The organism is Nostoc sp. (genome assembly GCF_036917975.1).
Taxonomy (GTDB): Bacteria; Cyanobacteriota; Cyanobacteriia; order Cyanobacteriales; family Nostocaceae; genus Nostoc.
The window spans coordinates 115344-156347 of sequence record NZ_JBALEJ010000100.1; the positions used below are offsets into that span (position 1 = coordinate 115344).

A 41004-nucleotide genomic window follows, 5' to 3' on the forward strand; every position below is an offset into this window, starting at 1 on the left:
CAATTAAAATCGGTGGCAAATCCTTTTTTTGCCCTCTAGTTTGGGAGGGTAAGTTTAATATCAAGTTATTACAAGCTTTGCCTCGAACTTCAAAGGTGTGGATTTCCACACTCCCCCATTGAGAAAATTGCTGGCGGATGTATTCTTGGACAAAAAAATGTCCAGCCGTTGCCATGTAAGGATCGCGTTCTCGCGCGATCGCACTCAGGGAAGTTTGTAATCGCTCTGTTAAATTCAAATTTTTCAGATAGTTGCAATAATTATGAGAGTTTTCAGGTACTCAAAAAAGCAGAGCAAGCATTATTGAGGTGAATTTACCAACTTGCGGATATTGTAAATAGAATTAGGCGGATAACAAGAATTGAGGCTGCTTGGGCACACCAACCATCTCAATGCTATTCTAGTCTTGCAACTATCTCCTCTAGCTGCACATCTTAGCTTACTGCTTTAATGATGACTATCATACCATTGAGGTGTTTTTATCTTGTAGCACAAAGCTAGAAGTAGTTCCGCCCAATCATAATAAATATATAAAGACACTTTAGGAGAAGAGTAACGCATGGGCAAGGTAGTCGGCATCGACTTGGGTACAACCAACTCAGTAGTCGCCGTTATGGAGGGTGGCAAGCCGGTGGTGATTGCCAATGCAGAAGGAATGCGAACAACCCCCTCCGTAGTTGGCTTCAGCAAAGAAGGCGAAAGAGTAGTTGGGCAAATGGCACGGCGACAAACTGTCCTCAATCCCCAAAATACCTTTTTTGCAGTTAAACGCTTCATAGGGCGGAAGTATGGTGAACTGAATGCAGATTCTAAGCGTGTACCCTACACGATCCGCAAAGACGATGTAGGTAATATTAAAATTGCCTGTCCCCGTCTGAATAAAGATTTTGCCCCAGAAGAAATTTCGGCAATGGTGCTGAAGAAATTGGCAGACGATGCTAGTCGCTATTTGGGTGAACCAGTTACCGGGGCAGTGATTACAGTACCCGCCTATTTTAATGACTCTCAACGGCAGGCAACCCGTGATGCTGGCAGAATTGCCGGTTTAGAAGTGCTGCGGATTCTCAATGAACCGACGGCGGCATCTTTGGCTTATGGATTAGATCGGGGTGACACGGAAACTATCTTAGTCTTTGACTTGGGTGGTGGCACTTTTGACGTGTCGATTTTAGAAGTTGGTGACGGGATATTTGAAGTCAAGGCTACCAGTGGAGATACACAACTTGGTGGGAACGACTTTGACAAAATAATCGTAGATTGGTTAGCAGAGCAATTTCTGGAAACAGAAGAGGTAGATTTAAGACGCGATCGCCAAGCTTTGCAACGTCTGATGGAAGCGGCGGAAAAAGCCAAAATTGAGCTTTCTGCTGTCAGCGTCACCGATATTAACTTACCCTTCATCACCGCCACTGAAGATGGCCCCAAACATCTGGAAACTACTCTTACTCGTTCCCAGTTTGAAGGTTTGTGTGGTGATTTAGTGGGACGATTGCGGATACCAGTAAAACGCGCCCTCAAAGACGCCGGACTTTCACCTAGAGATATTGAAGAAGTTGTGTTAGTTGGCGGTTCTACACGGATGCCAATGGTGAAGCAGCTGGTGCGAGACTTGATTGGCACAGAACCTAACGAAAACGTCAACCCCGATGAAGTCGTGGGAGTAGGTGCAGCAATTCAAGCCGGAATTCTCGCAGGTGAACTTAAAGATGTGCTGCTTTTGGATGTTACACCCCTTTCTATGGGATTGGAAACCATCGGCGGCGTGATGAAAAAACTCATTCCCCGCAATACCACCATCCCAGTTCGCCGTTCCGACATTTTTTCTACGTCTGAAAATAACCAAAATACTGTAGAAATTCACGTAGTTCAGGGCGAACGGGAAATGGCGGCAAACAACAAGTCATTAGGACGGTTCAAGCTGTATGGTATCCCGCCAGCGCCACGAGGAATTCCTCAAATTCAGGTGTCATTTGATATCGATGCTAACGGGATTTTACAGGTGACAGCCTTAGATAGAACCACTGGGCGAGAACAGAGTATCACCATTCAAGGCGCTTCTACCTTGAACGAGTCGGAAGTGAATCGGATGATTCAGGACGCGCAAAAATATGCTGATGTCGATCGCGAACGTAAAGAAAGAGTAGAAAAGCGGACTCGTTCTGAGGCGTTGATTTTCCAAGCAGAACGGCAACTCCGAGAAGTAGCGCTGGAATTTGGTATGCAGTTTGCCCGAAACCGCCGCCAAAGAATTGATAATATTTGCCGACAACTAAAAGAGAGTCTAAAGGAAAATAGCGATCGCGGTATCGATCAAGCCTACGCTGACTTGCAAGATGCTCTCTATGAGCTAAATCGCGAAGTCCGGGAGACTTATGCTGAAGATGAAGACGACGACTTGTTTGGTACTATCCGTGACATCTTTACTGGCGGCGATAAAGATAAAGAACGCGAATCTCCCAGAGATACATACCGAGAACGCGACTCATACAGCCAAGGCTATGGCAAAGATTACGGTAAAGACTATGGCAGAGATTATAGCCGGGATAGCCGGGATAGCCGGGATAGCCGGGATAATCGTTCTTCCTCTTATGAAAGCCGTCCTCCACGCAAATCTCGTCCTAGCTACCAAGATAACTGGGATGACGAAGAAGACAATGATTGGTTGTAAGAAAAGTTAGGAGTTAGAAGTGAGGAGTTAAAAATTAAATCTTCAACTCTTTAACTCTTAACTCCTAACTCATAATTAATCTAAAATCTAAAATTTAAACAACTAACTATGCAAAATTTGCCGAACTTTCGCGATTATTACGAGATTTTAGGAGTATCTAAAGATGCCTCTGGTGAGGAAATTAAAAAGGTTTATCGGCGGTTAGCGAGGCAATATCACCCCGATCTCAATCCGGGTAATAAAGAATCTGAGGAAAAATTTAAGGATATCGGCGAGGCTTATGAAGTTCTTTCAGATCCAGCCAAACGATCGCAATACGACCAGTTTAGCCGCTACTGGAAGCAAAAAGGCTTTGCAGGCAACAAACAAGCGCCAAAGGCGAAAACTTGGCAAAGTAGTGCTAGCGATCGCAATGGCAATCAGGATGTAGATCCCAGCCAATTCTCCGACTTTGAAAGCTTTATTAATCAAGTTATCGGCGTTAAAAATAAGAGTGGGACAAATAATTCTAGTGATGGCAATACTAGCGATCCGTTTCGTTCCCCTAGAACAAAAGTTGCCTACACAGTTAATCCCCAACCTCGGACAACCCGGCGGGATATAGAAGCCAGATTAACACTTCCACTAGAAAAAGCTTATCAAGGTGGTAATGAACGTATTCGTTTGGAAGATGGGCGATCGCTAGAAGTTAACATGCCACCAGGGATGGTATCAGGTCAAACCATCCGTTTACGAAACCAAGGCGTTGGTGGTGGTGACTTATACTTAAAAATTACCGTTGAGCCTCATCCATTATTTAAGCTAGAAGGTTCAAATATTCTCTGCCAAGTTCCAGTTACTCCCAGCGAGGCAGTTTTAGGGGGACAGGTAGAAGCACCAACTCTTGATGGGCCTGTGAAAATGACCACCCCTCCCGGAGTTAGGTCTGGTCAAAAATTTCGACTAGGGAATAAAGGCTATCCCAGTGATGACGGTAAACGTGGCGATCAATTAGTAGAAATCCAAATAGTTACCCCAAAAAATATTAGTCAAGAAGAACGGGAACTTTACGAAAAGTTACGGCAAGTTGAAACCTTTAAACCCCGTGCTGATTTAATCCGTTAGGGACTTGCAAATAAAAAAATATTCAATTAACTCTTGTGGGGTGGGCGACACGATAGCCCAGTTCATAGGGCGGGCAAGATCATTGGTGTTAACTTAACGTGAAAACTAGCGTAGTAAAAGCTTTTAGATATTGTCTCGTTCCCAGTCTCCGACTGGGAATGCCATCCTAGAGGCTCCGCCTCGCTTGCTGGCGGCAGAGCCACCAGGAGCAGCATTTCCAGCCGGAGGCTGGAAACGAGGTTTTAACTCTTGTGGGGTGGGCGACACCATAGCCCACTTCATAGGGCGGGCAAGATGCCCACCCCACAATATTGGATAATTTATTTCTTGGAGTTCCCTTAGAGATAAAGTATGAATCTAGGACTTACGCACTGTACAAATTTGTCGTGATGTGTATTAACGAAAATGGGTTGTTTCAGGCTTTTCTAAATTATCCTTATGATTGCCAATAGACCACGCTGTAGGGGCAATTCATGAATCATTGGTGTCAACTTAACGTGAAACCGCTTGTCCGCCGGGAATTGAAATTCCTAGTTTAGCCCATTCTGACTGGAGGCGGAGCATCTCCGGCTCCGCTCCTGAATTCTGACTTCTGAATTCTGACTCCTGAATTCTGACTCCTGAATTCTGACTCCTGAATTCTTCTTCAACTACAATGACGCTTTCATCAGCCTTTTAGGGAACACTAAACCACAGTGTAACAAAACGGTAGTGACAAAACGCTACTGATATCGTTTGTTTAAACCTTTTAGATTCATTTTTCGACAAGCTAGACAGAGCCGTTTTTGTAAACAGAATATTGGGCGATCGCTCCCCGTTGCCATTGGCATTATCATTTCAATTGTAGTTTTGTTGCTCTGGCAGAGTTTACTAATATATCAGCACACTGAGATTACCCATTTAATTGCTCAGGAGGCGACGGCTGTCAAAACTGGGTTAAGCAGCCGACTTGACGGCCGCATTCTTGCCTTAGAACGGATGGCGAAGCGGTGGGAAGCCAGTGGAGGTACTCTTCGGCCAGTATGGGAAGTTGATGCAGCCTCTTATTTGAAGGATATTAAAGGATATCAGGTGATCGAGTGGGTTGATTCCACTGCTCATGTCCGTTGGATTGCTCCTCTAAAAGGGAATGAATCGGCGCTCAATCTAGACTTGAGCCAGAGTGCCCAAACACGAACTGCACTCTTAACCGCTCGCAATATAAAGCAAACAACCTTGACTCGCACCCTAGAACTGACACAAGGTGGCAAGGGCTTTTTGGTATGTGTTCCTTTGTATGTTGGGGAACGTTTCGATGGCTACCTTGTTGGAGTTTTCCAAATACAATCACTCCTTGATCGCATCCTACCAAAACAACTTACCCAAAATTATGAGATTGCAATTTTTGATGAGGATGAACTCATCTACAAGCATGGATCTGCGTCTCTAGCAGCTTCGACTTGGGCACAGAAGGTAACTATTAATCTGCATGGCATTAATTGGCAAGTTCAGATTATCCCTAGTTCAGCTTTCTTACAACAAAAGCGATCGCTACTTCCGAGCCTTGTCCTGATTGGAGGTCTTTTTATCGCCTGGACTTTAGCCTTGACTCTGTATTTTGCTCAAGCTGTGAGATCCCATAGTCGCCGTATTGAGTTCATCAACCAGGAACTCGATCTGAAAATATCTGAACTTCAGCAAAGCGAAGCAGCCATAAGATCGTTGCATGAAATTACATCTGCCCACTATCTTAATTTTGAGTTGCGCCTTCAAAAGCTACTCACGATGGGATGCCAAGTATTTAATCTGGAGTTTGGCATTTTGGCGCGGGTAGAAAATAGCCGCTATGAAGTGATGGCTGCTCAATCGCCCAATAATACCCTGAAGAAAGGCGATATTTTTGATATTAAACAGACTCTATGCTGTGAAGTTTTAAATACAAATGAACCTCTGACGATTGAACATACAGGAGCTTCTAGATGGCGTAACCATGAGGCTTACACTGCATTTGGCATGGAGTCTTACATTGGAACGCGAGTTTTAGTCGGAGATCAAGTTTATAGTACCCTCAGTTTCTCTAGCTATGCTCCTCGTACAGAACAATTCAAATCTGGTCATAAAGAACTGCTCAAGCTAATGGCGCAGTGGATTAGGAGCGAAATCGAGCGCCAGCAGGCAGAGGAGATATTACAAAAGGAACGAGAGTTCCTGAAAGTTTTGCTGGACAATGTAGGAGCAGGGATCGTGGCTTCTAATGCTGATGGCATTTTGACGCTTTCCAACCGAACCTTACAGGAGTGGCACAATTTACCAGAACAACTCATCTCAGCAGAAGAATGGGTGCAGCGCTACAATCTTTATTTGGCTGATGGTAAAACTCCGATGCCAAAGGAGGATAGTCCACTATTTCGAGCTTTGCAAGGAGAGCGAGTCCACGATCTAGAAATGGTGATGATTCCAAAGTATGGGTCAGCACGGACGTTAATCGCAGGTGGACAAGCCATTATCGATGCTCAGGGGCGACAATTAGGTGCAATTTGTGTCTTAAATGATATTAGCGATCGCAAAGCCCTTAAGCAAGAACTAGCCCAAAAACAACAGCTACTAGACGCATTTATTGCTAGTGCGCCTGTTGGCATCACGCTGCTTGATAGCCAATTCCGTTTTCTGGTGATCAATGAAGGATTGGCAGAAATTAATGGAGTCTCCGCAGCCGAGCATTTCGGCAAAACACTGTGGGAAATTGTCCCTAATTTGGCACCCCAGCAGGAGAAAATATTCCAGCACGTTTTGACCACCGGGGAATCTGTTCTCGATTTTGAACTTAGTGGAAAAACTGCCAAATTTCCAGGTGTAGAGCGAACTTGGTTAGCTTCTTACTTTCCGATTCAATCTGGGACAAGCCAGCCGATGGGAATTGGAATTGTTGTTGTGGAAATTACCGATCGCAAACGAGCCGAGTCAGCCCTACGGGAAAGTGAAGAACGCTGGAAATATGCTCTCGAAGGAAATGGTGACGGGATTTGGGACTGGAATGCCCAAACTAATAAAGTATTTTTCTCTCGACGCTGGAAGGAAATGTTGGGATTTGCCGACGATGAAATTGGCAATGATTTAAGCGAGTGGGACAAGCGAGTTCATCCTGAAGATAAAGCCAGGGTATACATCGAGATTGAAAAGCATTTTCGAGGGGAAGTTCCACAGTATGTTACTGAACACCGCCTTTTGTGTAAGGACGGTACATACAAGTGGATTTTGGATCGCGGCTTGGTGATGAAGCGTAATGAAGATGGTAGTCCTTTGCGAATACTGGGAACTCATACTGATATCAGCGATCGCAAACGATCCGAAGCGGAATTGCAGCAAATGAGTACTGCCCTGGAAAACGCAGTCGCAGGGATGTCAAGAATTGATGCACAGGGACGTTACATCGCTGTTAACCGAGTCTACGCTACCATTGCAGGCTATCAACCTGAAGAGATGTTAGGGATGAAGTGGCAACAAACCGTTTATCCTGACGATATTGAACATATGATAGATGCCTATCATCAAATGCTCAAGGATGGCAGAGTAGAAGCTGAAGCCAGAGGAATTAAAAAAGACGGGACTATTTTTTATAAGCAGGTTGTGATGATCTCTGCTTACGATGAACAGCAGCAATTTGTTGGGCAACACTTCTTCATGAAAGATATCAGCGATCGCAAGCAGACTCAAGAAGCGTTAAAACAGCAGCTTCGACAAACCGTTCTGCTCAAACAAATCACTCAGCAAATTCGTCAAAGCCTTGACACCAAAAAAATCTTTCAGACGGCTGCCATTCAAATTGGACAAGCATTTCAAGTAGATCGCTGTCTAATTCACTCTTACATTAGCGACCCCAGTCCGCGAATTCCCGTAGTGGCCGAGTATGTTGTTCCTAGTTACAGTTCCATGCTGAAATTTGAGCTTCCCATCGCTGGCAATCTTCATGCCGAGAAAATCATCGCCCAGGATGAGGCGATCGCTTCAAATGATGTGTACGCCGACCCTATACTCCAAGGAATGCAAACAATTTGTCGAAACCTGGACTTAAAGTCCATGTTAATAGTCCGCACCTCCTATCAAGGAAAAACAAATGGGATCATCGGAATCCAACAGTGTAGCCATTTTCGCCAATGGACTCTAGAAGAAATTGAATTATTGGAAGCAGTTGCAGCGCAAGTGGGTATCGCTTTGGCACAGGCGTACTTGTTAGAGCAAGAAACTATGCAACTAGAAGAACTCACCTGGAAAAACTGGGCCTTGAAGCAGGCAAAACTGGAAGCAGAAGCTGCAAATCGGGCCAAAAGTGAATTTTTGGCGATGATGAGCCACGAAATTCGTACTCCAATGAATGCCATTATCGGGATGACAGGGCTGCTGCTGGATATGGGACTCACTCCCGAACAACACGATTTTGTAGAAATTATCCGCAGTAGCAGTGATTCCTTGCTGACTATCATCAATGATATTTTGGACTTCTCGAAGATTGAGTCCGGTAAATTAGATTTAGAGGAACATCCTTTCAACCTCCGCTATTGCATAGAAGAAGCTTTAGATTTATTAGCTCCTCAAGCTGCGGCAAAAAATCTAAATTTAGCTTACCTAATTGATGCCCAAACCCCAAGCACCATTGTCAAAGATGTGACGCGAGTCCGACAAATTCTAGTCAATTTGATCGGTAATGCCATCAAATTCACCGCAGTTGGGGAAATTGTCATTTCTGTAACCGTCAAACAAGTAATCAGCAAAGACGAATACGAAATTCAATTTGCTGTTAAAGATACAGGCATTGGCATACCCCAAGAACGGATGGAGCGACTATTTAAGCCTTTTAGCCAAGTCGATGCCTCAATGACTCGCCAATATGGCGGTACTGGATTGGGTTTAGCAATTAGTAAGCGCTTATGTGAAATGATGGGTGGCAGCGTGTGGGTTGAGAGTTCTGTGGGAGTTGGCTCAACATTTTATTTCACACTACTAGCTCACTCAACTTCTAGTAGCGAAAACATTGACCTTGGGGTTGTTCTATCACCAACGAAATCATTTCCACCAGCATTTCATTCTCAGTTGAGTCAAAAGCTGCCATTACGGATTCTCTTAGTGGAAGATGTTTCTTTAAATCAGAAGGTAGCGCTACTCATGTTAGAGCGCATAGGCTATCGTGCTGATACTGCCAATAATGGATTAGAAGTGCTGTTAGCTTTACGCCAACAATCCTATGATTTAGTCTTCATGGATGTGCAAATGCCAGAAATGGACGGGTTGGAAGCTACTCGGAGAATTTGCCAGGAATGGCCAGACAACAGCCGACCTTGGATTATTGCCATGACTGCTCATGCCATGCAAGGCGATAGAGAAGAATGTCTTAGTGCCGGGATGAATGATTACATTAGCAAACCTATCCGTATGGAAGCTCTCGTCCAAGCTTTCAAAAACTATCAAATTTTGCAGCCATCAGCTAATGAAAATCAAGACTTAGAGGTTTTTGTTAAAAAGGATGAGCAAGGTTCTCAATCTGAAATAGAACAACAAGTAATCCTAGCTCCCGCAATCGATGCCGAAACCTTTCAAGCTTTAAAAGATATGGTAGGTGATACTGAAATTTTGGCGGAGTTTATTGATAACTATTTAGAAGATGCGCCACAAAGGTTATTGGCTATTCATAACGCAATTGACAAAAAAGATGCTACTGAGCTTCGTAGTGTTGCTCATTCTCTGAAATCTTTGAGTGTGACTATCGGCGCTATGCCTTTTGCCGAACTGTGCCAAGAATTAGAAACGATGGGTCGTACTGGTACTACACTCAGTGCTTCTACTCTAGTTGCAGAACTTGAAACAGAGTATCAAAGGGTAGAAGCTGCTTTAGTATTACAACATCCCAATAGGTAAAATGATTAATTACGATTTTCAAAATAACCCACCTTTAGTTCTTGTTGTCGATGATGAGAGAGGCTTGCGATTAGTGCTGCATCGAGCTATGGAGAAAGAAGGATATCAAGTTACCGAAGCGTCTAACGGTCAACATTGTTTAGATATTTGTCAACAGCAAGTGCCAGATCTAATTTTGTTAGATGCGATGATGCCAGGCTTGGACGGCTTCAGTTGTTGTGCTCAGATGCAAACGCTTCTAGGTGATAATTGTCCTCCGATTTTAATGATTACTTCTCTCGACGATCAAGAATCTGTTGACCGAGCTTTTGAAGCTGGTGCCACAGACTACATTACAAAACCAATCGATTGGAGTCTACTTAGTCAGCGAGTCAATCGCTTGCTGACATCAAGATGGGCGATGGCAGAACTGCAACAAAAGATTCAACGAGAATGCTTACTGACAGCACAGATGGAAGTTGCAAATCGCGATTTGCAACGCCTCACTTCTATAGATAGCGTAACTAAAATTGCTAATCGTTACTACTTTGATGAATATTTAGAACGCGAATGGAAGCGCTTGCAAAAGTATAAATTATCTCTTTCTTTGATTTTGATGTGTGTTCACTTTCCCAAGGCTAATGATGAGTATCAAGCTAGAGATGGATATATGCGCCAAATTGCTGACACTCTAAGTAAATCCAAGCGACGGGGAGCGGATTTCATCGCCAGTTTTGATGTTGACAAATTCGCTATAGTTTTGCCAAATACTCAAGCTGAAGAAGCTTTGCAGATTGCAGACAATATTCTGTCTGCTGTAAAATTTATTAACATAGCCAATGATAATTCCAAAACCGACGAATTTATCAACTTCAGTATAGGTGTGACAAGTGTTATTCCTAGCTTGGAACTATCTCTAAATAAAGTAATTGCCATAGCAGAAAAAGCTCTTTTACAAGCAAAATTAGCTTCCAGGCAATCACATTGTTATTTTAAACCCACATTCCGCACTTCAATTTGAAGTACAAAGAAATGTTGGAAAGCTTTCTGGCAGAGTATCAAAAAGTGTGTCAGCAGCTTTTAAATTATTTGGGGCATCTCCAATTCATAAAGGATTTAAAATATAAAAAATATCTTTGAGCAAAGTGACTCAAACAGCCGTGAATCAAAACGGGGGAATGCCACAAAGCAGCGAACCAACTTATTACTCCCTGCTAGGACTGCATCCCTGGGCATCGGTAATTGACATTCGTCGTGCTTATCGGCAACTGAGCAAACTCTATCATCCTGATACTACAGACTTGCCGACTGCGATCGCCACTGCCAAATTCCAGCAAATCAACGAAGCCTACGCCACCCTTAGCCATCCAGAACGGCGCTTAAGCTACGATTTAAAAATTGGCTATTCCCGCTTTGGAGTGATTCAACCACCCCCTGATTTAAATCATCCCGTCTCGCATTCATATAACTGGTCAAAATCAGCTTACCTCGATGCGAGCGATCGCCCCTTATCATCTGGCGAAATTTTTGCTTTATTTATACTGGTGTTAACATTTGTAGGCTGCCTACTTTTAGCAGTTGCCATTGGCTTAACTCGTGGCCAGGCTGCTTTTCAAACCCATCAGCTGCAATCACTTGTATCCATACAACAGCAGATTACTTATATCTCGCAACTAATTACCCATCTGAAATAATTAAAAAATTCCCCAATCCAAAATCCAAAATCCAAAATCTAAAATTCCTATGCCTCTTCTTCCCTCTGATACCCCCCTATATAATCATCCCCTGCCACAAATTGAGCAGTGGCTAAAAGACCAAGGTTGTCAACAAGACGAAACACAGAGGCATTGCTGGCGCGTGCAGCGGCCTAGTTGGCAAGCGGAATTATGGCTTGATGTTGAGCAAATTGTCGTGCGATATGTCCAATCTGGGGAAAATGGACAAGATATCCAACGTTCATTTAAGTATTCTCTGAGTCGGGATGATGTAGAACAAGCGGTTTTTTCAGGCCCATAGGGGGGTGCTAAGGGACTTCCAAATAAAAAAATATTCAATTAACTCTTGTGGGGTGGGCATCTTGCCCGCCATATTAAATGGGCGGGCAAGATGCCCACCCCACAATATTGGATAATTTATTTCTTGGAGTTTCCTAAGTATAATTCATCGTAAATTTAGACGAAAGTCGATGGCGATCGCATTTCGATAAATTGTAAAATCTGTTTGGTATAAAATGCCTGACATCAACAATCATAGCTTTACCCGTCGATAAAGGAAGGGTGAGATGAGCGATACCTACGGTGGTAAACTACGCACGTTTGGGCACAAGAAAGCAGGTACATCAAATTTTTCAAATCCGTCCCTTGTCTCACCAACAACTCCGACGCTGGCAAATCCAGTGCGAGACTTTGGTTTACCAACGAATAATATAATCCAAACAGCAACGGAGGAATCAACCAACCTTCAAGAAACCCAGTCTGCTGACGAGCAATCCTTATTATCACAAGCCATTCAGCAACAGTCGTTTGGTCACGACATTAGACGTATGGCGTTGCGTCGTCCCCAGGCAAAACTGACGGTGGGAGAACCAGACGACAAGTACGAGCAAGAAGCGGATCGGGTGGCAAATCAGGTGATGCGGATGGCTTCTCCCGCAACCCCCAACTTTCAGCGCCAGGTAACGAAAGAAGAAGTAGAAGAGATCCAGACGAAGCCACTGGTGCAGCAAACGGGGATGGTGCAACACAAACTTGATGATGAATCACAAACCCAGAAATTTGGTCAACCTGTAACTACTCCAAAAACGGATCAATTTGGCATAGAGCCAGATGGAGCAAATTCAGCAGAGGCTAAAAATCATTCAACAGGGGGGGCTGGAAGTGAGGCAATCCCTCCAGTAGATACCAAACAAGAAGCCTTATCGACTCAGCCAAGTTTACCTGCACCTACTCAAGCTAATTCAGAAGCGGCTTACCCTAGCAACTCCATACCAGAGAAAAGCGGTAATGCAGTCCTTGACAAATCAGCGACAGCTGAACTTGCCAGCGTTCCTCAGCCTGGAGGAATAGCCAATGAAGTGGTATCTCCTCAGACCAATGCACCGCAAACTGAAGTGGCTGAATCGCAGCAATCTCTTCCTAACCCTGCTGGACAGTTACCGCAATTAGATAAAGCAATTGACCCCTCAGCAATGGCGATCGCGGAGGCTGAACAACCACAGGAATTGCCTGAGATTCCCCAGCCAACCATACCGGAATCGCCAGAGCTTGCTCAGGCTGCTCAACAAATTATCCAAACAAAGGAGATAGAGAAAGCTGCCCTGACTCAAACAATTGAAGCTCAACAGAATTTTTTGCAACAACAAACAGAGATACAGGTCGAAGCAATTCAGGCAGCAACTCAAGGGAAAATTCAAGGCATTACGTCAGATATTGCCGCCAAGAAAGCTGAGGTTCAACAAACTTTCAGTACAACTAAAGCTAATCTGAAAGGGCAAATTGAGAACCACAAGACAAATATCCAAGCTGAAACTACTCGTGGGTTGAATTCATTACAGCAGGAAGTAGAAAATAAGCGCAAAGGGGCTAACACTACAGCTGAGAATGAAGCTAAACAGGTGGAGCAGACAGGACAAACTGAAGCTACCCGTGCTACCACTTCAACAGCAGAATCGGCTACGGCAGTGAATGCAATTGCGAAACAACAGGGCGATCGCTACGGCAGTAAACCAGAGGAAAAAACTGCTGCACGCCAAGGTACAGGACAAGCTTCTGCTCAAGTAGTAGGCAAGCTAACCTCACGCGGGCAATCTTTAGCTAAAGATGCCAGAGAAGCTGCACAAAAAGCCGCACAAGAATTTCGAGCAGCTGGGCAGAAATTAGCGGCTGGTGTGGGGAGTAATACCGCCCAAGTTGAAAAAGCTATCCGAGATAATGCCAATACTATAACTTCTCAATTCATTAGCCAAATTACTCAACAACTGCAAAAGATAGATACGTTGCAGACAAAAGCCCTTGCATCTTTAGAAAATTTAAAGTCAAGTTCTATCTCAGGCATTAAGCAAGCTGGTAATTCAGCCGCCGCCGCAGCCAAAATATCTGGGAAGACTGCTGCAACCCAAGTTAGCCAATTTAAAGTTGCTAGTCTCAACCAACTTGACAAAGGGGCACATCAAGTTGTTGAAAAACTGAATCAAGTTCCTAATAATAAGAAAATTAATAAAAAAGCAGTTGATAAATTTATTCAAGAGACAAAAGAACCATTCCAACAAACGCGATTACAGTTGGAAACAGCACTTTCTTCCCAGGTTAGTGGCGCTCATAATAGTTTGAATCAGCTAGGAAGTGCTGTTTCTGGTCACTTGGATGGATTACAGCAGAAAGTGACAGGTGAAGCAGATAAGGCTACAAACTCTTTGAGTACTGGTTTAGCTCAAGTTCCAGAGCAGGCAGCACAACAAGTACAACAATCAGTCACAAGTAATAAAAACGCTAACGAACAGTTGATTAGTCAATTTGGTGGAGGAATTCAGCAGAAAATTGATGAAGCCAACCAGGGATGGGTTCAACAGCAGCAGAAAGTTAATAATGATATTCGTAGCAAAGTTGATGAAGGTATTAAATCGAATAAAGATGTAGAAAGTAAAGCTCCAAGTGACTTTGCCCAAGTAGCTCAGTCAGCAGCCGAAAAAGCTGCCGATCCTGGATGGCTTCAGGTTCTTAAGGGAATTGGGGAAGGGATCTTAAAAGTTTTAGTCGGATTGGCAATTTTTGTCGCTGTTGTCGCTTTAGTGATTTTTCTACTTCCAGAAGAAATAGTAGCAGCGATCGGGATTGCAGGAGTTGCTGCGATCGTTGGTTTGGGCTTCCTAATCTATGGCTTTATTAACGCCATGATTAAGCGCTCGGATGATTTCTGGAAGACCTATGGAACAGACATTCCTTGGTATGAGAAAGTCCTGGGCTTCTTTGGAGTATTTGCTGCTGCCCTTGGAGATGCTGTCGGGATCACAGCAATCATTGAAGGAATTGTTGGCAAAGAAGCTTTTACTGGAAAAGAATTTACTCCTGAGGAACGAGCGGAAAAAATTACCGAAGGGGTACTCACACTTGCCCTCATGTTCATCATGGGCAGAGTTTTGAAGGGTCTTGGAAAACCTGGTGAATTAAAATCTCCAATTCCTGACCCAATTAAAGACCCAGTTGATCCAAGTAAAGGTAAAGACCCGATTGATCCTACTAATCCACCTAAGTACAACCCTAAAACAAGAACTGATGCAGAGCTTCAACTCGACAAAGATCCTACCCCTCGCCCTGGAGAGACTCCCCAAGAAGCTACCGAACGGGCTAGGATGGCGGAGGAGGAGCATGTTCAGCGAGTCATGGATCGTTACAATGGGTTAGGTGAAGAACCTAACCACGTCGATATGGCTGCAAATGATGCGGCTCATGCAGATGCTCATACAGGACAACGCCACGGTTCAAACATTCCAGAAGAGAGGACTCTTGATGCAAATGGTCAACCCGATGGTACTAGAACAATTGAAGGCCGAATTTACGGCGATCCACCCTGGAATCAACCAGGTGAGGGGGGAAGACAAAACTTTTCGGCTAAATGGCTCACCCAAGATATTCTCAACCAAACTATTAACCGCTATTTGAGAAACAATTGGGAACAGATCCGCTCAGACTTGGCTATTGAAGGTGAGCATAGCAATAGCTTTGATGCTGGTAAAATAGTCGGTAAAGGCTACTTCAACAGAAATTTTGGTCAGCCTGGAGGTCCAGTAGCTCAGGGACCTACAGTTACTCCGATGGTATTTATCGCTATTAAGTTTGTACCAGGAAATCCACCAAGTTTTTATGTAATTACGACTTACCCTACCCTGCGAGGATTTTAATCGGGAGATAAATATTGTGGACATACCAGAAATTATAAAAAATAAGCTGAATACAACCTCGAAACCATCTCTTGAAGAGGCAAGGCAGTTTTTGCGGCGTTATTGGGGTGATGAGACTATGTTAGATGAAATTCGTATTCAAATGGAGAATACAGTCTCGTTTAGTCCTAGTTCAGTTATACGAGGTCTAGAAGCTATCGAAGCTGTACTAGTCACCCCTCTACCAGATGGAACCTTGTTGGATATGGTTCTTTGGGATGCTAACTATCCCTTGGACGATCCAAGCGAGGGATCAGCAAAAGCATGGCTAAAAGATATTTCTGAGTTTGTTCGTAATGTTTTAGGAGATAGACAACCTCCTAGAAAAACATCCCCATTAAGTAGGTCGGCAGAATAAAACCAGACTATGTTAACAAAAATGAACGAGGGTGAAACTCTCTTTCCTCCTGCCGACGCTCTCTACGAGACGCTAAAAGCGTAGACGCGTAGCGGTGAGGGGGTCGCAGTCTTGGCGGTTCCCGTCGATTGCGAACCCCCGAACCCGAAGGGCTTGTCGATAGACATCGCTTACAATTAAAGTTACTCCTACTCCGACAAAAATCCATGCAAATCGTTCTGCCACCTGAAGTAGAAGCCCTAGTTCAACGCCAACTCACTAGCGGTAAGTATCAGAACGCGATCGCAGTTATTCTTGCAGGCATCAAACTTCTGGAACAACAAGAAGACATCTATCAAGGACGGCTGCAAGACCTGCAACAAGAAGCGCGTACTGGGTGGGAAGCGTCCGAGCGGCGGGGCGAAGTTGTTGATGGTTCGGCTGCAATGGCTCAAATTCTTGCCAATGTGCGTAGTTTACCGCCGCAGGCATCGCGCTGCGGTGTTTCAGACGAAGCATGACCCGCAAGAATGTGGGGAGATGAGGGAGACAAGGGAGAATTATTGAACAAGTCTCTCCCTTGTCTCCCCCCTCTTCCTTGTCTCCCTTGTCTCTTCTTCATGCCCAATGCCCCTTCCTTACACTTTCCCAAATCGCCGCTCTCGTTGCTGATAGGCACACAAGGCGCGGTGAAACTCCGCCCGGTTAAAATCTGGCCAGAGAGCATCGGTAATATAAATTTCCCCATAAGCCATTTGCCAGAGCAGGAAATTTGAGAGGCGCATTTCTCCACTGGTGCGAATTAATAAATCTGGGTCACTAATTCCGGCTGTGTACAAGTGGCTCTCAAACACCTGCTCATTAATTTCATCAGGTTGTAATAGACCTTGCTGCACAAGTTTTGCGATCGCCTGACAAGCTTGTAAAATTTCCTGCCGTCCGCCATAATTAGTTGCTACCGAAAACCGTATACCGCGATTATTCTTAGTTTCTTCCATAGAACGCGATATCTCTTGTTGGAGCGATCGCGGCAGGTCTTGCAAATTCCCCACAAACTTAATTTGCACATTCTCTTCGACCATTTCCCGCAGTTCTTGCCGCAAAACTCTTTGAAATAGAGTCATCAAAAAATCTACTTCTTCCTGCGGTCTTTTCCAATTCTCCGTGGAAAAAGCATAAGCTGTCAATGCTTGAATCCCCCAATCCTGACAACAGCGAAGTAAATCCTTAAGAGCATCTACTCCTCGCTTATGACCCATAAATCTAGGTAGACCCTGACGTTTAGCCCATCGACCATTACCATCCATAATTACCGCAACATGTTGCGGCAATAGTTCTCGTTTTAAGTCTGTAGGCAAATCTTGCAGTTTAGTTTGTTGTGCTGTCATTTTTTATCTCGAGAAGCGGTCGATGGTAATCCGAGTAAACGTGAAACCAGTGCTAGTGTCTTCCCACCTATCCGACGAACAAAACTCAACAGACCAGGAGCAACAGCTTCCCTATCCACGGTTGGAGACAAAAGAGCCTCTAATGACTCTTTCAGCTTCCTAATCGTCAGCGGTCTATTTAGGGTTCCCCTTTCCGCTAAGGAAATAGAACCAGTTTCTTCAGATACGACGACACAAATGCAATTTTCGACCCGCTCAGTAATTCCCATTGCCGCCCGGTGGCGTGTTCCCAACTGGCGCGAGGCTGTGCGTCCCGAAAGTGGTAAAATTATACCTGATGACACGATCCGTGAGCCACGAATCAATGTCGCTCCATCGTGTAACAAAGTTTTCGGCTGGAAAATTGTCTGGATCAATTCTTTAGAAACCTCCGCATTTAGCTTTACTCCTGGCACAGAAAAATCTCGCTCATCAATTGGCCCTGTGGTTTCCACAATTAGTAAAGCTCCAATGCGATTTTTTGACAATTCTTTAACAGCCTCAACAATTTCATCAATTACACTATCAGATTTCGGGATTGCCAGACGGTCGGGTTGAAGTAGCTGACGAAACTCGCCACGCCCCAATTGCTCCAAAAACCGCCGAAATTCCGACTGTAAAGCAACTGCCATCGCTACAGCACAACCAATCACTAACTTTTCTAGTACAAAACTGAGTAGAGGTAGTCCGAATCTGCCACTTAGTGCTGAGGCTAGCATTAAAAGAATGAATCCCCGCACCATCCACAGTGTTCGGCGCTCACTAATGATAACTAGTATCATATATGTCAGCACCAGCACTAACACAATATCCAGAGTCCCAAGTAGCAAGGACTGTGACCACCCCAGGTTTGCCAGCCATTGCTTCCACCAATCTCTCATGACATCTGGATTACACTTTTGCCTCTAATTACGGTTGGTCATTAGTCATTTGTCCTTTGTCATTTGTCCTTTGTCATTTGCAAATGACTAATGACCAATGACTAATGACTAATGACTAATGACTAATGACTATTTCTTTAATCTTTCTGGTAGGCGATCTTGTCGAATTAAATCTTTATAAGTTTCACGTTGCAAAATTAAATTTGCTTCGCCATTCGCCACTACGACTGCTGCCGGTCGGGGCAAGCGGTTGTAGTTAGATGCCATACTGTAATTGTACGCACCAGTTCCCATAACTACGAGAATATCCCCTGATTCAGTCTTTGGAAGTAGTGCGTTTTTAATCAGAATATCTCCTGATTCGCAATGTTTACCAGCAATTGTGACTGTTTCAGTTAAAGGAAAAGACATTTTATTGGCAACAACTGCCCGATAAACTGATTGGTAAGTAATCGGGCGGGGATTGTCAGACATTCCTCCATCAATTGCCACGTAAGTACGAATTCCTGGGATAACTTTCGATGAACCAATAGTATAGGCAGTAACACAAGCTGTCGCAATTAGCGATCGCCCCGGTTCACTCAGTAATTTCGGCAAAGGCAGATTTTCGGCTGCACAAGCTTCTTGGATTACTTGACAAATTGCCTTCACCCACTCTTCAATGCTAGGGGGATCGTCTGATTCTGTATATTTAATCCCTAAACCGCCACCAACATTTAACTCTGTAATATTTAAACCAAACTTCGCAGCATCTCGCAGCCACTGCACCATCACAGCAGCTAAATCTTGATGTGGTTGGCGCTCAAAAATTTGCGAACCAATATGAGCGTGTACTCCTACGCAATTCAGGGCAGATTGTTGGCTGACAAAGGTAAAAACTTCATCTAAATCGTTGGGATCAAAGCCAAATTTGCTATCTAAGTGTCCCGTGCGAATGTATTCATGTGTGTGACACTCAATACCGGGAGTTAGCCGTAGCATGATGCGAATTGGAAGAGAGGGTTGGGCGATTTCCACCAGGGTATGTAATTCATACCAGTTATCCGCCACAATGGTGACACCAGATGCGATCGCTAAAATTAATTCTTCACGAGATTTATTATTGCCGTGGAGGTAAATTTTATTGGGACTAACACCCGCTTGCAAGGCTGTGTAAAGTTCGCCCCCAGAAACGACATCGATTCCCAGTCCTTCAGATGCGGCGATCGCACAAACGGCTAAACAATTCCAAGCTTTTGAGGCGTACAATACTTGAGATTCGCCCTTGTAGTATTGCTTGAAAGCATCTCGGTATTGCTGACAAGCCGAACGCAGGGTTTCTTCATCTAAAATATATAAAGGTGAACCAAACTGCTCAACTAGGGTTGTGACATCACAGCCACCAATTTCCAGGAGGTCATGATGATGAACTCTGGCAGTCAAGGGTAAAAGTTGTTGATTAGGCGATGGATTTGTGCTGGTGTCGTGGCTTTGAGGTAAATATTGACTTCCAGAATGTTGAACCCCAGTGGGGTGAGTCGATACCATAACTATAAAAGTTTTCCTTGTTCAAATTATGGGCTTTGAGTTTGTCTCCCGATTCCCAGTGTACAAAGGCTTTGTAATCTTATTCAATAAATGTGATCTCATTAGACTTAGAAATTAAATTACTGACATTAGAAAATCTCAGTGCTATTCTGGAACTCGATCAAGCTTGTTTTGGTGGACTTTGGACTCTGGACGGCTACAAACGAGAATTGGATAGTCCCAACAGCGATTTACTCGGTTTATTTTCCCCGTCCTCCAGCACAAGTTTGCTAGGAATGGGTTGCTTTTGGTCAATTTTAGATGAAGCCCACATTACAATTTTGGCGGTTCATCCCGAATATCACCGTCAAGGAATGGGACAGGCTTTATTATATTCACTCATTAAGACAGCTTGCGATCGCAAAATGGAACGAGCTACCCTCGAAGTGCGAGCTTCCAACTTGGGGGCTATATCTTTATATCAAAAATTTGGCTTCAAAACAGCAGGGCGGCGGCGGCATTACTACCAAGATAACGATGAAGATGCTTTAATCCTGTGGCTGCCAGATTTACAACACCGCAAATTTAAAGCAACTTTAGACCAATGGTATTCCATTGTTAGCGATCGCCTAGACAAATCTTCTTGGCACTTGCTTTTTAAGTAGTTAGCCATTATTAATTTTGAATTATTGGGGCTTGCGATCGGCCTCAGCAAAAAAATGCAACTTTACTAAGCTATTTCAGATTTGAATTTATTATATTAAACCATTTGATTCATAAGAGTATAGTATATAAATTGTTTTTGCTTGATATTAAGAAATATATAGGTTATACATAAATGTTTGGGATTAAGTCAATAAACCCTTAATCTAAGCAGTCTGCTATTTGTAATAAATCCCAAAAAAGCTGGTGAACTAAAGCTCCTCAGTACACTAGCCAGATAAAGTAGTCAATAGTTAACAATTAGCCCATCAACTAAAGTCATAGCTTCAGGATGTCTATAATCTGTTATACAGGCATCCAAAAGCTTTGCCTGTGCTAAAATCAGCATACCGGCACGACCGCAGATGATGGGATAAAGCCATGTTTGAGCGCTTCACAGAAAAAGCCATTAAGGTAATCATGCTGGCCCAAGAAGAGGCCCGCCGTTTAGGTCACAACTTTGTCGGAACCGAGCAGATCCTCCTGGGTCTGATTGGCGAAGGCACTGGAGTGGCTGCGAAGGTGCTGAAATCAATGGGCGTCAATCTCAAAGATGCCCGAATCGAAGTTGAAAAAATTATAGGACGGGGATCAGGCTTTGTTGCCGTGGAAATTCCGTTTACGCCACGGGCAAAGCGAGTTTTAGAACTCTCCTTAGAAGAAGCACGCCAACTGGGGCATAACTACATTGGCACCGAGCATCTGCTGTTGGGCCTAATCCGCGAAGGGGAAGGCGTCGCAGCCAGGGTGCTAGAAAACCTCGGTGTGGATCTATCTAAGGTCAGAACCCAAGTCATCCGCATGTTGGGAGAAACTGCCGAAGTTTCACCAGGCGGTTCATCCGGGCGCACAAAAACCCCGACCCTGGATGAATTTGGCTCAAATCTGACCCAGATGGCAATCGATAATAAGCTCGATCCAGTGGTGGGACGCGCTAAGGAAATTGAGCGGGTGATTCAAATTTTGGGTCGCCGAACCAAAAATAACCCCGTGCTAATTGGGGAACCAGGGGTTGGTAAGACAGCGATCGCTGAAGGTTTAGCTTCACGCATTGCCACCAAAGATGTCCCTGATATCCTGGAAGATAAACGCGTCGTCACCTTGGATATTGGTTTGCTCGTAGCAGGAACCAAATATCGGGGTGAATTTGAAGAGCGTTTGAAAAAAATCATGGATGAAATCCGCTCGGCGGGTAATGTCATTCTCGTGATTGATGAGGTACACACCTTAATTGGTGCGGGTGCAGCCGAAGGTGCTATTGACGCAGCGAATATCCTCAAGCCAGCTTTGGCCAGAGGTGAGTTGCAGTGCATCGGTGCTACAACCCTAGATGAATACCGGAAGCACATCGAGCGAGATGCAGCCCTGGAGCGGCGTTTCCAGCCAGTGATGGTTGGCGAACCGACAGTTGATGAAACAATTGAAATTTTATATGGTCTGCGCGAACGCTACGAGCAACACCATAAACTGAAAATCTCCGACGAAGCATTAGTAGCGGCGGCGAAGTTATCAGATCGTTACATTAGCGATCGCTTCCTCCCAGATAAAGCCATCGACTTAGTTGATGAAGCTGGTTCTAGGGTGCGCTTGATTAACTCCCAACTGCCACCCGCAGCCAAAGAGTTAGACAAAGAACTGCGTCAGATATTAAAAGAAAAAGATGACGCGGTGCGCTCCCAAGACTTTGACAAAGCTGGAGAATTGCGCGATCGCGAAATGGAAATCAAAGCCGAAATCCGGGCGATCGCTCAAAGCAAGACCAATGCAACAGGCACAGAAGGTGAAGAACCTGTAGTTACAGAAGAAGACATTGCCCATATTGTCGCTTCCTGGACTGGAGTACCGGTGAACAAACTCACCGAATCTGAATCTGAAAAGCTGCTGCACATGGAAGATACCTTGCATCAGCGTTTAATTGGTCAAGATGAAGCTGTGAAAGCAGTTTCACGGGCAATTCGTCGCGCTCGTGTCGGTTTGAAAAATCCCAACCGACCCATAGCTAGCTTTGTCTTCTCTGGGCCGACTGGTGTAGGTAAAACCGAGTTGGCGAAATCCTTAGCTGCTTACTTCTTCGGTTCCGAAGAAGCGATGATCCGCTTAGACATGTCCGAATACATGGAGCGTCACACCGTCAGCAAGCTGATTGGTTCCCCTCCAGGTTATGTTGGCTATAACGAAGGTGGTCAGTTGACCGAAGCCGTGCGGCGGCGTCCTTACACCGTGGTGTTGTTCGACGAAATCGAAAAAGCCCACCCCGATGTCTTCAACATGCTGCTGCAAATTTTGGAAGACGGTCGGTTAACTGATGCCAAAGGTCGCACGGTAGACTTCAAGAACACCTTGCTGATTTTAACTTCCAATATTGGTTCTAAGGTAATTGAAAAAGGCGGTAGCGGTATCGGCTTTGAATTCTCCGAAGATGCCAGCGAGTCAACTTACAACCGGATTCGCTCTTTGGTCAACGAAGAACTCAAGCAGTACTTCCGTCCAGAGTTCCTCAACCGACTCGATGAAATTATCGTCTTCCGTCAGTTGAACAAGCCGGAAGTGACCCAAATCGCCGAAATTATGCTCAAGGAAGTATTTGGTCGTTTGACGGAAAAGGGTATCACCTTAGAAGTCACAGACCGCTTCAAGGATCGTTTAATCCAAGAAGGTTACAGTCCCAGCTACGGCGCAAGGCCATTACGTCGGGCAATTATGCGCCTGTTAGAAGATAGCCTAGCAGAAGAAATTCTGTCTGGTCGTATCAAAGATGGCGATACAGCCCTTGTTGATGTGGATGAAAATGGCATTGTCCAAGTTAGTTCTCAACAGCGTCGGGAATTGTTACCCCAAGGTGTTGAGTAAAATTTAGCGTTTGGGATTTAAATCTCAAATAGAAAATTAGCAAACGGTAGAGTATTTATTGCTCTACCGTTTTTTTCGGTCTGCGTTAGTATATCGTTCACTAAACCGCTTTGCATTATAGCTTAGTAGTAGAATTAGGATACAACATGAACAAAGGAGCAAGGACGTGCAAAGTATACTTTTAAGCAGCGAAGAAGTTGGACGACGTGCGAAAGAATTATATGAAAATAGCATTCGTCAACAAGTGGAACGAGAAGAAAACATTGGTAAAATGGTGATTATCGATATAGAAACAGGTGAATACGCAATTGATAAAACAGGCTTAGAATCGGCACGATATTTACGTAATAAAAACCCATTAGCTCGACTTTTTGGCATTCGCATTGGTTACAAAGTTGCTGTTTCCTTCTGTGGTTTTCTGGAGCGTGATTATCGGTGATTTCTGGCATAGCTTTATCGTTACCATGTTAGATTGATCTGATAAGTACTAAAAGGTGTTTCAATTTATGACCTTCAGTGATGTAGTTGAAGCAATTAAAAGTCTTTCCAGTGAAGAAAAGTTAGAAATTCAACTGTTATTGCAGCAATATCTACGGGAAGAAAGGCGTGAAGAAATTTATCAAAATTTTCAGGTGGCGCAAGTAGAACATCAAAATAGTGAACTAAAGTTTTCCTCAAATATCGATGAACTGAGACAACTGGTAGAAGAGTGATGTTAAAAGTAAGTTTCAACTCTTCATTTAAACGTGCTTTTAAAAAGCGAATTCAAAGGAATGTAGATTTAGAAGCACGGTTTTGGCAAAAGTTGGAGCAGTTTACAGCAGATCCATTTGAGCAGGGTTTGAAAACTCACAAATTGTCAGGTAAGCTTAAAGACTTATGGAGTTTTAGTACAGATTATGACGAAAGAGTAGTTTTTTACTTTACAAATGATGGGGATGCCGTGTTTATAGATATCGGTAGTCACGATGATGTTTACTAAATAAAATATATTAATAGGCAGATAAAAATCAATATTAAAAAAACGGTAGAAGACAAAACTTATCTACCGTTTTTTTGTTGTCTATCAATACGGCAAAAACACAAACAGCAGATGAATCTAACCTTATTCCTTCTATAAATTCTGCTTCCCTGTTAATTATGCTCTGTCTGCGGGAAAACTGAGAATAGGCGCTTAAGTCGCTGCAAGCAGTTGAGTAAGAGTAAAGCAGAGTATGGATAACAGTTTACAGATTGACAATGTTCAAAGCTTTGCAGAAGTAATAAGTAATAACGATAACCTTTGGAATTTTTTAGTTGGAAGAGAAGTTATAAATTTTTCGGGAATACGAGGAAGAATTATCTTATTGTGCGATAGAGGAAAAGGATCACAAATACGTGTAGATTTACGAATTACTGTAATAGACTCTGCTGGAGCTAGAGATTGTGTCAGATGCAAATTCTTCAGAATAGAAGAATTTCTTAGCGAATTCAATAAGATAGATCCGCCTTTTTGTTCTGAAGAAATTCTTCTATTAATGCAAGCGAAAAACCTAGAGAGAGAAAGATATAAAACAGAAATACGAAAGGAGGAAAAACGTGAATTAGAAAAACAGGAAGCAAAAAGAAAGGAAATAGCGAGACGAAGGGTAGAAAAGCAAGCTTTAGTTATGAGCTTAAAAGAACAATTTGAGCAAGATTTTCTCAATGCTGATAACTTATATCAAGCCCAATGTACTGAACACATATCATTTCAAGAGTACCAAGCTGAAAAGTTCAGCTATGTGCAATCTTGGGTAAAAGCTAACTTAAATACCTCACCTGACCTTGAGCAAGCAGCAGCAATTGGTGCTGTGGAAGGTCATATACAAGTAGTAGCACGGGCTGGAAGTGGCAAAACTTCAACATTGGTAAATCGAGCTTTATTTTTACAAAAACATTGCGGTGTTGCACCCAATGAAATATTACTTTTAGCTTTCAATCGCAAGGCGGCGGAAGAAATACGAGAGCGCCTTACTCTACAATTACAAAGCTCTATTCCTCATGTAATGACTTTCCATGCATTAGCTTATGCTTTAGTTCATCCAGAAAAAAGCATTCTTTTCAATGAACCAGATGGACAACAGAATAAAGCCAAAGCCTTACAGACTGTAATTGATGAGTATCGCCGCAATCAAGATGTTTATGAAAAAATTCGCGTTTTAATGATGGCGAACTTTCGTGAAGACTGGGAGCGCATTGCTTGGGGTGGTTATGATAAAAGTCCAGAAGAAATGTTGCGTTATCGTCGCTCATTGCCAAGAGAAGGGCTTGATGGAAACTACTACAAGTCTTTTGGTGAGAAAGTAATTGCAAATTTTTTATTAGAACACAACATTACATACAAATACGAGCGTAATTTTTGGTGGAATGAAATTAATTATCGCCCTGATTTTACGATTTTAACTGGAGAAAATCAGGGGATAGTTATTGAATATTTTGGACTAGAAGGCGATCCAGATTACGATATAATGTCAGAACAAAAGCGAGAATATTGGCAAAATCATCCTAACTGGCATTTTGTGGAATTATCCCCGACAAGCCTCAGATTTGAGGGAGTAGAAGATTTTTGTGCTTTACTTAAGCGATGTCTTGAAAGTTATGGGATGAAGTGCGATCGCTTGACTGAAGACGAAATTTGGACAAAAATTAGACTTAGAGCTATAGACCGTTTTACCAAAGTAGTAGAAGGATTTATCCAGCGTTGTCGCAAACTCTCCCTCACTTCAGAAAAATTAGCCTCTCTCGTTGATAATCATAAGTGTGCTAGTGATGTCGAGCAGCGCTTTTTGGAGCTTGCACAAAAGTTTTATCAGTCATATTTGCAACAGCTTAAGACAACAGGCGAGGATGATTTTGATGGACTAATGCAAAAAGCTGCCGTAGTTATCGCATCAGGACAAACTGTATTTCGTCGCAAATCTGGCACTGGCGATTTAAAGTGTCTTCGATACATACTGATTGATGAATATCAAGATTTTTCAGAACTTTTCCACCATTTAATAGAAGCAATTCGACAACAAAATCCTCAAGCACAATTTTTCTGTGTTGGTGATGACTGGCAAGCAATTAATGGTTTTGCTGGTTCTGACCTTCGCTTTTACCAGAATTTCGCCCAGTTTTTCCAAGCTTCGCAAAAACTCAATATAGCTACTAATTACCGTTCAGCTACTTCAATCGTTGATATCGGTAATACATTGATGCAGGGATTGGGTACTCCTGCACGCGCCCATAAAACTATGTTGGGAACGGTTGAAATTGCTGATATAGGACAATTTAATCCAACTCCCAAGGAGCAAGAAGATCATCCGGGAGACAACATAACACCTACTATATTACGCTTAGTAAACAAGATTATCAAAGATGGAAAAAATGTAGTTTTACTCAGCCGCAAGAATAGTTTACCTTGGGATGTAAATTATGGTAAGGGTACATCAAGAAATAGCTCACTCGACAGATTTCTAAAATTGGTGCATTCCTACCTTCCTGAAGAATCAAGAAATGCTGTAAGCATATCAACCTCTCACAAGTATAAAGGTCTTCAGAATGATGTAGTTATAATACTTGATGCTGTTCCTCGTTGTTACCCATTAATACACCCTGATTTGATGTTTAGCCGTGTTTTCGGTGATAGCATTGAGCAAGTAGTTGATGAGGAGCGTCGTCTTTTTTATGTTGCTTTAACTCGTGCAGTAGAGCATTTATTTATTCTCACAGAAACCAAAAATTTGTCACCTTTCCTTGAAGAATTAAAAAGTAGGAAAAGAATTAACTTACTTGATTGGTTAGATTATCCCCCTTTTGTTGGAAGCATACAGCGCATTACTGTTAAAGTGGGTAATCAAGCTGGAAAAGGTGGAAACGGAACTTACGCGATCAAACATTTACTTAACGCTGAAGGCTATAGCTGGAGGACAATTGAATGGTCAGCTTGGTGTTGTACGTATCCTGCACAGGATTTCTCAATCCAACAATATTTTGATAACGCTCAGTGGATTTCTCACGCTTATGGAATCGAGGTGCGGTTTTATGATGATTTAGAAAATATGTTGGCAAAGTATCTTGTTGATCAAGGGCAATACATTGCTGTCATTTAAAATGGGAGAATATCAAGAATCATTGGGAGGAATCAATCGTCATGAGTGTGATAGTTGCTAAGTGGACGATTGACGAATATCACCGGATGATTGACGCTGGCATTTTGAGCGATCGCAAAGTTGAACTACTCAAAGGAGAAATTGTCGAAATGTCACCAGAAGGAGAACCTCACGCTTATAGTAGTGGTGAAGCTGGTGACTATCTAGCAAAGTTATTGACTGGACGAGCTAAAATTCGTCATGCTAAACCAATTACCCTACCGAACAACTCTGAACCAGAACCAGATATTGCCATTGTTCAACCTTTAGGACGCGAGTATCGACAGCATCATCCATATCCAGAAAATATTTTCTGGTTGATTGAGTACTCTAACTCTAGTTTAGAAAAAGATTTAGAGACAAAAAGCAAAATCTATGCAGAAGCAGGTATTTTAGAATATTGGGTTGTCAATTTAAAAAAGTTACACCTGATAGTATTTCGAGAAGTCTTAGATGGAGAATACGCAACAAAACTGACATTAGCCGGGGGAACAATTCAACCGCTTGCATTCCCAAATGTTTTTGTTGCTGTGGAACAAATTATTAACAGCTAAGAGAATTTACAGCCTTTATCGAACAGAATTCAGGAGTCAGGAGCCAGAATTCAGCAATGTTTTCTGTGCGACTGGCGGATAGCGCAGCATTAGCGAGTCCGCGAGCGTCTTGATTCTGACCGGAGGCGGAGCATCTCTGGCTCCGCTCCTGAATGTCTATGTAAATCCAAGGTATACTTCGTAACTATTTATCAAGATGAATTTTTGTGTAAAGCAGTATTGTATTTGCAAATAAAATCACCTTATACTTAAATATAATTTTTAGCGATGGCTACGCCCGCCGCAGGCATCGCACTTTTTTTGAGTCGCCTAACAAAATCGCATTGCTCCCCGGTAGCCTTACTCAGGGGAGGTGTCGCAAGCGGTGGGGTTTTTCTATACATTTTCATACAGAATTGGTATGACTCCTGTTGTGTGAATATTTCCTGACTTATGTCAGCATTTTTTGTTTTAAAAACTATTAAAAAAGCGTATTTTCAGGTGATTGGCGATTTTTCGTCAATTTATTTTTGATTATTTACTGAGCTGATCTCCATTTGGGGTGTACTCTCAATATACGGTAACTATCACACTCGACCTTTGAGATAAATTACACCCAGAGGTGAATACCATGAATAATTATGCCCAACAAAAGGAATTGATATTAGATCAGATCACAAATAAATATTTTCAGCGTCGAGATTTCAGTGGATGTGACTTGAGTGGAATCGACCTAAAAGGAATTGATTTAAGTGGTATTAACTTTATCGGAGCAGATTTGCGCGGTGCCAATTTGTGTGGCTGTGTTCTGACTCGTGCTAATTTAAGTGGCGCAAATTTGATGCAAGCTAGCTTACGTGAAGCTAATTTGTATGAAGCATCTTTGTGTGAAGCCAATTTGACCAATGCTGATTTAAAAGGTGCAAATTTGTGCGGAACTTTTTTATGGCGCGTGAAATTTACAGCTAGTAATCTTTGGGGTGCTTCTTTGTGTGATGTAGATTTGAGAGAAGCAGACTTAAGTGAAGCCAAATTAATTGAAGCATCGCTGATTGAAGCTAATTTAAGTTTTGCAAATCTCGCAGGGGCAAATCTTGCAGGAGCAAAATTACTAGAAGCTAATTTGACTGAGGCTAATTTAACTGGTGCAGATTTGACATGGGCTAATTTAACCAAGGCAAACTTGAGTAAGGCAAACCTCTGGAAGACAAATCTGATTTATGCAAAATTCCGGGATACTATTATGCCTGATGGCACGATTGAGCAACCTCAGATAGTCATTAGTCATTAGTCATTAGTCATTAGACATCTCCGAAAAAGAATTGTTTTGACGTAGCAGTGCTACGTCTCTACAAGGGTTCTGGATAACGCATATTTAGTTTCTGGAGATGTCTATTGGTCATTGGTCGGGAGGGAAGAACTTTCTGCCTCTTTACAATGCCCCATGCCCCATGCCCAATACCTAAAATTCGCGTTGTGAAAAGATAAAAATAGCGATCGCTAACAACATGGCACTATAAAGTAAGCCATAGCCAGCATTCAGAATCAGTGTAGTTGTATCAGGTAGTGCTTGCAGACCATAAACGGCATCATTTTTCAAATCTAATCGAGATAAATCTGGCAAGATGAGAAATAAACCTTGAGTTAGACGTTCTATGCCAGGGTTGCGGCTAAGACGACCAAGTTGTACTAAATCTTGAGTAATATTGCCGATTAAATATACCGCAAAGGTTAAAACAGTCGCTAACACAGAAGCAGTAAAAACACCGAAGGTAATAGCCACAGCAGTGATTAATGACAACTGCAAAAATAAGAAAATTGCTGCAATTAAAATACTCGCCGTTGGATGAGGAATATTACCAAATTGCAGAAATACCAGATAAATTACTGTCATTATAGCGATCAATACAGCTAGTACTGCGGATAAACCCAAGTATTTGCCAACGATAATTTCGCTGCGACTGACAGGTTTAGCAATCAACACCAAGATAGTGCGCTTTTCAATTTCTTTATTAACTAGTCCCGTACCAATAAATATCGTAATAATTAACCCGATGGCATTCATCGCTGCCATCCCAAAGTCTAAAAACATTTTGCCTTCAGTCGTAGCTGCAAATTCAGGAAGGGCGCGGAAGGCAATGGCGAGTATTAGCGCATAAAAACCAATAATATATAGTATGCGATCGCGTACCACTTCCTGAAAAACATTCTTTGCCAACACAAAAATTCTGTTAATAGCCATTTGTCATTTGTCATTTGTTATTTGTCATTTGTTATTTGTCATTGGGAAGAGGTAGAGGAGCAGGTAGCGGAGGGAAAAGAGGTAATTATATTCTCCCCCTTGCTCCCTGCTCCTCTGCCCCACTTCTCACAGCTGCGGAAGTGGTGAACCAGGAATCAATTTACTGGCGACATCGCATTCAATGTCTGCAACTATAATCTTATTGCCTGAAGTGCTGGTTGCTGGAAGTTGTTTGATCCGACAAGATTTTTTCAAGTAATAGCCTCGTGGGTTAGAACTTGGGCCTGTCCAAATACTTAGTAAATCTAATATATATCCAGAGTTATTATTATCTACACGCGGTTCAACACGCCATAGTTTCCTTTCTTCATATTTACCCAGGTTTTTTTGAATTACTTCCCTACCCAGAATGACTACCCGATGTTCCCGATCTTTCTTAGGGATCAGCCATTTCTCTACTTCCGACCAAGGTCTTTTAGCTATTTCTTCTTCTACTAATGGTTGAAGTTTCTCTAGAATTATAGCGCCGTTTCGTGGGATTTTTACTGGTTCTTCTGTTCTGACAACAAAAGTACTACGTTTAAAAGTATCTGCCTGCAAACTAGGATATTGTTGTAACCAATTATCCATCACAAAATGAAACTGAATCCAGCAACTTAGCAGCATACTACTAGCAACTAAAATTATGATTCTTTGGCGGTCTTGTGGTTTAGGAATTCGAGCTTTTGCGTCGGTGTCATTTCCTTCAATAAATTCTGGTATTGCCGTAATTAGTGCTGAAAGTGTCGGCCAAAAAACAATTGTTCTTGACGTAATTACATCCTGTTGATTTCCAAAAGCAAAAACACTGACTAAGAATCCAGTGATGACTGCACCAACTGGCATAAAAGTACCAGGAACCCTTAAAGGATCTTCGGTTGTATACCAAGCTGTGCCAGCAATTAAAAATAACCAACCGAAAAAGGCAATGATATCTTTAATATAACCTGTGGCAAAATATGAGAGTCCCCAAGAAAAAACACTCATATAAATAAATGTCTGCCACGAATAAGCTTTGGGTGGGGCTAATACTTTCCGGACTCCCGCATAAAGCCCTTGCAAAAATTTAACAATTCCAAATGCATCTATAAGCTCAAGTAGCGTATTCATTTTATTCCCTATATCTGATTATTCAATCACTAATCTTCCTCTGAATTAAACAAGTAAATTCTTGCTATTTTGAACGAAATAATAAGATAATGGTTATAGCAGTGTAGCTCAGAGAATTGGCTATTAATATAGTAGTAACTAAATTAGTATTTTGAAAATTAACGCTGCTTAGACGAAGCCTTTGCTGCCTCTGAGATATTTTAGTTTCTTCTTCTTCTTTAGTTTCTTTTTTAGCAACTGGTTCATGTAATGATAATAGCAAAACTCTTAAAATGAAAAACTTCATCAAAAAAGTAGCAAAGAAAATTATACAGGCAGTTAATATAATTAAAGTTTGAGTACTTGGCAATTTAAAACTATTAAAAAGCATATAGTTAATTAATTCTGATTTAACCTGTATCGGCAACATTGGTTCCGATATGAAAAATATGAGCCAACCAATTACACTAGAAAACAGATTAATAGAAATGGCATAAAAAGTACTGGTTTTTTTGTCAAATTTGAGTCGAGAGTGTAAAACATAAGCTTCGATGGGGATGGCAATCATTACAAATAAAAGGTCAAACAAGATTCCACCAATGGGAAAAATCCTCGGAAGCATCCAATTTTCAGGCATAAATCGTCAAGGGTAAGGGTTAGCTGTAGAGAGTATAACTGGGATAGTGAGGGTAATGGGGGAAATTATCTCATTGTTTTTGTCCTCTACTAGGCTGGTGTGCGAGTATTCCATTATTAATATTTTTAATACATGGATTTAGCAATTGTACGGGCGAGCGAGAGAGATAGTTTCTCTACCTGAGAAGACAAGACGTTAGGTAAGATTAAAGACTGCCACGTTATAGCTTTTCGAGAAATGACAAGGAACGGTATTGGTATTCGCACGGCGCAAGTGCGTCAGGAACGGCTCGTTGGTCAAATTCACGTCTACGATGGCGTGGGTAAAGGTAAGTCCCAAGCGGCTTTAGGGGTGGTTTTGCGCTCTATTGGCTTGGGGATAAATACGCCTAGCAATTCTAACCGCGTTTTACTGTTGCGGTTTTTAAAAGGGCCAGAACGTGACTATGACGAAGATGGTGCGATCGCAGCTTTGCAACGCGGATTTCCCCATTTAATTGACCAGGTTCGCACGGGGAGAGCCGAATTTTTTGGCCATGATGAAATTACCATCTTTGATCGAGATGAGGCGACGCGGGGTTGGGATGTAGCCAAAGGTGCGATCGCTAGCGGCCTATATTCAGTTGTCGTCTTGGATGAAATTAATCCCGTTTTAGATTTAGGTTTGCTACCAGTAGATGAAGTGGTACGGACATTAAAATCTAAACCCCAAGAGTTAGAAATCATCGCCACTGGACGCGCTGCACCGCAAAAATTGCTTGATATTGCAGATTTGCACTCAGAAATGAAACCTCATCACCACCCAACAGCCAAAGCCCTCTTACTTGAAGGGATTGAAATTTATACTGGTGCTGGTAAAGGTAAGTCTACTAGTGCTTTGGGCAAAGCCTTGCAGGCCATTGGTAGGGGAATTAATCATCCAGGGTCTACCCGTGTGTTGATTATGCAGTGGCTTAAAGGTGGTAGTGGCTACACAGAAGACGCAGCGATCGCCGCTTTGCAGCAGTCATATCCAGAAGTGGTGGATCATCAGCGCTGCGGTGGAGATGCCATCGTCTGGCGAAATTCCCGGCAAGAATTAGATTATGTAGAAGCCGAACGGGGTTGGGAAATTGCGAAAGTTGCGATCGCCTCTGGATTGTATAAAACTATTATTCTCGATGAACTCAATCCCACCGTTGATTTAGAACTACTCCCCGTTGAACCCATTGTTCAAGCTTTACTCCGCAAACCCCGCGACACCGAAATCATCATCACTGGCCGCTGTCAAAATCCACCGGCGTACTTCGATTTGGCTAGCGTCCACTCAGAGGTTTATTGCCACAAACACTATGCTAATCAAGGTGTAGAACTTAAACGAGGCGTAGATTTTTAAGCATTGCATCGTAATTCGTAATTCGTAAATAGTACCTCGAAGCAAGTTCTGGCAGCATTGCGAAATGTACCAGAAGCCTATACCGTATTTGGTACTCCTTTCTCGGTGTAGGTAGTTCACTATAGGGACAGTCAAATCGATTTAAAAACGTTCTAATTGTAGTAATATCTTTGCGTAGGTGTAGCCCAAACCAGGCATCGCACCTGATTAAAAAAAATCCCTGAGTACAAATAAAATAGAAGGCTGGGATGATACAACCCCAAAGTCAAAATAGTATCACCTACACACGCGTTATCCACCTAAGTCATGTAATTGACGTAGATATTCCTCAATGGTCTGGAGATCCTACAGTAGAGTTTGAAACTGTGGCTGAACTAAATAATGATGGCTATTACCTGCGGCGTTTCTCCTTGGGGGAACATAGCGCTACCCATATCAACGCTCCTAACAGTTTTCATAGTTCTGCTCTGGGAATTGACCAATACCCCGCCCAGTCTTTAGTTGTACCTGCGGTGGTCATAAATATTTGCCAAGCCACAGCAGATAATTCTGATTATGCCCTAACTATTGCTGATGTTTTGGCTTGGGAAGAAGAACACGGTGAAATTTCTCCTGGCTGCGTAGTTTTACTGAATACTGGTTGGGAAAAAAAGTGGTTTGATAAAAGTGCATTTCTCAATCATGATGCTCAAGGGATTCCCCACTTTCCAGGATTTGGCAGCGATGCCACTCAATTTTTACTTGATGAACGGCAAATAATTGGGGTAGGAATTGATACTCATGGTGTAGACCCTGGACAGGATAACAGTTTTGCGATTAACCGCTTAGTTTTAGAACAACCGCGCATTGTGTTGGAGAATCTGACGAATTTGGATCAATTGCCACCTAAAGGTACTACTCTAGCGATCGCACCTCTAAGATTACGTGGTGGTTCTGGTTCTCCTGTGGGAGTATTGGCGTTAGTGCCTTAACTTTTATATCGATATTTGGCGATCGCGCCAATTTCCTAAACTTGAGGATAACCTAGAAAGCAAGCAAACTTAAATACACAAGTTTCAGTAGATCATCAGCCGGAGATTTTCAAAATGACAACTCCGCTATCTTGCCGCAATTATATAGACGGTCAATGGTTGAGTGCCAAAGAGGAAGCAACCCTAGAAAGTCGCAACCCTGCCGACAAAACCGAAGTCGTTGCCACATTTCCCCGTTCCCAAGTTCAGGATGTAGATACAGCAGTAGCCGCCGCCCGTAAAGCCTACCGTAGTTGGCGCACAGTCCCCGCCCCGGCGAGGGCAGAATACATTTTTCGCGTTGGGGAAATATTACTCCAGCATAAAGAAGAACTTGCCCAATTAATCAGTCGAGAAATGGGTAAACCCTTGACCGAAGCCAGGGGAGATGTCCAAGAAGGTATTGACTGCGCCTTTTACAGTGCTGGCGAAGGACGGCGACTATTTGGGCAAACCACACCCTCAGAAATGTCCAATAAATTCGCCATGACTGTGCGGATGCCCATCGGAGTCTGTGCCTTAATTACTCCCTGGAATTTCCCTGTGGCAATTCCTTGCTGGAAAGCTATGCCAGCCTTGGTGTGTGGCAATACAGTCATTCTCAAACCTGCTGAAGATACTTCTGCCTGTGCAACTAAATTGATTGAAATTTTTCAACAAGCAGGTTTACCACCAGGAGTAATTAACTTGGTGCATGGTGTGGGAGAAGAGGCGGGGAAAGCCTTAGTTGAGCATCCCCATGTAGATTTGGTATCCTTTACCGGTTCTTCAGAAACGGGTGCTTTTGTCGGCGCAACTTGCGGACGCACTCACAAGCGTGTCTGTTTAGAAATGGGTGGTAAAAACGCTCAAGTGGTGATGGAAGATGCCGATTTAGAACTTGCTCTCGATGGGGCAGTGTGGGGAGCATTTGGGACAACAGGGCAACGCTGTACAGCTACCAGTCGGCTGATTTTGCATCGTGATATCAAGGAAAAATTTACCGCGATGCTTTATGAGCGTACCAGTAAATTACGCTTGGGTGCTGGCACTGATCCGAATACAGATATTGGCCCAATAGTCAATGAAAAGCAACTCCAACAGGTGAGCAAATATTTAGATATCGCTCGTGAGGAAGGGGCAAAGGTTTTAATTGGTGGAGAAATTGCTAGTGAAGGCTCATTGAAAAACGGTTACTTCTTTCAACCAACTATTTTGGATGATGTAACTCCTGATATGCGAGTTGCTCGTGAAGAGATATTTGGGCCAGTGGTGGTATTGATTGAGGTTAGTTCCTTTGAGGATGCGATCGCAATTCTCAACGATAGCAATTATGGTCTTTCTTCTTCAGTTTACACCCGCGATATCAATCGGGCTTTTACTGCCATGCGCGACATCGAAGCAGGTATCACCTATATTAACGGCCCCACTATTGGCGCAGAGGTACACTTGCCCTTTGGTGGTGTGAAACAAACCGGTAACGGACACCGCGAAGCTGGAACTACTGCTTTGGATGTTTTCACAGAATGGAAAAGTGTCTATGTTGACTTCTCTGGAAGTTTGCAACGCGCTCAGATAGATAACCGCAGTTAATTATCTGCAAATACACTTGGGTTAAGGTTTTATTCTCCCTAACCCTCCTGAAATTTGAATCCCCTAATTGATTCTGAATCAATAGACATCTCCGAAAAAGAATGTAGAGACGTAGCATTGCTACGTCTCTACAAGGGTTCTGGATAACGAACATTTAATTTCTGGAGATGTCTAATAGGGTGTACCATCATGATGAATAAATTTTCTAGACTTGCCATCAGGGCTGGCTGCTGTTAGGAAATTTTTTATATCGGGGAAAGTAACTTGGTCATTGGGAGTACGATCTCCTATCTCCAGATAAATTGCAACAGAGGATGAGCGATTTACTAAATGATGTCCATTTGCCTCACCTGCGGGAAATCCTGCTGCTATTCCTGGCGTGAGAATTTCTGCACCTGCATCTGTAATTAATGTCAGTTCACCTTCCAAAACATAGATTAACTCATCTTGATGAGAATGCCAGTGTCTTAGAGCCGAATAACTTCCAGGCTCTAACTTCACTAAATTTACTCCAAAGTTTTTCAATCCGGCAAAGTTTCCTAACCGTTGTCGTATTCTTCCTGCAACTAATGCTTTGAACTCTTCAGGATAATTCGTGTTTCTTTCTGTAGGGACTTGTTGAGGATCGATAATCATAGAATTACCAATTAGATTTATTGTGGATTATGCCACAAAATTTAGAACAGGTATCTTAATTATTGATGCACCTTAGTCCTTTGAGAAATTATGAATCAGAATATTGTAAGTTACAGACTTTCTATTATTATTCCGGCTATTAATGAAGCGGTCAATATCAAAGAAGCAATTACAACCACCCAACCTAGTACAAATATAGAAATCATAGTAGTAGATGGTGGCTCAAAAGATAACACAGTAGAAATAGCCCAGTCTTTAGGTGTAAAAGTTATCTCATCCTTTCCCGGTCGTGCTGTGCAAATGAACGTGGGTGCTGTCGCAGCTAGCGGTGAAATTCTGTTATTTCTCCATGCAGATACTCGTTTGCCAACGGGGTTTGATGACATGATTCGCACAGCACTACAACAGCCGGGGACTGTGGCTGGTGCTTTTAAATTGCGGATTGATGCGTCACTTTTCAGTTTACGATGGGTAGAGTGGGGGGTAAATGTGCGATCGCATTTTTACCAAATGCCCTATGGCGACCAAGCAATTTTTTTAACAAAGGAAGTATTTCAGCAAATAGGCTGTTTTCCCGAATTGCCTATCATGGAAGACTTTGAACTTATGCGTCGTTTAAAAGGTATCGGACGCATTGTAATTATTCCTACACCAGTTGTCACCTCAGCCCGTAGATGGTTGCAAAAGGGAGTATTGAAAACGACGCTACTTAATCAATTAGTAATTACTGCTTATTTACTCGGCATTTCACCTGAGCGAATTCGTCGCTGGTATCGCCGAGAGAAATTTAAGAAGGGTTAAGAGAATGTTAGGACTAGTCCAGAATTCCCGAATTTAGCTATGCACATTCGGGGAATTATGTCAATTTACTTCACCTTTTTCTTGAAGGAGCGATCGCCAATCTTCAATCGCCTTCTCCGTCCACAACCAATTTTTAGCTAATTTATCTACCTGGAAATTTTCTCCATCGGACTTGAGAACCATTTGCCGCAACTTCATCGCTTCATTGAGATACTGTGTCTGCTTACCACTAGATTGACTAAGTGCAGATTTATACAATCCCAAAGCTAAACCAGCATAAGAAGTTAAAGCGTCTTGAGGCACTAACGTCTTTGTGGATGTCGAGTTTGTGTTCTGTTCTTTGAGAGCCAAATTCAAAGCCTTGAACCAAGAATCATTGGCTCGATTTAGATTGCCTTCTGTGTAGTAGGCAAATCCCAAAGCGTTATTATACAAAAGCGATTCGGGTTTAGCTTTGGCAGCAGTTTCCCAGTAACGACGGGCATCATCAATACTATAATTATTGTCTCCAGTTTGGATAGACTGCCACGCCAATCGTCCCTTGTAAAAGTTTACAGATGGATCGTCAGCTTGTTTACTGGGAATTAATTTCAGGGCAGTTTCAGCCGCAACCAGTGCGCCCCGATTGAGTAGTTCTTCTACAGCCAACAACCCACCTTGCAAGTCACCCTGGCTCAATTTTTCCGTAGCAGTAGCAGTGACAATTCCCGTGGCTGCTGTTTCTAAATCGATATTTTGTGGCTTTTGAATCGGTCGAGAATCAGGTAAAGACTGGGTAGGAATTGCTGGTATATTAGGCAGGGTTGCTTGGGGTCGATTTTGCCACCACCAATTGAAACCGATCGCAGCTGCTAACGCACTGATTCCCACAACACCCACAATCGGCCACAGCCTGCGGCGACGGGTACGATTTCTTGGTGCAAGTGGTTGCGGCGAAAAATTAGAATTTTGCCAATTTCCTTCCAGGTTCCCAGGAGTTGCAGGTGGCGGTGGTGGAACTTCTCCCCACAAATCTGCTTCCTCTTGCAAAGAAGTCGTTTCCTCTGAAATCTGGTTTTGGTGAAGACTATTTTCACGAAATTGTTGATCCGGTTCAATTGCAGCTTTTTGGTTATCTAGCTGACGAAACAAATCCGAAACGATCGCAGAATCTTCTTCATAACTTGGGTCATCATACTCAATTTCATCAACCAAATCGCCCCAAGTATCTTCACCCAGCCAGTCCAACCCAGAAGAGTCACGTGTCAAACCAGAAGGAATCATGTCTTCCATTCCTAAAGGTATCTCGCTATCATCAGCCATAGCAGAGTACATCATCGAAGTTGCCCCTAAAGGCGAACTATACTGATTCAGCGACTCCGTACTTGCGGATAACTCAGTTTCCTGACTCAGAAAACCGTCAAATTCTGGCTGGAGATATAAAATCGGTAATGCCCAGTACATCTGGTGAGAACCATAAGCAGAAATTAATCCTTGGCGCACCCGACTGACGCACAAATCTACTGGATATCCCTGACTCAAGTTGCGGTAAAACAATTGCGTAAGTGTCAACGCCACTTCATCAGGAATTCGTTCTGACATGGCCAAAACGCTTCTAATTCCCCGCTTCACCAGACTTTCTGCTAGGTTACGTTCGCCAGTATCTCCAGAAGGATTGGACGCAGGGGTGTATGCTCCTAAGCAGGAATTAAACACTGCCATTTGAATGTTATTGTTGACGAGCAAACCTGCCAAATCGTCCCCAGTCAAGATTTCCGTTAAGCCAGTTCTGCGACTAACAAGATAAATTTCTCCACCATTGGAGCCTAAGTTACTATGACCAGAGTAGTGTAGAACGTGGTATCTGCCTTGTTCTAGGGCTTGTGTCAGTTCTTCCCGTCCTGGTTGGTCTAATACAGTAAGTTCAATTTCTGGCAAACGATTGTTACCTTCAGCCAGCCGTGATGTTTGGCGCTGAAGTTCCGCCTGTAATTTAATCGCTTCCTGTTTTTGTAAATCAAGACGGACTTGATCTGAAGGAGAAGCAATTACCATCAATACTTTGACACCACCTTGTTCTAGTGGTGTGGGCATATTTTGCGTAGGCGTAGCCCCCCGCAGGGATCGCAAAGGAGAAGCCCCCGAAATTCCACTTTGGAAGCGAGAAAAAGCCACATAAGACCCAGTAGCCAGAGGGCGATCGCCTGCGTGCATCACTTCCCAAGGCAAACGAGCTAACCTAGTGTCTTTTAGTCCCAAACGTAAGCGTAGTACTTGTTGGTGGTTCTGGGCAATACCTTGGGCAGTAATCCAACTATCTCTGAGAGTACCTTGAAATAAGGCATTATAGAATTGTTGACCCAATGCCACCAAATTAACAGAGTTTCTGGCGATATCGCTTTCATGCCCGCCAGAAGTGAATGGATCTCCTTGTAAAACCGACTTCAACGGGTCATTCATCAAATGCCCAGCAGCCATCAACCAATCAGCTATAGGCCAAGTCACCAATTCTTCTGCCAATGGTACCCCAGGCGCGACTTGTTCCGTCCGCACCAAGTAGTCATTTTGCCCTACCGGGGTTACGGAAATATGGAATTCCTGGGTCACAACTTCTCCTGCTTGCCTCCTAAATCTGGTTTGAAACGCGAAAGTTTCAAGTCGATTTTTCGCTCCCTCTAATAACTTAGATGCATCCTACCCCTGAATGTTTCTAATTCAGTGCCATTTTGATTTTTCTGCCCTGACAACTTTATCCGGATCGGATTACTTGGGTCTAGAACACTTAATTGGTAGATGCACCTTGATCTTCAACTCCCCTAGTTGGCTAACACCCACTGGGGGTTTTTTTATTTTGGCAAACAACAGCAACTTCTGACGCAGATATTCTCTACCAGAAAATAGTGCTTAATCCTAGAATACTTGATTAGTAGATGGATGTCCCTTGATCTTTAACTCCCCTAACTCAGTTAATATTCACTGTTGTTTTTTTTGACACACGACAACAATCAATTTTCTAATAAATTTATCCGGAGTATGGCAGTTAAACCTAGAACATTTAAGTGGTAGATGCACCCTGATAACTAGCTCCCCTGGTTGGCTAACGCCCACTGGGGGTTTTTTTCTGAAGATTGAGTGCTATTCGTTAACCCTGACACACCCATTTTGTCAAGTAGCGCACTGATATTTAATTGGTAGGTTCTGTCCTGATAACTAACCCCTCTGAGGTTTTCTCTGACCGCCAAATAGTAAAAACTTCAACCTCTGCTAATTTATCCGGTAGCGACCCATTTACTTTAGAAAAGATTATTGGTAGATGCACCCTGATAACTCACTCCCCCGTAGGTTAACACCAACTGGGGTTTTTTTATTTAAAAAAATAACTGACCTTGATAACTAACTCACCTGTTGGCTAACACCCACTTGAGGTTCTTTCTCGTTTCGTAAGTGTAGCTGATCCTAGACATCACCATCAATCCTAATTTAGTTCATTTTCTCCGGAAGATACTAGCTGCCCCTAGAAAAGGTTATTGGTAGATGCACCCTGATAACTCACTCACCTGTAGGCTAACACCAACTGGGGTTTTTTTATTTAAAAAAATAACTGACCTTGATAACTAACTCACCTGTTGGCTAACACCCACTTGAGGTTCTTTCTCGTTT

31 protein-coding genes (1 of these 31 cut by a window edge) are annotated in these 41004 nt (G+C 42.9%); 22 read left to right on the forward strand and 9 right to left on the reverse strand.

Annotation, left to right across the window (positions count from 1 at the left end; all coding sequences use genetic code 11):
- On the reverse strand, positions 1-238 hold the start of the coding sequence (locus V7K76_RS31785; protein WP_334779173.1) for a M28 family peptidase. Its footprint begins 611 nt before the window's first position; the window shows 238 of its 849 coding nt (coding positions 1-238); its start codon is at positions 236-238; its stop codon lies off the left edge, out of view.
- A gap of 321 nt (positions 239-559) precedes the next feature.
- On the opposite strand from V7K76_RS31785, the gene dnaK reads away from it, so the two are divergent.
- The 10 genes from dnaK to V7K76_RS31835 all read left to right on the forward strand — a co-directional run bounded on the left by dnaK (position 560) and on the right by V7K76_RS31835 (position 16433).
- Positions 560-2668, forward strand: a complete 2109-nt coding sequence (gene dnaK, locus V7K76_RS31790) for a molecular chaperone DnaK (protein WP_334779174.1) — start codon at positions 560-562, stop codon at positions 2666-2668.
- A gap of 108 nt (positions 2669-2776) precedes the next feature.
- The gene (locus V7K76_RS31795) at positions 2777-3772 is read left to right on the forward strand and encodes a J domain-containing protein (RefSeq protein ID WP_334779175.1); all 996 of its coding nucleotides are present in this window, start codon (positions 2777-2779) and stop codon (positions 3770-3772) included.
- A 130-nt stretch (positions 3773-3902) separates the two neighbouring features.
- Complete coding sequence (locus V7K76_RS31800; protein ID WP_334779176.1) at positions 3903-4091, forward strand: hypothetical protein; 189 nt, start codon at positions 3903-3905, stop codon at positions 4089-4091.
- A 416-nt stretch (positions 4092-4507) separates the two neighbouring features.
- Positions 4508-9661: a PAS domain S-box protein gene (locus V7K76_RS31805; RefSeq protein ID WP_334779177.1), complete on the forward strand. Its 5154-nt coding sequence runs from the start codon at positions 4508-4510 to the stop codon at positions 9659-9661.
- Position 9662: 1 nt separating this feature from the next.
- Complete coding sequence (locus V7K76_RS31810; RefSeq protein WP_334779178.1) at positions 9663-10661, forward strand: response regulator; 999 nt, start codon at positions 9663-9665, stop codon at positions 10659-10661.
- 157 nt (positions 10662-10818) lie between these two features.
- Positions 10819-11334, forward strand: coding sequence for a J domain-containing protein (locus tag V7K76_RS31815; RefSeq protein WP_334779212.1), 516 nt, complete (start codon positions 10819-10821; stop codon positions 11332-11334).
- Positions 11335-11383: 49 nt separating this feature from the next.
- A complete protein-coding gene (locus V7K76_RS31820) occupies positions 11384-11656 on the forward strand; it encodes a DUF3143 domain-containing protein (protein WP_179063775.1) in 273 nt (90 codons plus the stop codon).
- Positions 11657-11921: 265 nt separating this feature from the next.
- Positions 11922-15536: a hypothetical protein gene (locus V7K76_RS31825; protein ID WP_334779179.1), complete on the forward strand. Its 3615-nt coding sequence runs from the start codon at positions 11922-11924 to the stop codon at positions 15534-15536.
- Between the two features lie 16 nt (positions 15537-15552).
- Positions 15553-15933 carry a hypothetical protein gene (locus tag V7K76_RS31830; protein ID WP_334779181.1) on the forward strand — a complete coding sequence of 127 codons (381 nt, stop codon included), beginning with the start codon at positions 15553-15555 and terminating at the stop codon, positions 15931-15933.
- 206 nt (positions 15934-16139) lie between these two features.
- The gene (locus tag V7K76_RS31835; RefSeq protein ID WP_334779182.1) at positions 16140-16433 is read left to right on the forward strand and encodes a ribbon-helix-helix domain-containing protein; all 294 of its coding nucleotides are present in this window, start codon (positions 16140-16142) and stop codon (positions 16431-16433) included.
- A 117-nt stretch (positions 16434-16550) separates the two neighbouring features.
- Here V7K76_RS31835 and V7K76_RS31840 read toward each other — a convergent pair whose 3' ends face one another.
- The 3 genes from V7K76_RS31840 to lysA all read right to left on the reverse strand — a co-directional run bounded on the left by V7K76_RS31840 (position 16551) and on the right by lysA (position 19747).
- Positions 16551-17300 carry an isoprenyl transferase gene (locus tag V7K76_RS31840; protein ID WP_334779183.1) on the reverse strand — a complete coding sequence of 250 codons (750 nt, stop codon included), beginning with the start codon at positions 17298-17300 and terminating at the stop codon, positions 16551-16553.
- The gene (cdaA, locus tag V7K76_RS31845; RefSeq protein WP_334779184.1) at positions 17297-18220 is read right to left on the reverse strand and encodes a diadenylate cyclase CdaA; all 924 of its coding nucleotides are present in this window, start codon (positions 18218-18220) and stop codon (positions 17297-17299) included. The genes V7K76_RS31840 and cdaA overlap by 4 nt, the downstream gene beginning before the upstream one ends.
- Before the next feature lie 129 nt (positions 18221-18349).
- Positions 18350-19747, reverse strand: coding sequence for a diaminopimelate decarboxylase (lysA, locus tag V7K76_RS31850; RefSeq protein WP_334779185.1), 1398 nt, complete (start codon positions 19745-19747; stop codon positions 18350-18352).
- 92 nt (positions 19748-19839) lie between these two features.
- Between lysA and rimI the strand changes: the two genes are divergently transcribed.
- The 8 genes from rimI (at position 19840) to V7K76_RS31890 (ending at position 29256) form a co-directional block, all read left to right on the forward strand.
- On the forward strand, positions 19840-20391 hold the full coding sequence (gene rimI / locus V7K76_RS31855; RefSeq protein ID WP_334779186.1) for a ribosomal protein S18-alanine N-acetyltransferase: 552 nt from the start codon (positions 19840-19842) through the stop codon (positions 20389-20391).
- Between the two features lie 418 nt (positions 20392-20809).
- On the forward strand, positions 20810-23278 hold the full coding sequence (locus V7K76_RS31860) for an ATP-dependent Clp protease ATP-binding subunit (protein ID WP_069071487.1): 2469 nt from the start codon (positions 20810-20812) through the stop codon (positions 23276-23278).
- Positions 23279-23444: 166 nt separating this feature from the next.
- The gene (locus tag V7K76_RS31865) at positions 23445-23717 is read left to right on the forward strand and encodes a hypothetical protein (protein WP_334779187.1); all 273 of its coding nucleotides are present in this window, start codon (positions 23445-23447) and stop codon (positions 23715-23717) included.
- 67 nt (positions 23718-23784) lie between these two features.
- Complete coding sequence (locus tag V7K76_RS31870) at positions 23785-23991, forward strand: hypothetical protein (protein WP_334779188.1); 207 nt, start codon at positions 23785-23787, stop codon at positions 23989-23991.
- Positions 23991-24260: a type II toxin-antitoxin system RelE/ParE family toxin gene (locus V7K76_RS31875; RefSeq protein ID WP_334779189.1), complete on the forward strand. Its 270-nt coding sequence runs from the start codon at positions 23991-23993 to the stop codon at positions 24258-24260. Before V7K76_RS31870 ends, V7K76_RS31875 begins: the two co-directional genes overlap by 1 nt.
- Before the next feature lie 535 nt (positions 24261-24795).
- Complete coding sequence (locus tag V7K76_RS31880) at positions 24796-27393, forward strand: UvrD-helicase domain-containing protein (protein ID WP_334779190.1); 2598 nt, start codon at positions 24796-24798, stop codon at positions 27391-27393.
- Between the two features lie 41 nt (positions 27394-27434).
- Positions 27435-27986 (forward strand): Uma2 family endonuclease, encoded by a 552-nt coding sequence (locus tag V7K76_RS31885; protein WP_334951487.1) that lies wholly within the window; start codon positions 27435-27437, stop codon positions 27984-27986.
- Between the two features lie 610 nt (positions 27987-28596).
- Positions 28597-29256: a pentapeptide repeat-containing protein gene (locus V7K76_RS31890; RefSeq protein ID WP_334779192.1), complete on the forward strand. Its 660-nt coding sequence runs from the start codon at positions 28597-28599 to the stop codon at positions 29254-29256.
- 171 nt (positions 29257-29427) lie between these two features.
- Here V7K76_RS31890 and V7K76_RS31895 read toward each other — a convergent pair whose 3' ends face one another.
- The 3 genes from V7K76_RS31895 to fraC form a co-directional block, all read right to left on the reverse strand.
- Entirely contained in the window at positions 29428-30207 is a 780-nt protein-coding gene (locus V7K76_RS31895; RefSeq protein ID WP_334951485.1) for an ABC transporter permease, read from the reverse strand.
- Between the two features lie 126 nt (positions 30208-30333).
- On the reverse strand, positions 30334-31356 hold the full coding sequence (fraD, locus tag V7K76_RS31900; RefSeq protein ID WP_334779194.1) for a septal junction protein FraD: 1023 nt from the start codon (positions 31354-31356) through the stop codon (positions 30334-30336).
- A 64-nt stretch (positions 31357-31420) separates the two neighbouring features.
- The gene (gene fraC / locus V7K76_RS31905) at positions 31421-31972 is read right to left on the reverse strand and encodes a filament integrity protein FraC (protein WP_334779195.1); all 552 of its coding nucleotides are present in this window, start codon (positions 31970-31972) and stop codon (positions 31421-31423) included.
- A gap of 237 nt (positions 31973-32209) precedes the next feature.
- Here fraC and V7K76_RS31910 point away from each other — a divergent pair, with 237 nt between their 5' ends.
- From V7K76_RS31910 to V7K76_RS31920, 3 genes are all read left to right on the forward strand, one after another.
- A complete protein-coding gene (locus V7K76_RS31910; RefSeq protein ID WP_292846879.1) occupies positions 32210-33346 on the forward strand; it encodes a cob(I)yrinic acid a,c-diamide adenosyltransferase in 1137 nt (378 codons plus the stop codon).
- Between the two features lie 248 nt (positions 33347-33594).
- Entirely contained in the window at positions 33595-34317 is a 723-nt protein-coding gene (locus V7K76_RS31915) for a cyclase family protein (protein WP_334779197.1), read from the forward strand.
- 114 nt (positions 34318-34431) lie between these two features.
- A complete protein-coding gene (locus V7K76_RS31920; RefSeq protein WP_334779198.1) occupies positions 34432-35928 on the forward strand; it encodes an aldehyde dehydrogenase family protein in 1497 nt (498 codons plus the stop codon).
- Between the two features lie 171 nt (positions 35929-36099).
- On the opposite strand, the gene V7K76_RS31925 is transcribed toward V7K76_RS31920, so the two are convergent.
- Positions 36100-36564 carry a cupin domain-containing protein gene (locus tag V7K76_RS31925; protein ID WP_334779199.1) on the reverse strand — a complete coding sequence of 155 codons (465 nt, stop codon included), beginning with the start codon at positions 36562-36564 and terminating at the stop codon, positions 36100-36102.
- A gap of 90 nt (positions 36565-36654) precedes the next feature.
- On the opposite strand from V7K76_RS31925, the gene V7K76_RS31930 reads away from it, so the two are divergent.
- On the forward strand, positions 36655-37365 hold the full coding sequence (locus V7K76_RS31930) for a TIGR04283 family arsenosugar biosynthesis glycosyltransferase (protein WP_334779200.1): 711 nt from the start codon (positions 36655-36657) through the stop codon (positions 37363-37365).
- A gap of 60 nt (positions 37366-37425) precedes the next feature.
- Here the strand turns inward: V7K76_RS31930 and hetF are convergent, their stop codons facing one another.
- The gene (gene hetF / locus V7K76_RS31935; RefSeq protein WP_334779201.1) at positions 37426-39951 is read right to left on the reverse strand and encodes a cell division protein HetF; all 2526 of its coding nucleotides are present in this window, start codon (positions 39949-39951) and stop codon (positions 37426-37428) included.
- Positions 39952-41004: the final 1053 nt, after the last annotated feature.

Coding starts and splice junctions, on each gene's coding strand:
- cdaA (WP_334779184.1), bottom strand. CDS start 18,220: ATGAGAGATTGGTGGAAGCAATGGCTGGCAAACCTGGGGTGGTCACAG.
- V7K76_RS31835 (WP_334779182.1), top strand. CDS start 16,140: ATGCAAATCGTTCTGCCACCTGAAGTAGAAGCCCTAGTTCAACGCCAA.
- dnaK (WP_334779174.1), top strand. CDS start 560: ATGGGCAAGGTAGTCGGCATCGACTTGGGTACAACCAACTCAGTAGTC.
- V7K76_RS31825 (WP_334779179.1), top strand. CDS start 11,922: ATGAGCGATACCTACGGTGGTAAACTACGCACGTTTGGGCACAAGAAA.
- V7K76_RS31910 (WP_292846879.1), top strand. CDS start 32,210: ATGACAAGGAACGGTATTGGTATTCGCACGGCGCAAGTGCGTCAGGAA.
- V7K76_RS31810 (WP_334779178.1), top strand. CDS start 9,663: ATGATTAATTACGATTTTCAAAATAACCCACCTTTAGTTCTTGTTGTC.
- V7K76_RS31875 (WP_334779189.1), top strand. CDS start 23,991: ATGTTAAAAGTAAGTTTCAACTCTTCATTTAAACGTGCTTTTAAAAAG.
- lysA (WP_334779185.1), bottom strand. CDS start 19,747: ATGGTATCGACTCACCCCACTGGGGTTCAACATTCTGGAAGTCAATAT.
- V7K76_RS31925 (WP_334779199.1), bottom strand. CDS start 36,564: ATGATTATCGATCCTCAACAAGTCCCTACAGAAAGAAACACGAATTAT.
- V7K76_RS31840 (WP_334779183.1), bottom strand. CDS start 17,300: ATGACAGCACAACAAACTAAACTGCAAGATTTGCCTACAGACTTAAAA.
- V7K76_RS31915 (WP_334779197.1), top strand. CDS start 33,595: ATGATACAACCCCAAAGTCAAAATAGTATCACCTACACACGCGTTATC.
- V7K76_RS31895 (WP_334951485.1), bottom strand. CDS start 30,207: ATGGCTATTAACAGAATTTTTGTGTTGGCAAAGAATGTTTTTCAGGAA.
- fraD (WP_334779194.1), bottom strand. CDS start 31,356: ATGAATACGCTACTTGAGCTTATAGATGCATTTGGAATTGTTAAATTT.
- V7K76_RS31820 (WP_179063775.1), top strand. CDS start 11,384: ATGCCTCTTCTTCCCTCTGATACCCCCCTATATAATCATCCCCTGCCA.
- V7K76_RS31930 (WP_334779200.1), top strand. CDS start 36,655: ATGAATCAGAATATTGTAAGTTACAGACTTTCTATTATTATTCCGGCT.
- V7K76_RS31815 (WP_334779212.1), top strand. CDS start 10,819: ATGCCACAAAGCAGCGAACCAACTTATTACTCCCTGCTAGGACTGCAT.
- V7K76_RS31885 (WP_334951487.1), top strand. CDS start 27,435: ATGAGTGTGATAGTTGCTAAGTGGACGATTGACGAATATCACCGGATG.
- V7K76_RS31890 (WP_334779192.1), top strand. CDS start 28,597: ATGAATAATTATGCCCAACAAAAGGAATTGATATTAGATCAGATCACA.
- V7K76_RS31870 (WP_334779188.1), top strand. CDS start 23,785: ATGACCTTCAGTGATGTAGTTGAAGCAATTAAAAGTCTTTCCAGTGAA.
- V7K76_RS31860 (WP_069071487.1), top strand. CDS start 20,810: ATGTTTGAGCGCTTCACAGAAAAAGCCATTAAGGTAATCATGCTGGCC.
- V7K76_RS31920 (WP_334779198.1), top strand. CDS start 34,432: ATGACAACTCCGCTATCTTGCCGCAATTATATAGACGGTCAATGGTTG.
- fraC (WP_334779195.1), bottom strand. CDS start 31,972: ATGCCTGAAAATTGGATGCTTCCGAGGATTTTTCCCATTGGTGGAATC.
- V7K76_RS31880 (WP_334779190.1), top strand. CDS start 24,796: ATGCAAGCGAAAAACCTAGAGAGAGAAAGATATAAAACAGAAATACGA.
- V7K76_RS31795 (WP_334779175.1), top strand. CDS start 2,777: ATGCAAAATTTGCCGAACTTTCGCGATTATTACGAGATTTTAGGAGTA.